51 protein-coding genes, 1 tRNA gene, 1 other RNA gene and 1 riboswitch (1 of these 54 running past the window's edge) are annotated in these 57,671 nt (G+C 35.3%); of the genes, 31 read left to right on the top strand and 22 right to left on the bottom strand.

Annotated features, from left to right (window positions below):
- The 3 genes from asmA to mltA form a co-directional block, all read right to left on the bottom strand.
- Window positions 1–1,365: the 5' portion of an outer membrane assembly protein AsmA gene (gene asmA, locus ACYIAL_RS03130; protein ID WP_483750955.1), read on the bottom strand. The gene continues 519 nt to the left of window position 1, outside the view; only the first 1,365 of its 1,884 coding nucleotides appear in the window; the start codon lies at window positions 1,363–1,365; its stop codon lies beyond the left edge, outside the window.
- Between the two features lie 32 nt (window positions 1,366–1,397).
- Entirely contained in the window at window positions 1,398–1,979 is a 582-nt protein-coding gene (gene dcd, locus ACYIAL_RS03125) for a dCTP deaminase (RefSeq protein WP_160430106.1), read from the bottom strand.
- 70 nt (window positions 1,980–2,049) lie between these two features.
- A complete protein-coding gene (gene mltA, locus ACYIAL_RS03120) occupies window positions 2,050–3,141 on the bottom strand; it encodes a murein transglycosylase A (RefSeq protein WP_483750954.1) in 1,092 nt (363 codons plus the stop codon).
- A gap of 199 nt (window positions 3,142–3,340) precedes the next feature.
- On the opposite strand from mltA, the gene cycA reads away from it, so the two are divergent.
- Entirely contained in the window at window positions 3,341–4,714 is a 1,374-nt protein-coding gene (gene cycA, locus ACYIAL_RS03115) for a D-serine/D-alanine/glycine transporter (protein WP_483750953.1), read from the top strand.
- 46 nt (window positions 4,715–4,760) lie between these two features.
- On the opposite strand, the gene ACYIAL_RS03110 is transcribed toward cycA, so the two are convergent.
- The gene (locus ACYIAL_RS03110) at window positions 4,761–5,786 is read right to left on the bottom strand and encodes a TerC/Alx family metal homeostasis membrane protein (RefSeq protein WP_483750952.1); all 1,026 of its coding nucleotides are present in this window, start codon (window positions 5,784–5,786) and stop codon (window positions 4,761–4,763) included.
- Between the two features lie 181 nt (window positions 5,787–5,967).
- Here ACYIAL_RS03110 and dacB point away from each other — a divergent pair, with 181 nt between their 5' ends.
- A complete protein-coding gene (gene dacB, locus ACYIAL_RS03105) occupies window positions 5,968–7,404 on the top strand; it encodes a serine-type D-Ala-D-Ala carboxypeptidase (RefSeq protein WP_483750951.1) in 1,437 nt (478 codons plus the stop codon).
- A gap of 72 nt (window positions 7,405–7,476) precedes the next feature.
- Here the strand turns inward: dacB and ACYIAL_RS03100 are convergent, their stop codons facing one another.
- Together ACYIAL_RS03100 and ACYIAL_RS03095 are read right to left on the bottom strand one after the other, a co-directional pair.
- The gene (locus ACYIAL_RS03100; protein WP_483750950.1) at window positions 7,477–9,312 is read right to left on the bottom strand and encodes an ABC transporter ATP-binding protein; all 1,836 of its coding nucleotides are present in this window, start codon (window positions 9,310–9,312) and stop codon (window positions 7,477–7,479) included.
- 253 nt (window positions 9,313–9,565) lie between these two features.
- Complete coding sequence (locus tag ACYIAL_RS03095; protein ID WP_065637332.1) at window positions 9,566–10,255, bottom strand: LexA family transcriptional regulator; 690 nt, start codon at window positions 10,253–10,255, stop codon at window positions 9,566–9,568.
- A 627-nt stretch (window positions 10,256–10,882) separates the two neighbouring features.
- Between ACYIAL_RS03095 and ACYIAL_RS03090 the strand changes: the two genes are divergently transcribed.
- Both ACYIAL_RS03090 and ACYIAL_RS03085 read left to right on the top strand, forming a co-directional pair.
- Window positions 10,883–11,059 carry a Sec-independent protein translocase subunit TatA gene (locus ACYIAL_RS03090; RefSeq protein ID WP_065637331.1) on the top strand — a complete coding sequence of 59 codons (177 nt, stop codon included), beginning with the start codon at window positions 10,883–10,885 and terminating at the stop codon, window positions 11,057–11,059.
- 14 nt (window positions 11,060–11,073) lie between these two features.
- Window positions 11,074–12,258, top strand: a complete 1,185-nt coding sequence (locus ACYIAL_RS03085; RefSeq protein WP_483750949.1) for an FAD-dependent monooxygenase — start codon at window positions 11,074–11,076, stop codon at window positions 12,256–12,258.
- Window positions 12,259–12,301: 43 nt separating this feature from the next.
- Here ACYIAL_RS03085 and ACYIAL_RS03080 read toward each other — a convergent pair whose 3' ends face one another.
- From ACYIAL_RS03080 to pheA, 3 genes are all read right to left on the bottom strand, one after another.
- On the bottom strand, window positions 12,302–13,483 hold the full coding sequence (locus tag ACYIAL_RS03080; protein WP_483750948.1) for an MFS transporter: 1,182 nt from the start codon (window positions 13,481–13,483) through the stop codon (window positions 12,302–12,304).
- Between the two features lie 68 nt (window positions 13,484–13,551).
- Window positions 13,552–14,595 carry an A/G-specific adenine glycosylase gene (mutY, locus tag ACYIAL_RS03075; RefSeq protein WP_483750947.1) on the bottom strand — a complete coding sequence of 348 codons (1,044 nt, stop codon included), beginning with the start codon at window positions 14,593–14,595 and terminating at the stop codon, window positions 13,552–13,554.
- A 5-nt stretch (window positions 14,596–14,600) separates the two neighbouring features.
- Entirely contained in the window at window positions 14,601–15,752 is a 1,152-nt protein-coding gene (gene pheA / locus ACYIAL_RS03070; protein ID WP_483750997.1) for a bifunctional chorismate mutase/prephenate dehydratase, read from the bottom strand.
- A 445-nt stretch (window positions 15,753–16,197) separates the two neighbouring features.
- Between pheA and ACYIAL_RS03065 the strand changes: the two genes are divergently transcribed.
- Window positions 16,198–17,814: a hypothetical protein gene (locus ACYIAL_RS03065; protein WP_483750946.1), complete on the top strand. Its 1,617-nt coding sequence runs from the start codon at window positions 16,198–16,200 to the stop codon at window positions 17,812–17,814.
- A 101-nt stretch (window positions 17,815–17,915) separates the two neighbouring features.
- Here the strand turns inward: ACYIAL_RS03065 and raiA are convergent, their stop codons facing one another.
- On the bottom strand, window positions 17,916–18,245 hold the full coding sequence (gene raiA / locus ACYIAL_RS03060; RefSeq protein ID WP_160430117.1) for a ribosome-associated translation inhibitor RaiA: 330 nt from the start codon (window positions 18,243–18,245) through the stop codon (window positions 17,916–17,918).
- A gap of 235 nt (window positions 18,246–18,480) precedes the next feature.
- Between raiA and trmJ the strand changes: the two genes are divergently transcribed.
- Entirely contained in the window at window positions 18,481–19,242 is a 762-nt protein-coding gene (trmJ, locus tag ACYIAL_RS03055) for a tRNA (cytosine(32)/uridine(32)-2'-O)-methyltransferase TrmJ (protein ID WP_483750945.1), read from the top strand.
- Window positions 19,243–19,342: 100 nt separating this feature from the next.
- On the opposite strand, the gene cysS is transcribed toward trmJ, so the two are convergent.
- From cysS to mog, 6 genes are all read right to left on the bottom strand, one after another.
- Window positions 19,343–20,734: a cysteine--tRNA ligase gene (cysS, locus tag ACYIAL_RS03050; protein WP_483750944.1), complete on the bottom strand. Its 1,392-nt coding sequence runs from the start codon at window positions 20,732–20,734 to the stop codon at window positions 19,343–19,345.
- A 219-nt stretch (window positions 20,735–20,953) separates the two neighbouring features.
- The gene (locus tag ACYIAL_RS03045; RefSeq protein ID WP_174797331.1) at window positions 20,954–21,193 is read right to left on the bottom strand and encodes a GlsB/YeaQ/YmgE family stress response membrane protein; all 240 of its coding nucleotides are present in this window, start codon (window positions 21,191–21,193) and stop codon (window positions 20,954–20,956) included.
- Window positions 21,194–21,911: 718 nt separating this feature from the next.
- The gene (locus tag ACYIAL_RS03040; RefSeq protein WP_065637322.1) at window positions 21,912–22,157 is read right to left on the bottom strand and encodes a GlsB/YeaQ/YmgE family stress response membrane protein; all 246 of its coding nucleotides are present in this window, start codon (window positions 22,155–22,157) and stop codon (window positions 21,912–21,914) included.
- A 346-nt stretch (window positions 22,158–22,503) separates the two neighbouring features.
- Window positions 22,504–23,868 (bottom strand): lysine-sensitive aspartokinase 3, encoded by a 1,365-nt coding sequence (gene lysC / locus ACYIAL_RS03035; protein WP_174797330.1) that lies wholly within the window; start codon window positions 23,866–23,868, stop codon window positions 22,504–22,506.
- 74 nt (window positions 23,869–23,942) lie between these two features.
- Window positions 23,943–24,116, bottom strand: a riboswitch (Lysine riboswitch).
- Window positions 24,117–24,223: 107 nt separating this feature from the next.
- Window positions 24,224–24,682: a transcriptional regulator ArgR gene (gene argR / locus ACYIAL_RS03030; RefSeq protein ID WP_065637320.1), complete on the bottom strand. Its 459-nt coding sequence runs from the start codon at window positions 24,680–24,682 to the stop codon at window positions 24,224–24,226.
- Window positions 24,683–24,847: 165 nt separating this feature from the next.
- On the bottom strand, window positions 24,848–25,426 hold the full coding sequence (gene mog / locus ACYIAL_RS03025) for a molybdopterin adenylyltransferase (protein WP_483750943.1): 579 nt from the start codon (window positions 25,424–25,426) through the stop codon (window positions 24,848–24,850).
- Between the two features lie 222 nt (window positions 25,427–25,648).
- On the opposite strand from mog, the gene ACYIAL_RS03020 reads away from it, so the two are divergent.
- Entirely contained in the window at window positions 25,649–26,587 is a 939-nt protein-coding gene (locus tag ACYIAL_RS03020) for an ABC transporter ATP-binding protein (protein ID WP_483750942.1), read from the top strand.
- On the top strand, window positions 26,587–27,369 hold the full coding sequence (locus tag ACYIAL_RS03015; protein WP_483750941.1) for an ABC transporter permease: 783 nt from the start codon (window positions 26,587–26,589) through the stop codon (window positions 27,367–27,369). The genes ACYIAL_RS03020 and ACYIAL_RS03015 overlap by 1 nt, the downstream gene beginning before the upstream one ends.
- A gap of 36 nt (window positions 27,370–27,405) precedes the next feature.
- Here ACYIAL_RS03015 and ACYIAL_RS03010 read toward each other — a convergent pair whose 3' ends face one another.
- The 3 genes from ACYIAL_RS03010 to accB all read right to left on the bottom strand — a co-directional run bounded on the left by ACYIAL_RS03010 (window position 27,406) and on the right by accB (window position 29,954).
- Window positions 27,406–28,044, bottom strand: coding sequence for a bifunctional 4-hydroxy-2-oxoglutarate aldolase/2-dehydro-3-deoxy-phosphogluconate aldolase (locus tag ACYIAL_RS03010; protein ID WP_174797326.1), 639 nt, complete (start codon window positions 28,042–28,044; stop codon window positions 27,406–27,408).
- Between the two features lie 68 nt (window positions 28,045–28,112).
- Window positions 28,113–29,459, bottom strand: a complete 1,347-nt coding sequence (gene accC, locus ACYIAL_RS03005) for an acetyl-CoA carboxylase biotin carboxylase subunit (protein WP_483750940.1) — start codon at window positions 29,457–29,459, stop codon at window positions 28,113–28,115.
- Between the two features lie 39 nt (window positions 29,460–29,498).
- Window positions 29,499–29,954, bottom strand: coding sequence for an acetyl-CoA carboxylase biotin carboxyl carrier protein (accB, locus tag ACYIAL_RS03000; RefSeq protein WP_483750939.1), 456 nt, complete (start codon window positions 29,952–29,954; stop codon window positions 29,499–29,501).
- 371 nt (window positions 29,955–30,325) lie between these two features.
- Here accB and ACYIAL_RS02995 point away from each other — a divergent pair, with 371 nt between their 5' ends.
- From ACYIAL_RS02995 to ACYIAL_RS02970, 6 genes are all read left to right on the top strand, one after another.
- A complete protein-coding gene (locus tag ACYIAL_RS02995) occupies window positions 30,326–31,372 on the top strand; it encodes a rod shape-determining protein (RefSeq protein ID WP_174797324.1) in 1,047 nt (348 codons plus the stop codon).
- A gap of 147 nt (window positions 31,373–31,519) precedes the next feature.
- Window positions 31,520–32,362 carry a rod shape-determining protein MreC gene (mreC, locus tag ACYIAL_RS02990; RefSeq protein ID WP_483750938.1) on the top strand — a complete coding sequence of 281 codons (843 nt, stop codon included), beginning with the start codon at window positions 31,520–31,522 and terminating at the stop codon, window positions 32,360–32,362.
- The gene (gene mreD, locus ACYIAL_RS02985; protein WP_483750937.1) at window positions 32,349–32,834 is read left to right on the top strand and encodes a rod shape-determining protein MreD; all 486 of its coding nucleotides are present in this window, start codon (window positions 32,349–32,351) and stop codon (window positions 32,832–32,834) included. The genes mreC and mreD overlap by 14 nt, the downstream gene beginning before the upstream one ends.
- 11 nt (window positions 32,835–32,845) lie before the next feature.
- Window positions 32,846–34,321, top strand: a complete 1,476-nt coding sequence (gene rng, locus ACYIAL_RS02980; protein ID WP_174797321.1) for a ribonuclease G — start codon at window positions 32,846–32,848, stop codon at window positions 34,319–34,321.
- A 139-nt stretch (window positions 34,322–34,460) separates the two neighbouring features.
- Window positions 34,461–35,918, top strand: a complete 1,458-nt coding sequence (gene tldD / locus ACYIAL_RS02975) for a metalloprotease TldD (RefSeq protein ID WP_483750936.1) — start codon at window positions 34,461–34,463, stop codon at window positions 35,916–35,918.
- Window positions 35,919–35,948: 30 nt separating this feature from the next.
- Window positions 35,949–36,644, top strand: a complete 696-nt coding sequence (locus tag ACYIAL_RS02970; RefSeq protein WP_160430133.1) for a DedA family protein — start codon at window positions 35,949–35,951, stop codon at window positions 36,642–36,644.
- Window position 36,645: 1 nt separating this feature from the next.
- Here the strand turns inward: ACYIAL_RS02970 and rnpB are convergent.
- From rnpB to ACYIAL_RS02955, 3 genes are all read right to left on the bottom strand, one after another.
- An RNA gene (gene rnpB / locus ACYIAL_RS02965) (RNase P RNA component class A) lies at window positions 36,646–37,035 on the bottom strand.
- Between the two features lie 166 nt (window positions 37,036–37,201).
- Window positions 37,202–37,564, bottom strand: a complete 363-nt coding sequence (bamE, locus tag ACYIAL_RS02960; protein ID WP_160430134.1) for an outer membrane protein assembly factor BamE domain-containing protein — start codon at window positions 37,562–37,564, stop codon at window positions 37,202–37,204.
- Between the two features lie 237 nt (window positions 37,565–37,801).
- Window positions 37,802–38,065, bottom strand: a complete 264-nt coding sequence (locus ACYIAL_RS02955; protein ID WP_174797317.1) for a helix-turn-helix domain-containing protein — start codon at window positions 38,063–38,065, stop codon at window positions 37,802–37,804.
- A gap of 179 nt (window positions 38,066–38,244) precedes the next feature.
- Between ACYIAL_RS02955 and ACYIAL_RS02950 the strand changes: the two genes are divergently transcribed.
- The 17 genes from ACYIAL_RS02950 to ACYIAL_RS02870 all read left to right on the top strand — a co-directional run.
- Window positions 38,245–38,601, top strand: coding sequence for a DNA-binding protein (locus tag ACYIAL_RS02950; protein ID WP_483746836.1), 357 nt, complete (start codon window positions 38,245–38,247; stop codon window positions 38,599–38,601).
- Window positions 38,602–38,665: 64 nt separating this feature from the next.
- Entirely contained in the window at window positions 38,666–39,214 is a 549-nt protein-coding gene (gene proQ, locus ACYIAL_RS02945) for an RNA chaperone ProQ (RefSeq protein WP_174797315.1), read from the top strand.
- 9 nt (window positions 39,215–39,223) lie between these two features.
- Window positions 39,224–41,305, top strand: coding sequence for a carboxy terminal-processing peptidase (gene prc, locus ACYIAL_RS02940; protein ID WP_483750935.1), 2,082 nt, complete (start codon window positions 39,224–39,226; stop codon window positions 41,303–41,305).
- Window positions 41,306–41,332: 27 nt separating this feature from the next.
- A complete protein-coding gene (cydH, locus tag ACYIAL_RS02935) occupies window positions 41,333–41,422 on the top strand; it encodes a cytochrome bd-I oxidase subunit CydH (protein WP_174797313.1) in 90 nt (29 codons plus the stop codon).
- Window positions 41,423–41,493: 71 nt separating this feature from the next.
- Window positions 41,494–41,581, top strand: a tRNA-Ser gene (locus tag ACYIAL_RS02930).
- Window positions 41,582–41,729: 148 nt separating this feature from the next.
- On the top strand, window positions 41,730–42,623 hold the full coding sequence (gene prmB / locus ACYIAL_RS02925; RefSeq protein WP_483750934.1) for a 50S ribosomal protein L3 N(5)-glutamine methyltransferase: 894 nt from the start codon (window positions 41,730–41,732) through the stop codon (window positions 42,621–42,623).
- A gap of 30 nt (window positions 42,624–42,653) precedes the next feature.
- Window positions 42,654–43,727, top strand: a complete 1,074-nt coding sequence (aroC, locus tag ACYIAL_RS02920) for a chorismate synthase (protein WP_483750933.1) — start codon at window positions 42,654–42,656, stop codon at window positions 43,725–43,727.
- Window positions 43,724–44,476, top strand: a complete 753-nt coding sequence (locus ACYIAL_RS02915) for a TSUP family transporter (RefSeq protein WP_174797310.1) — start codon at window positions 43,724–43,726, stop codon at window positions 44,474–44,476. The genes aroC and ACYIAL_RS02915 overlap by 4 nt, the downstream gene beginning before the upstream one ends.
- Before the next feature lie 196 nt (window positions 44,477–44,672).
- Entirely contained in the window at window positions 44,673–45,596 is a 924-nt protein-coding gene (locus tag ACYIAL_RS02910; protein WP_483746832.1) for a LysR family transcriptional regulator, read from the top strand.
- A 148-nt stretch (window positions 45,597–45,744) separates the two neighbouring features.
- Complete coding sequence (gene rpsO, locus ACYIAL_RS02905; protein WP_065567223.1) at window positions 45,745–46,014, top strand: 30S ribosomal protein S15; 270 nt, start codon at window positions 45,745–45,747, stop codon at window positions 46,012–46,014.
- A gap of 308 nt (window positions 46,015–46,322) precedes the next feature.
- Entirely contained in the window at window positions 46,323–48,437 is a 2,115-nt protein-coding gene (pnp, locus tag ACYIAL_RS02900) for a polyribonucleotide nucleotidyltransferase (RefSeq protein WP_483750932.1), read from the top strand.
- A 30-nt stretch (window positions 48,438–48,467) separates the two neighbouring features.
- A complete protein-coding gene (gene nlpI, locus ACYIAL_RS02895) occupies window positions 48,468–49,322 on the top strand; it encodes a lipoprotein NlpI (protein ID WP_483750931.1) in 855 nt (284 codons plus the stop codon).
- Window positions 49,323–49,679: 357 nt separating this feature from the next.
- Window positions 49,680–51,446 (top strand): DEAD/DEAH family ATP-dependent RNA helicase, encoded by a 1,767-nt coding sequence (locus ACYIAL_RS02890; RefSeq protein WP_483750930.1) that lies wholly within the window; start codon window positions 49,680–49,682, stop codon window positions 51,444–51,446.
- Between the two features lie 769 nt (window positions 51,447–52,215).
- Complete coding sequence (locus ACYIAL_RS02885) at window positions 52,216–52,512, top strand: YfcZ/YiiS family protein (protein WP_085247387.1); 297 nt, start codon at window positions 52,216–52,218, stop codon at window positions 52,510–52,512.
- A 10-nt stretch (window positions 52,513–52,522) separates the two neighbouring features.
- Entirely contained in the window at window positions 52,523–52,981 is a 459-nt protein-coding gene (gene sixA, locus ACYIAL_RS02880) for a phosphohistidine phosphatase SixA (RefSeq protein WP_483750929.1), read from the top strand.
- A complete protein-coding gene (gene recB / locus ACYIAL_RS02875) occupies window positions 52,960–56,436 on the top strand; it encodes an exodeoxyribonuclease V subunit beta (protein WP_483750928.1) in 3,477 nt (1,158 codons plus the stop codon). The genes sixA and recB overlap by 22 nt, the downstream gene beginning before the upstream one ends.
- 973 nt (window positions 56,437–57,409) lie before the next feature.
- Window positions 57,410–57,671: hypothetical protein (locus ACYIAL_RS02870; RefSeq protein ID WP_483750927.1), on the top strand; the 262-nt coding region annotated here is incomplete at its 3' end.

The following is a 57,671-nucleotide window of genomic DNA, read 5'->3' as shown; positions in this document are numbered from 1 at the left end:
AATAATTGCCACATCACCCTGTAAGCTAGCTAATAATTTAGTGCCTGATACGCTGTTACTTTCTAAATCCCCAGTAGCGTTAAATAAGCCTTCTAGATCATGAGCTGTATCTATTTGGTTAAAAAATGAATTTAAATCAACATCAGTTATCTTGGTATTAAGTTTGACTAGTGTATTTTTTTGTTTGCCATTTGCAATACCTGTTGCAACTATATGACCCTTAGCAAAATCTAAACTGATGTTTTTAAATATTGCAATACCGTCATTATTAGTCATATCAATGTCAATATTGTTTAATGTTATTTTGTTGGCATTGATTTGTTTAATATTTAACTTAGCTTTAGCATTAAAAGTATTTAGAAAGCTTAATTCATTAGTGGTTTTTGTGATATTTGATACCACAGGCGAGGTTTGTTGGTTAGTTGTCTTTTTATTCGATTTTTCATCTATTTTCAAAAATGAGGAGAGATCGATTTTATCTGAATTTAATTGCAAATCTATGTACGGTTTATTTGCTAAATCTGCATTGATAGTACCAGTAAAATAATTGTCATTAATTGAAAAAGATAAATTTTGGCTTTTCAGCAAATTAGGTGTCTGCTGATAGTTAAATACGCCATTTATGTTACCTTTTAGTTCTTTGGTTGAATTAGCGACGCCTTTATAAGTGAAATCAAATTGTTTTAAGTTGATTGTTGCTTGTTCAGGGAATTGATTTAAATCGACATAAGCATGGGCGATGTATGATGCATTTTGTTGATTTTTATCAATATTACCGTTTAGATCGATTGAGATATTTTTATCTTTATTTTGTTCTACTATTAGATTAATATTTCTGAAATTAATGAGATCATTTTTATGTTGCAGCACCACAGTACTATCAGCAACTTCAAATTTATTTAAGCTAAATTTCCAATTAGATGAATTTTTTTGATCTTTTGAATTAGATGCCTCATGAGTATTAGCGTTAATAGATGGTCGGTTAGTATCATTTTTTGCAATATTGCCTTTACTTTCATCGGTAATGTTGATGATTGCTGATTTGATAAATACATTTTTAACTGATAATTTTTTTGAGAAAAGAGGTAGTAATTCAACATCTAGTCTCATATTATCTGCTGTTAAAATCGGTTTTTGAGCACCATTATCATATAGTTTTACTGAATCGGTTAGAATACTCACTTGTGGCCATATATGCCAGCGCAAATTGCCATCAATAGATAACTCATAACTTGTTTTATCTTTCACTGTATCAGAGATAAACCCACGAAAGTTGTTAGGATCAACAAAAACAATAAGCGAAAAAATACTAATTGTGATAAGTAGAATTAAGGCAAATAGAATAACCAATATTTTTTTGATCATATTAATGTTCCTTTATTATAGTTATAAACTGCTTAGTCTTTATCAATACGACTGGCGACAGCGCCATGTTGGTCTTTATATTTTGCATCTTGTCTTCTATTATATGGTCTTGCAGCAGATCCAGTAAGTGTTTCAAAACTGAGCGCTCCGATTGTCATTCCTGGTCTAAGCGCTAATGGGATTTTTCCTGAATTATAAAATTCTAAAACAATTTGTCCTTGCCAACCGGGATCGATGCGATGAGCTGTAACGTGAACCATAAGTCCTAGTCTGGCAAGCGATGAACGTCCATCTAACCAGCCAACCAAATTGTCAGGAATGGTGACTGATTCTAATGTTACCGCTAATGCTAATTCTCCAGGGTGTAGGTAAAAGGCATCACCCTCAGGTAATACAATTTCTTCACTCATCACTCGTTCTAACACTGCTGATACTTCTTCTTTAGGCCCACTTAAATCTATATAAGGTGTGGTATGTTCTCGAAAAGTTCGAAATTGGTTGCCTAATCTAACATCAACTGTCGCACCATTAATACTGCTTGTAGCAGGTTGCGGTGTTATTTTTAATTTACCGTTTTGCAAATACGCTTCGATATCTCTGTCGCATAATCTCATGAGCTATCCTCAATTCAGCTTGTATTGCTTTATTCTAACAGGTTCTTTTAATGGCGTCGATGTTAGTCGTTTAAGGCTTTAGCACCCATGCACGTCCATAGTGGTTATAGTATCCTGCTAATTCGCCTGGTTTATCACCAATGCCCAGATAAAGGTCAAAATGCTGGCCTTTTATCGCACCACCTACATCAAGAGCCACCATTAAACGATTTTCCCGTCTGCCACGATATGTGCCATCGTTATCAAGAAGAGGAACATCAACTAATACTACAGAACCAATAGGTATTAGTGAAGTATCAGATGCGATAGATGCATTGGCAACTAAAGGTACTGCCGCAGCTCCTTTTACTTCAGCGTTATATTGTGGTTCGAAAAACACAAATGAGTGGTTTTGAATTAACAAGTCTTTAAGTTTTGTTTCACTGTTATTGTTAGCCCAATTTTTGATAGCTTGTATCGACATTTTTTCTTTTTCTATTTCACCTTGTTCTACCAATAATCTTCCAATACTTGAATAGCCATGACCATTTTTACCACCATAGCTGAAGAAGACTAAAGGTGAATTATCTTCAAAATCAGCATAAGCACTACCTTGTACTTCCATAATAAAGTTATCTATCAAAGAATTGCTGTAGGCTATTTCAAGATTTTTATTGGCAAGTGCACCATTATAAATTTGTTCACGATTGGGTAATTGCTCTTCACTATCAGTGGGCATTTTGTAGATAGGATATTTAAATTCTATGGTAGGTTGGTTTCTTACTTTGATTATTGGGGTGTAATAACCTGTCAAATGTACATTTCCATACCCATCTTGTCCAGACATTTCATAGCTATTAAGTCCAACTTTATTAAACTCATCAGTTCCTAAAGAACGATTAATCCAAGCATCGATGGCTTTATAGATATGTTCATTTTTACGATACAAAGATGGTGATGATGATTTAATTTTGGCAATTTGGATAAGGTAGTCTGAAATATTTACAGGAGTACCTAACTTAGGGTAGTTTATGTTAAGTGGTAAAAAAAGGTTTCCATCTTGATATTGTTGACCTTGTTTGATTGGTTTATTTGAGACGCTTTGGCTACTAGTAGTTAGAAGGAATAAAATAAACAAAGTACATAAAAAATAAAAACGATAATAGTGTTCTTTTTCTTTCATCTTGGTAGATTATTATAATAAGTTAAGTAATATAGCTATTTATGCTACACAATTCTATTATAAGAAACTACCAATAATTATGAACTAACCATAAAAATTTTTCATAAAGATTCAGCTTGCGATTTAACGTTGGAGACTTTATAGTCCTATAATGAAAGAAATATTAGAACATTTTGAAAACTAAAAGGTAATAAAAGCGATGAGCATTACATCCTCAAAGCATGATCTAAAGCGAAACCTTTCTAACCGTCATATTCAATTAATTGCAATTAGTGGTGCAATTGGTACTGGCTTATTTATGGGCTCAGGGAAGACAATTAGCCTTGCTGGACCTTCTATTATTTTTGTGTATATGATTATTGGTTTTATCCTTTTTTTTGTTATGCGCGCAATGGGGGAAATTCTTCTTTCTAATTTGAAGTACAAGTCTTTTAGTGATTTTGCCAACGACCTTTTAGGCCCTTGGGCGGGTTTTTTTACTGGTTGGACTTATTGGTTTTGCTGGGTGGTTACAGGAATTGCGGATGTTATTGCAATTGCTGGATATGCGCAGCATTGGTTTCCTGAACTGCAATCTTGGATACCAATGTTATTGACGGTTGTCTTACTATTAACTTTAAATTTATTAACTGTAAAAATGTTTGGCGAGACAGAGTTTTGGTTTTCAATGATTAAGATTGTTGCAATTTTAGCTCTGATTGGTATTGGACTAATGCTTATTGTAACGGCTTTCCATTCCGAACAAACTGATACCACAGCTACATTTTCAAATCTATGGCAATACGGTGGTTTATTCCCTCATGGTACTATGGGTTTTTTTGCTGGCTTTCAAATTGCTATTTTTGCTTTTGTGGGAATTGAATTAGTTGGCACAACCGCTGCAGAAACAGTCGATCCGAACAAAAATTTACCTCGTGCTATTAACTCTGTGCCAGCACGTATTATCTTTTTCTATGTTTTTGCTTTAATCATTATTATGAGTGTCACACCTTGGACGTTAATTTCCCCAAATAAAAGTCCATTTGTTGAGTTATTTACTTTAATTGGTCTGCCTGCGGCTGCAAGTATTATTAATTTTGTAGTACTAACATCAGCTGCATCTTCTGCTAATAGTGGTATTTACTCAACAAGCAGAATGCTATTTGGACTTGCTAAAAAACAAGATGCGCCAGAGCCTTTTGGCAAATTATCAAGTCGTTCAGTGCCAGCGAATGGTTTAGTATTTTCGTGTGCTTGTTTATTTGGTGGTGTGGTTTTGATTTACTTAGTGCCTAATGTCATGGAAGCCTTTACTATAGTAACCACAGTTTCGGCTATTTTATTTATGTTTATTTGGTCGATGATTCTTATTTCTTATCTTGCTTATCGTCGTAAAAAAGTAAGCTTACATGAACAATCTCAATTTAAAATGCCCGGTGGGATTTTGATGTGCGGTGTCTGTTTAGCGTTTTTTGCTTTCGTGATTGTGTTACTTACTTTTGAGGCTGATACCCGCCAAGCGTTAGTAGCAACCCCTATTTGGTTTGTTATTTTAGGTGTGAGCTATTTTATTCGCTCTTTAAAACGCCAATGAATCTAAACTCAAAATGGCAGGAAATCCTGCCATATCATTATTGCATTTATTGAGCTTTACTTTTTTCTGGCCAGATAATACTGGCAATAATACCCAAAGCAAGTATGCCTAAAACGATATAAAGACTTGTAGTTGGATCGATATCAATACCATATCCCAATAAATGATTGCTTGCATTTAAAGCTAATTTTCCGGCAATAAAAAAGAGTAAGCAGATAACCGCCTTACCAAGATGAACTAAGTACTGTTTCATGGCTTGTAAAATAAAGTACATCGTTCTAAGACCTAAAATAGCAAAGATCATGGCACTATAGACGATTAGTGGTTCTTGGCTGACAGCAATTACCGCAGGAACAGAATCAAAGGCAAACATAACGTCACTGAGTTCAATTACAATAATACATAAAAATAGCGGTGTAGCATAAAACTTGCTTTTAGGTATTTTATCAACTAAATTTTTGTTTTCAGATTTAGTAAGTTCTGTATCAAGTTGTTTTTGAGATAATAAAAAGTGGTGGCCGACAATTTTGGGATAAGATGGAAAAATACGTTTGGCAATGCGAAATGCAAAGTGATTTGAGTAATCTTTGATATCTTGGTCTTTATCTTTATTTTTCAACATCATAATTCCTGTGCAAGCAACTAAGATTGAAAATACAAATTCCATCCAAGGACCCAAATATAACAAACCTGTACCAATTACGACAAATATGGCGCGAAATATAATAGCACCAATAACTCCCCAATAAAGTAAGCGATGACGATAATTATTGGGTACCGCAAACCACGAAAAAATAGCCATAATCACAAACAAATTATCGACCGATAATGCTTTTTCAAGGACATAACCTGTAATAAATAAGCTGGCTATAGTACTGCCATGATGAAGGTACAAATAGAGTGCAAACCCTAGGGCAACTATTATCCAAAATAGTGACCAAATAATGGCATTGCTTAAACTAATTGGTTTATCGTTATGGTGAGCATATAAATCAATAATAATTGCGGCTAGGGCTAGTCCAATAAATACCAATATAGTTTCTATTGGAAAGCCTAATGAGTCTTGAATCATAATTATATTACCTAGTATTAAATGCTATATGGAGTGAGTTTTGTTTCTTATTATGTTGAATCATTAAATAGATCATAATTATAAAAGTGATTGAGTATATATTGCTAGCTAAATCAAAAAAAGTTATATTTGCAGGTCTTGTTTAACTGTTTTAATTTAATCACTTTCTGAGCCAACATTCATGATAAAATTTAGGGTAATTATTTTCTTTCTTCTTCCTCTTTTTTCAGGGTTATTACATGCACAATCAGTGGAACCTTACGTATCTTCTTTACCTAAAGGAAGTGATTTATCCGTTTTGATTCAGTCTGTAGGAAGTAATCCTAAGACATTAGCAAAATATAAAAGTGATCAGTTTAAACAACCTGCCAGCACTCAGAAAGTAATAACCGCTTTGGCTGCTGAGCTCGAATTAGGGCGTGATTTCAGGTTTATAACGCGCATGCAAACTAGTGGCACGGTTAGTAATAGACAGTTAAATGGTGATCTGATTATTCAGTTTAGTGGCGATCCTACTTTTACTCGCGCGCAATTAAAAAATATGATTGCGGAGCTACGTCAAAAAGGTATTGAAAAAATTGTAGGAAATGTGATTCTCGATACTTCAATATTTACAAGTCATGACAAAGCTCAGGGATGGTCATGGAATAATCTAACAGCGTGTTACAATGCTCCACCATCAGCAGTGATTATTGATGATAATTGTTTCTATGCAACAGTGACCCCAGGTAAAGTAGGCGCGAAGGCCTCTATTTCTAAGTCATCAAATATTCCTGTTGTCGTGACAGGTGATGTGAAAACGATCGCAAAAAACAGTAAAGATCTCAATGATAAGTATTGTGAATTAGATGTTACCTATTCAGGTAAAAATCGTTATTATCTATCAGGATGCATTGCCTCAAGTTCGGATAAAACGCCGTTAAAATTTGCGGTAATTGATGGTGTTGAATATTTTTCTACTATCTTTAAAAATGAACTTAAGCAACAACAAATCACTTATACCGGATCACTCTTTGAACGCAATCAGAGAACTAGTGAACAGTTGTCTTTGCTAGCTTCTAATCAATCAGCACCTCTTTCTGATCTGTTAACCGTGATGCTTAAAAAATCGAACAATTTATATGCAGATGCTATTTTTAGAACGTTAGGTGCTCATTATTATCATGTTCAAGGTACGTGGCGTAATGGTGGTGATGCTGTTAAGCAAATTTTACGCAAAAAAGCAGGTATTAATCTTGAGAACCTAGTTATTGCTGATGGTTCTGGATTATCTCGATTAAACTTGGTGAGTGCTGACAAATTAATGGAAATTTTGCAATACATTGCTGCCCATAATACGCAATTAAGGATTATTGAAATGTTACCAATTGCTGGGGTTGATGGTACGTTACAAAATCGTAAGAGTTTTAATCAAGCGCCTTTTAAAGAGACAATACGAGCCAAAACTGGTTATATTCAAGGATGCTATAATTTAGCTGGATTTATCCAAAAGTCTGATGGCAGATATGTGGCTTTTGTGCAGTTAATATCGGGTTACCACGCCGATAGACAAAATGAGCCAAAAAATAGTGCAATTATGCGATTTGAATCAGAATTTTATAAAAATTTTATTAATTAATAAGTTAGTAATAAGGACACATAAGTTTTATCGAAAATGAGTATGTGTCCTAAAACTTATTTACTAATAAAATTAAATATTAGCCGCTAAAAATCCACCGCTTTGATGTTTCCATAGCTGGGCGTACAGTCCGTTTTTCATCAGTAATTCTTGGTGAGTTCCTTGCTCGATGATTTTACCTTGATCTATAACGACTAATCTATCCATTGCTGCAATGGTTGATAACCGGTGAGCAATGGCAATAACGGTTTTACCTTCCATTAAAGTGTATAGGCTTTCTTGAATGGCTTGTTCAATTTCAGAATCCAGCGCACTTGTTGCTTCATCTAATAATAAAATAGGGGCATTTTTAAGAATGACGCGAGCAATTGCAATACGCTGTCTTTGCCCACCAGATAATTTTATGCCTCGCTCACCAACAAATGCGTCATACCCAGTTCTACCTTTTGCATCAATTAGCGTTTGAATAAAGGTATCAGCATGTGCTTTTTGGGCAGCTTCAATCATTTGTTCTTCAGTTGCGTGATTATTACCATAGAGCAAGTTTTCTCGTACTGTTCGATGCAATAAAGAAGTATCTTGTGTCACCATGCCAATTTGTGCTCGCAGGCTTTCTTGACTCACAGCGGTAATATCTTGATCATCAATAACAATCTTGCCACTTTGTAAATCGTAAAAGCGAAGCAATAAATTAATAAGTGTTGATTTACCTGCCCCTGAACGACCAACTAATCCTATTTTTTCACCAGATTTAATTGTTAAATCTAAATTTTCAATGACTGAATGACTCTGTTTTTTGTCATAGGAAAAATAAATGTGTTTAAATTCGATTTTTCCTTGAGTAACATTAAGTGATGTTGCATTGGGGTGATCAACAACCGTTTTAGTTGCTGAAAAAGTATTAATACCGTCTTTAACAACCCCAATATTTTCAAATAGGGCAGCTATTTCCCACATGATCCAATGCGAAAAACCATTTAAACGAAGTGCAACGGCTGTTGTTGTTGCAATTGCACCAACGCCAATTAATTGATCGGTCCATAACCACAGTGCAACGCCTGTGGTACTTAGTACTAACGAAATAGACAATAAGTGATTAACAATTTCAAAACTACTGACTAGACGCATCTGTTTATTAACAGTCACTAAAAACTCATCCATTGATTCTTTAGCATATTTTGCCTCATTGCCTGCATGAGAAAATAGTTTTACTGTCATAATGTTAGTATAGGCATCGGTTACTCGTCCTGTCATTGTAGAACGAGCATCAGCCTGCATACTAGCCACCTTACTTAATCGGGGAATAAAATAATACATAGCAATGCCATAAGTCAGACACCAACACATAAATGGCATTAATAACCAAATATCTAATTGGCCGATGATTGTTGCCATAGTAATAAACGAAATTAGGACATAGATAAAAATATCCGCCACTAAAAAGCAAGTATCACGAACTGCTAGTGCAGTTTGCATGACTTTTGCTGATATTCTTCCGGCAAATTCATCTTGAAAAAAGCGCATACTTTGATTAAGTACTAGTCGATGTAGATTCCAGCGCATTCGCATTGGAAAATTCCCTGCTAGGCACTGATGTTTAATAATCGTTTGTAGTCCAATGATAATGGTACTTGCGAAGATGATTAAGGCTAATAAGACTAATGTTGTTTTTTCTTGTTGCCAAAATTGGCTAGGTTCAACAACTGCAAGCCAATCAATGACTTTACCAAGGGCTGCGTATAAAAAGGCTTCAAAAGCTCCACCTAATGCACTAAAAATAATTAATAATAGTAGAAATAAACGAGTTCCTTTAGTTGATTGCCATATGAAACTAAAAAAGTTTTTAGCCATAGGCTCTGGTTCATCTGTCGGATAAGATGACACCAATTTTTCGAAGAATTGATACATATTTAGACCTAATTAATAATAAGGTTTTCTTTGATTATATTGTCAATGATATAGAAAAATGGGGTGAGTGCAAATAGCTATAAATTGTTTTTACACTCAAATTTTATATGAAATTTAAATAAGTATTACTTAGCTATGCACTTGTTATTTATAAATTTATCAATATCAAAGAAGTTAGTGAGGAAATAAACTGTTTTATATTTCCTCGTTTTTTGATTATATCTTGAAAGTTAATATATAGCGATTAGTTGTTTTAAAAAATGTCTTTAATAATAAGCACCACTCGCCCAACAATATGGTATTTATGAAAATCTATCTTGGAAACTTCAATAGTTGGATGTTGGCTATTATTACAAATTAATAACCACCCATCGAGTGTTAAACGTACTTTTCTTAAAAAGGTAATATCTTCATATTCAATTAGGTATATTGCACCATCAACAATATCAGTTATTTCAGTGTTTAAAATTAGCCCGTTATTGTTTTCTATTTCTGGTGACATTAAATCGCCTTTTGCCCAGTATATAATTAATTTTTTAGCATCTAAACCGCGATGCTTAGCCCAACCCTCAATAATAGGATAGTTCATTAATGGTGGTGTTTCTCTAACAAAACGTTCCTTTTGCGCTTCTTCTTTGGTTGGTAATTGTTTTTTATAAACAGGGATTCGATAAATATTTTCGTTGTAAACATCTTCTTCATTTTTAGAATCTACAAATTCTAACCTATGCCCAGTGGCCAGCCAATTAAAAGAAACATTACATTTTTCAGCAATGACTTCTAAACGGGTAAGCGATGGGTACGTTTTACCAGATAGGTAATCTCTAATTACTGTTTCTGACATATCGCATTTTTTCGCGAATGCAGAAACAGATAAACCTTGCATTGAGCTGTGTAATCTATCTTTGAAAGTTTTAACATTATTATTTTTAATTGAATTCATCTTTGATCCATTATTTCTCGCATAAATTCATTAATTATAGTGCATTTTTTTGTGATTTTGTATATGAAAATAGTAAATAAAATCAATTCAATGGTTTTTATTCTATGTTAATTGTGCTTTTTTAATTTTATATATTCGATTTTATGTTGTTTTTCGTTTTTTAATATAAGAGTTATCGTGTTGTTAAAAAAAACGATTGTTTTTTGTTTTTTCTGCTCGAATTCTTGTATTTTTCTGTGAAATTTACTTATTTTAATGTTTTGTAAATGTTTTTTTTATTAAATTTGATGTTTATCAGGTGAATTTTAGTGGTTAAATTTTAGTTATACTCATGTTTTTATTGGATTTGCTTATTTTTTGTGAAATTGTTAAATAAGCTAGAAAACAAATAAAAACGTTGACTAAAGCGAAAAAAAATGGATAATAAGCAGGGTAAGGATTTTTCATTGTTTTCTTTCCTTATATTCCTTATATTTCATGTTGGCCTGTATAATTTTATACAGGTCTTTTTTTATTCTTTAACTATTCATGAAATCACGTCATAAAAAGAGTATAATGAGCACTTTATAAAATCTATTTTAAAGCCCACCCTAAATAGAGCGTTATATTTATTGAGAGGATTTGATTATGTCTTTTAGCATTCCACACCTTTTAGTGTTTTTGGCCGTAGTTATTTTATTATTTGGCACTAAAAAATTACGTAATTTAGGTTCGGATCTGGGTTCAGCATTAAAAGGCTTTAAAAAGGCGATGAATGATGACGAAGTTGAATCGAAAAATGATGATAAGTTAGATAATAAATAGTTGTACTTATAGGTATGAATACTCATTTTGATGTAGCAATTGTTGGTGGTGGGTTAGTTGGTTTAGCAACGGCGTGCGCACTTAGTCAATATGCTCTAAACATTGCAATTATAGATACTAAAATTCATCAGCATGTATCCTTGTCATATGAAGATGTTGGTATTAGAGCTTCAGCTATTAATGGCGCAAGTCAACGGTATTTTTCGCAAATCGGTATATGGGATGATTTGTGCGCAAGTCAACGTGTACAAGAGTTTAGCGAAATAGGTGTATGGGAAAAATATGGTCAAGCTCATTTGTCTGCTCATGCCAAAGATTATGATTATCCTAACCTTGGATATATAATCGAAAATAATGTCATTTCTCATTATCTTTACCAATATGCTTTAAATTGCTCCAATATCAATATTTTTAGTTGTGAAGCCATTGATTGTACATTTAATGATGACTTTGCCTTTTTGACGCTTGCTGATAAAACTGTTTTACAATCTAAATTAATGGTAGGTGCAGATGGTGCTCATTCTTGGGTGCGTAGATGCGAAAATATTTCTGTTTTTGAACGCGATTATATTCATCATGCTGTTATTACAACTGTTGAAACTGAGTATCCACATCAATCTTGTGCTAGACAAGTATTTTATCCCAATGGGATTATCGCTTTTCTTCCTCTTTGGGATGAATATAAAAGTTGCTTAGTTTGGTCGACTAAACCTGATAATGCAGCAATTTTGACTTCGCTTTGTGAATCTGAATTTTCAAATCAATTATCAGCGTTAACAGGCGATAAAGTAGGCAAATGCAAATTAATTAACCCGCGCATGGTATTTCCATTAAAAGCGCGTTTTGCAAAACAATTTGTTAAACATCGCCTAGTACTTATTGGTGATGCTGCGCACACGATTCATCCTTTAGCAGGACAAGGTGTCAATTTAGGGTTTCAAGACTCCGCTTTATTAGTTTCGACCATTAAACAATTAATTGATACACAAAAAGATATTGGACTTGTAAATAATTTGAAGTCATTTGAGTTTAACCGTCGTAAAGATACGTTAGTTATGTTAACAGCCATGCGAACTATTCAAGATATGTTTAGTGGTGATAATGTGCTGAAAAAGACATTAAGAACCATTGGTATGAATGCTATTAATCATAGCTCATTATTAAAAAAACAATTGATCAAATATGCTATGCATATTTGATCTAGGTTGACATTTTATTACTGTGATTTTTGTCAAAAAGTTTCTAATAGGAATGCGTTTTAGTATAAAAAAGCCAGCAAATGATACCTAATATTGCCAAAGACGTGCTTGCAATGATTATCGCTATCCATCCGTAATGACTAAATAAATAGGTCGAACCCACAGATCCTAGCATTCCGCCAATAAAATAACATACCATATAACCCGTATTCATTCGGCTGCGTGCTTCGGGCCTAATTTGATAAATGGCATTCATACTTGAGACGTGGGTAACTTGTACGGCAAAATCTAATAAAATCACGCCAATAATTAAGGCATAAATTGAATATTGGGCTAACGAGAGTGGCAACCAAGATAACAGTAATAAGCATAACCCAATAGTGGTTGCAATAAAACCTTTGCCTTTGTCTGACAATTTTCCTACTATTGGTGATCCCATTGCCCCAGCCACACCAGCAAGTCCAAATAAGCCAATAATAAAATCAGAATAGTGGTATGGTGCATTAGTTAACAAAAAGGCAAGCGGTGTCCATAATAGTGAAAATAGTGCAAATGATATAATGGCTAATAGTGAACGAATTCTAAGCGTTGGTTCTTGTTTATATAATAAAGCAATCGACCATAACAGCTTAAAATAATTAATGTTAATATCACTACGGTAACTAGGTAGAGAAATCCAGAGTAATAGCGTCACAATGGTCATCATACCTGTTGCAATCCAATACACGTCATGCCAATCAGCAATTGTTGAAATGATGCCAGCAAAGGTTCTACCTAATAAAATACCTAGTAGCATACCGCTCATTAACATGCCCACAATTTTACCACGATGCTCTGGTTTTGATAGCGTAGCGGCAAAAGGAATTAAAACTTGAGCCACCGTTGAAAATAGCCCTGTCATAGCTGTGCCTATTATAAGCATGCCTATATTTTGAGATAATGCGCTTACCATAAGTCCACAAGTGGATAATATCATTAAAATAATAATCAGCCTTTTACGCTCCAATTTATCGCCAAGTGGTGCGATAAAAAGTAAGCCAACAGCATAACTAAATTGCGCAGCCATAATGATTGATCCTGCATTTTCTACTTTTATATGCAGATCATGTGTAATCGAATGTAATAGCGGCTGCGCATAATAATTGCTGGCAATAGTAATACCGATAGCAAATGCCATTAAAAAGACTAAGTAGCTAGATAAACTTTGATGTGGTTTGCTTTGCATAACAGAATATCGTTAAAAATAATCGGTGATTATATACGAAAAATAACCTAGATACTGATAAAGAAGCGTTAGTAAGTCATTTGTTTTAATAAGTTATAAATAGGCGTTGCTAGTCCTATTTTGGCATTGTCAGCTTTAAGGTTATACCAATAGCCACAAGATTCATCCCAACATTTTTTATATTTAGTGATAACACAATGGATAGGAATAATATCTAAGTGAAAATGGCTAAATGTGTGGCGAAAGGCAATGAGTTGCTTTGGTTTTGTTGTTTCAATTCCGTATTTTTTTAACCAGTCAGTTAACGCTTGTTTACTTGAAAACTGAGGTAAACAATATAGGCCTCCCCAAATGCCAGACGCAGGTCTTTTTTCGAGCCAAATAGTTTGGTTATATTCAAGCATTAAAAAATAAGCTATTTTTTCAGGAATAGTATTTTTAGGTTTTTTGGTTGGGTATTGTTGCCAATTTTCAGTTTTATAGGCAAGACAATGATTATGTAAAGGACATAAAGTGCATTTAGGTTTAGAGCGAGTACAAACCGTTGCTCCAATATCCATCATGGCTTGATTAAATTTTGCAACATCATTTTTTGGTGTAACTTGCTCACTCAATTGCCAGAGATTATTTTCAACAGTTTTAATACCAGGCCAGCCTTCAACTGCAAAATATCGGGTTAAAACACGTTTTACATTGCCATCTAAAATGGGATAATGCTGATTTTGTGAAAGTGATAAAATTGCCCCAGCAGTTGAACGCCCTATGCCGGGTAGTGCAATGACATCGTCAAATTGTGTTGGGAATTCACCATTAAACTTTTCAGCAATCATTTGGGCTGCTTTATGTAAGTTACGTGCCCTTGCATAATAGCCAAGACCTGTCCAAAGATGCAATACATCATCTATTGAAGCTTTTGCTAGGTCAGTTACCTTGGGGAACCGTTCAATAAAACGGTTAAAGTAAGGGATAACAGTTGCAACTTGAGTTTGTTGCAACATGACTTCTGATAACCAAACATGATAAGGGCTTTTTTCGATTTGCCAAGGTAGCGATTTTCTACCGTACTGTTCATACCAGTTAAGTACCGCTTGTGAAAAATGTTGCATTGCCATAGTCATTACATTACCGGAACAATTGAATCACTTGGATAGCATCCGAGCAACTTAGTATATAGCGTCATTGATGCTAGTTCTTTGAGTGCTGTTTGCATTTCATAAGAATGGATGTTGCCTTGCAAATCAATATAAAACATTTCTTCCCATGGTGTACCATGAATTGGACGCGACTCAAGTTTAGTCATGACAATATTATGATTACGTAATACTAATAGGGCATCAACTAAAGCACCTGCTTGTTGACCAGTCTTCATTAAAATTGTGGTTTTAGCTGGAATTTGATCCGAAACCTCAATCGGCTGGCGTGCCAACACAATAAAACGCGTAATGTTTTCTTTTTGATTAGCAAAGTTATGTTCAAGGACTTGCAGTCCATATAATTCACCGCCATCTTTATTACCCATTGCTGCAACATTAGGTTGATTTAATTTAACAACAGTTTCCATTGCTGATGAGGTACTGTCGCAATATACAATCTTCCAATGAGGGTAGTTTTCTAGGAAGTTACTGCATTGCTGGAATGGTTGTGGATGACTATAAATAGTATTAATTTGCTCAAGTTGTGAATTTGGTATAGCGAGAACGCAATGATCGATAGGTAAAGAAAGCTCACCAATAATGTGCAAATTGGTTTTTTGCAATAAATCATAAACCTCATTAATCGAGCCTGAGCTAGAATTTTCTATTGGTAAAATGCCATAATCTACCGCACCATTTTCGACTTGTTCAAAAATATCTTTAAAGGTTGAACAGCCTAATTCAATCATTTCATCTAAGTGAGCGCTAGCATAGCGGCGAGCAGCTGAATGTGAATAAGATCCTTTGGGACCTAAAAAGGCAACTTTGGCAGTGGCACTAGTGCCGTGATTAAGCTTTTCTTGTAATATTTTTTGTTGTAATAGTACTGAATCTTCGATAATTAATTGATATAAGCGTTTAATAAATACATCATCAAGATGATAGTTTTTGCCTTGATTGATTAAGGATCTTATCAGTGAACGCTCACGCTCCATATCGCGCACCGGAATGTTCGCATCAATTTTAGTATGAATTACTTGTGTTGAGAGTTTGCGTCGTTCAGCAATAAGTTCTAACAACGTTTTATCTAGCTCATTAATCTTATCTCGTAAAGGTAATAAAGGGTTTGCTGTCATTTTCATTAGATATTTAAAAAAAGATAGTTTGTATTATAACAAGCAAAAAAATAAAGACACCATCAAAGTCTATTTTTATGATAGAATAAAGATATACCTACTGTGGACTCGATATAACAAAAGTTTTTATTTTCTGTTTATTATCATGATATAAAAGTGTCTAAATTACCAAGATTTTTAGGTCATTATAATATATTCAAAAAATCTATCTCAAGTCTTTGGTATAAACGTGTAGCGTTTGTACAATATATTTACAAATCTTAACAAAAATCTAGTTTTTTACTTTCAAACAATTGTTTTTTATTTATAATGCAAGTTCTATATGCTAATTTGCACAGTTCTTATTATTTGCATGGAAAAATAGATAAAAAAGGCACCTATAGAATTTTATTCTAGAAAATTGAAAATAAGTTAAGAATTATCAAAAGGAATAGGTAATTATAAAATGAAGGAATCAAACACATTTCTTGATCACCCACAAAAATTAATTTCAAAAAATGCTTCTCTTTTTACATGGTTAGCTTCTTATTTTAATTATCGCTCCTATGTAGTAACTAAGTTAGTTGAATGTACTTTGTCATTGTCAAAATGTTGCAATTTACGTTTAATTCTATTGATTGTTATTTATCCTATGTTATTCGTTAATAATGCGAATGCATTATCGGCAGCGACAGCAAATGTGGTAAATGGAAGCGCTCCGTACTTAAGCTTGGATGGTGGGGAAACTAAAATAAATAGTGCTGAAGGACTATTAGGAATAACGTTACCTAATGGGCATTATATTCCACCTGGGGTAAATAGTGCGCTTTATCCTAATGCGACGATAGATACGTCAAGCGCAAGCAATCCTATTGAGTTACCAAGTACCACAACGTTTGCTGATATACAAACAATGGTGCCAGTGGCAAGTTATCCTAGCATTGAGTTAAATAAATTGGTTAATTCACCGTATAATTACGGGAAAGATGACGATGGTGATGTTGAAATAAGTGCAACGGGGAGCTTGATGATCCAATGGCAAGACAAAAAAGGTCAAGACATTACAACACAAGTCAAAAATCACCAAAAAGCAACATTAAGCGCGTGTAGCGCACCTTATAAACTGACACTAACGGCAACAAACGTTAGTATATCAACGAAGTATGGTCAGCCAAAGAGCAATACCTTTATAGGTGATCGTTATACCTATCATATTGTTGTTCCTAATATGGATAAGCCATGTCCTTCCGTTGCTTTTGCTCAGCCCAATTTATTGTTTTCTGCTGGAGATGAATCGCCAGATTTATGGAATGGTCAAAAAGGGTTTAAAGTCGCCGATGTGAGTGACACAACAAAGAACTTCCCGACTACGGGAGCAAACAAATTGTATTTCTTTTTACTCTTAAAAAATATAACCCCAGAACAAGTTATAGCTGCAAATGGTACAAAGGTGAGTGCAACAAATGGTATGGGTGTGACATTATCATTAAGCAAGAGTACAACAGGTTGGCGAGACACACCTTTAGGTGAAGCAGCATTAAAGATAGAACTAAATGGACCGGATATAAGCTCAAATAATAAGGCATTTACCCCTTCATTATTTAATATTTATGCAGATAGTACCCATTTAGAATTGTTATACAGTTTCAAAATAGAGCGTTGGTATATAATTCCGATTCAACGAAGTCGCACTTATGACGATATTCAAAAATTTTGTCGTAATTTAGGTAATGGCTATCGAGTTCCTGATGCGAATGATTTAACTAATGCAAATGGGGATGGTTGGACAGGAGGTATACCGGGCAGAAATGTTAACAGTTACCAAAGGCGTTTAAGTTATCGTGATAGTAATCGCTGGGTTGGCGGGATACTTAATGAGTGGGGCTATATTACTGATACCCCTAACAACGCTTTCTTGAATCATGGATATTGGGTTACCCAGTCGAATAACATCTGCCTATCTGGTTCTGAAATACTATTTGCTAACTCAATGTTTGGTAACGTTAATTGCTCGGCATATACCACTAGAGTAATCGAAAAAGACCAATATGATAAAGTCGGCGATGTCTGTGTGAGCCCATAATACTATATTTTCTAAATTGAGAATGAGTATTGTTATCGTTTTATCCGAACATACTTATATTTAATATCACGGTTATTGTGATTTACTGTATAAAAGGGGAATTATTCCCCTTCTGGTATGGCTTCTTTTATGCTATTAAATGCCCGACGAGCTTCGCCTTTATGTTGCAGTTTATTGAGTTGTTTTTCTAGTTTATCAATAAGATCATTAATTGCGGCATACATATCAATATGTTTAGCAGACGCAACTAATGGCGTTCCTTTAGTAGCAATTGTTGCATCAACAATAAATCCATCTGGTTCTTTGGATAAAATAAAATGAGGATTGATTAGCTGTGCTCTCCATTTATCTAACTTCGAAAACTTATCTTCTAGGTAGCTACGAATTGCAGGGGTAATATCCATTTGTTTACTGGTAATACTTAAAGCCATAGTTGACCTCCGTTTTTTATCAATAAATCTAACATTTTTAAATGTTGTTATTACTACATTGGCAAATTATTTTATTCTCGTCAATAAGATATTTATTATTGATCACATTTTTGTGAATTTAATTTAAAAATAGATTCTATTAATTAGCTATTGCATAACAGTGGGGCTGAAACTGATTTTACTATATACTGTGTCAATAAGTATTTAGTTTATTATGCGTTATAAGATATTTTCAATGAATGAGGATAATGTGAGTTATTTAGATAATGTAAAGATTGTTTTGGTTGAAACATCTCATACAGGTAATATGGGCTCTGCTGCAAGAGCAATGAAAACCATGGGATTAACGAATCTTTGTTTAGTTAATCCAGTCATCAAGCCCGATTCTCAATCGATTTCGTTAGCGGCAGGTGCGAGTGATATTATTAAAAACGCGCAAATTTTTTCGTCACTTGAACAAGCGATTGCCGACTGTACTTTAGTGATTGGCACTAGCGCCCGCTCTCGTAGTTTGCAATGGCCACACTTAACCCCAAAAACATGTGGTGATAAGATTATTCAAGAAGCAACTAATGCCAGCGCTCAGGTTGCTTTGGTCTTTGGTCGCGAGCGAGTCGGTTTAACCAATGGAGAATTGCAAAAGTGCCATTATCATGTTGGCATTCCTGCTAATCCTGATTATAGTTCTTTAAACCTTGCCATGTCGGTGCAAGTTTTGTGTTATGAAATTCGTATGTCAATGTTAAATCTTGAAAATAACATATTAGAGCAAACAAATGCGAATCTGTCCGAAACTGAATTTCCTATTGATGCCGATATAGAGCGTTTTTACCAGCATTTAGAACAAACTTTATTACACACAGGCTTTATTAATGCCAACCATCCGGGGCAAATTATGGGACGTTTGCGACGATTGTTTACTCGCGCACGCATTGAACAACAGGAACTGAATATTTTGCGTGGTATTTTAACTTCGATTGATAAAACGTTACGATGATCACAAATAGAAACACCCACAGAATTGTGGGTGTTATTTTTAATTGACACTGTTTAGTGCGTTATTTTATTTATTCATCAAAATTTCGATTTTGAGAATATTAACTTTTTTTGCGCCATGTTGTTCCATTCGCGCCATCTTCAAGCACAATATTCATTGCATTTAATTTGTCGCGAGCTTCGTCGGCTTGTGCCCAATTTTTACTTACTCTGGCTTCGTTGCGTTGTTTTATTAATGCCTCAACTAATGCAACATCAACATCATCTTGCTGATCACCTTGTAAAAATTTAATGGGATCTTGCTCTAATAATCCAAGTACAGCGGATAAATAACGTAATTCAGCAGCTAATTCATTAGCAAGTGACATATTATTATCAGCTTTGGCTTTATTAATTTCACGAGCTAAATCAAAAAGAGTTGAATAAGCTTCTGGCGTATTAAAGTCATCATCCATTGCATCACAAAATTGACGATAATAATTGCTATCAGGCGTCATGTGTGGATGAGTTGGATCAGTGCCTCGTAGGGCTGTATAGAGTCTCTCTAGTGCTATTCTCGCTTGCTTTAAATTTTCTTCGCTATAATTGAGTTGGCTACGATAATGACCTGATAGTAAAAAGTAACGCACTGTTTCGGCATCATAATGTTTTAGTACATCGCGAATTGTGAAAAAATTATTAAGTGATTTTGACATTTTTTCTTGGTCTATCATAACCATGCCTGAATGCATCCAATAATTGACATATTGACCATCATGCGCACAGGTTGATTGGGCAATTTCATTTTCATGATGTGGAAACATTAAATCAGAACCACCACCATGAATATCGAAGTGATTACCTAACTGATAACTATTCATCGCCGAACATTCAATGTGCCAACCTGGGCGACCTTTACCCCATGGCGAATCCCAACTTGGTTCATTCGGTTTTGACATTTTCCATAACACAAAATCCATTGGATTACGTTTAACATCAACTACATCAACACGCGCACCGGCTTGTAGCTGTTCTAAATTTTGTCGCGATAAAATACCATAATTTGGATCACTGTCTACTGAAAACATCACATCGCCATTATCGGCAATATAGGCATGATTTTTGACAATTAATTCTTCAACTAATTGGATAATTTGTGGCATGTGATGAGTAGCACGTGGTTCTATATCCGGGCGTTTTATATTAAGTGCATCAAAATCTGCATACATTTCTTGAAGCATTCGATCAGTAAGTTGATCACAACTTTCGCCATTTTCGAGTGCACGCTTGATGATTTTGTCATCAACATCAGTAATATTACGCACATAAGTTAAATCATAACCTAAAAAACGTAAATAACGTGTGACAACATCAAATGCAACAAAAGTACGCCCGTGACCAATATGGCAAAGATCGTAAATGGTTACTCCACAAACATAAAGCCCAACTTTATTAGGGGTAATAGGTTGAAATGTTTCTTTCTCGCGGGTTAATGTATTGAATATTTTTAACATTATTATCTACAGGTTAAAATTAATGGATTTTGTTAAATAATATAACAAAAATCTGGATATGGCGAAATTACTTATTCTAAACTTTGTAAAGAAATAGTGTGAATATGCATAAACCAAAATAATAGCTTTTGGTTTATCGTTTTGGTATGTGCCTTAATAAATGAGGATAAAGAAGATATATCTGAAAGTAAAAATATAAGCTTAAAACGCATTATTGTTTTAAATTCGATAGAAATAAATGAGCATAATCGCCCCAAGTACTGAAATTAACAAACTAGGAAAGTTAAAACCTGTTATACTACCCCAGCCAAATAAGGAGCTAATACACTCGCCCATTAAGGCTCCTGTCAAGCCTAATAAAGTCGTTTTAATTATACCAATACGTCCTAGTGGCATAAAAAACTTGGCAATAAAGCCAGCAACTAATCCTAGAGCAATTATCAAACTTATAATTTTCATAATAAATTCCTTTGGTTATTGAAATTATAATTAGTTTACTAAATTAAAAAATCTAATAGATGCTGGTGTTCAATATAATGGATTTAATTAAAAATAATATATTGTAAGTCGCTCAGTTTTTTTACACTTTATGTGTGGAATAATTCTTTAATAACGCATAAGGCGTTTTTCCCAAAATTGCTTTATTTAGTGAATAAATCTTTTCTACCTTTTGCATCGCCAACTATTTTCTGATTATGCCATATCTTCATTAAAATGCATATCGTGTTTTTATCTTTCCTATTTGTTAGAGGGCAGGCGGAGTTTGTGAATTTTTGATTGATACGATAGTTATCTCATGTTTTAAACGATAGGTACTGCAGATTCTCAATTAATCACGAAACGGTATAGAATCCTGAATATTTTTTACAAAAATATAACCTAAGAAGTGAACCACTGGGGAAATACCTCATAGTGAGTACAAAACTGATATAGAAAATTACGCTGCCTGTTTTAGTGTTTTATATTCAATAGGTATTATGTTATTTAATGCCTCACCAGGTCTTTTCGTATTAGTTTCGTTTTTGTAAGTATTTATTACAGTCGTTGCTCAAGTTAGGGGGGAAACAACGCAAGTAAGGCAATCACTACAAATGGAGATAAGGATGATATATCTAGAAATATTAAGCATGAAGTGTATTTAAATTGGCGGGAAACCCGCCAATTTAACAGGAACAAATTATTTTTTTATGTGACGATAGATATAAATGAGTATAATCGAACCAAGTACTGAAATTAACAAACTAGGGAAGTTAAATCCAGTCACACTACCCCAACCAAAGAAGGTGCTAATATAGCCGCCTACTAAGGCACCTGCAATGCCTAATAAAATAGTTTTAAATACTCCTACACTTCCTAGTGGCATAAAAAACTTGGCAATCCAGCCGGCAATTAATCCTAGAATTATCCAACTTATAATACCCATGATAATTTCCTCTTGTGATTGAAATTAACTTTAGTTTACTTAAATTAATTAAAAAATCTAACAGAAGATAATGTTCAATGAAATAGTTTTAATCGATTAATTAAGAGTCATAAATAATATGCAAAATATATTAATAACTAATACTACTAAAGAAAATAGGGATTTAATTTAAAAACTCACTATACCAATAAAATATTGTGAATGCATAAATCATTTTACATTTTATAATTATGGATAATAAAAGTTAATAATGTTTTGCCCTGTTTTCGTTCTCTTAACATATATTAAAAAAGATAAGCTGATAATTAGCGCTAAGTATAAGGGAGATTAAATCTCCCTTATAACATTATTGTTCAAAAATTGTGTTATGTAGAATTTTAATAATGGATTCTGCGTCATTGCTTTTTGCTAATAGGCAAAGATTGTGAGTACTTGCCCCATAACAGCAAAGTCTAATAATAAAATCATCTAATACACCAAACACCTCTTTTGCTATACCTTGTGTTGATGTTAGGTTATTGCCAATAATAGCAATTAGTGCTAAGTCTTCTTCAACTGTGACATGACACATTGTTGACAGTTCATCAAATAATGCTTTTGTTAATAAACTGTTGCCGTTAGTGTTAGTGCCTGTAGTATCAATAGTTAATGCGATACTGACTTCAGAGGTTGTGACTAAATCAACCGAAATATTATGTTTGGCTAATATCGTAAACACATTAGCTAAAAAACCTTGTGCATGCAGCATATTTAAACTAGTAAGTGTTAATAATGTTTGCTTGCGACGCAGGGCTAACGCTCTAAATACGGGTAATTTAGATGTAATGCTATTAGTGTTGTAAACAATGGTTCCTCCTTCTTGAGGCGCTTTACTTGAACCAACAAAAACCGGGATATTACTACGCACAGCTGGGACTAGTGTTGCTGGGTGTAGTACCTTCGCGCCAAACGTTGCCATTTCGGTTGCTTCAGCAAAAGATATCTCATCAATGCGTTTAGCCGCAGGTGTAATGCGCGGATCGTTAGTATAAATCCCTGCAACATCAGTCCAAATGTCAATTTGAGTGGCATTCAATGCTTCACCTAATAACGCTGCGGTATAATCGCTTCCTCCACGGCCTAAGGTGGTCGTTTTACCAGAACTTTCACTACCGATAAATCCTTGTGTTACAATGACGCTACGATCGTTTAGTGATTTTAAATGTGCACAGCAAAGCTGTTTAATATCTTCAATTTTAGGTGTGGCTTTACCAAATTTATCATCGGTGCGCATAACTTTACGGACGTCAAACCATATGGCATTTTTTTGTTTTTCTTTCAATATTTCAACAAACAGTTTTGAAGACATAATTTCACCGTGACTAACTAGCTCATCAGTTAATGCTGGTGATGTAGCTAAACTTGCGGCTTCAGACAAAGAGGCTATATTAGCAATGATTTTGTCAATTTCAGTTCGTAGTTCGGGATTTTCAGGTAATTGTTCTAAGATGTTGTATTGGATTGATTGGATTTTGGCAATATGTTGAGTTCGAACATCGGCATCACGTCCTTCTGCTAATGCGACTAGTAAATTTGTTACGCCAGCAGATGCCGATAGTACCACAACTTTTACGTTAGGATTAGCTATTACAATATTGGCACTATTTACCATTGAAGGATAATCGGCAACACTAGTACCACCAAATTTAGCAATTACAAATGATGTTTCCATAAATTCCTCATATTAAAAATTTTTATTTTTAACAGAGTTAGAGCGGGTGTGTCCTATTTACAATTAAAAAATACAGACCATGAAGCGCTCCACCTGTTAAGGTGACAACCCAAGGGATTCAGCCCTTGCAGTCGATTTGATCGCTTCTGGATTGGCAATCAAACCTCGGCATTACATCCCCTCGATCATTTATTCGTGGTTCCAGTCCCTAAAATGATTTACCTGAGTAATGCGCCTCTTCGTTTTTGCAACTTCAGTTACGAAATCAGCGTTATATAGGATTAACGATTTTGTTAATTGTGTCAATAGTTTAAATGTTAAAATTATTTGCTAGCAATAGGGGAAATGGAAAAACCTATAACTCACGTTCAAACAATTCAATAATGGTTTGATATAATTTTTTTACTGTATATTCTTTAGTAGGTGTACTAAATATAGTGTCATCGCCCGCAATTGAACCTAAAATGCCTTCTGATTTACCAATTGAGTCAAGTAATCGAGCAATGAGTTGAGCGGCACCAGGGCTGGTTCTTATCACCACCATTGAACTATTGAAATCAATATCAATCACTAAATTTTTTAATGGACTACTCGTTGTAGGCACACTTATTTCTGCAGGTAAACAATAGACCATTTCGGATTTTGCATTGCGGGTTCTCACTGCACCAAATTTGGTTAGCATACGCGAAACTTTGGATTGATTGATGTTATCAAAACCTTGTTCTTGTAGCGCTTGTACGATTTCTACTTGTGAACTAAACTTCTCTTGACGAAGTATCTCTTTAAATGTTTTAGTGAGATCGGCTTGTTTCATAATGTTCCTTGGTTTTTAATTTGTTACTGATAGTGTGCCAATATATGCAGTCATAATACTTATAATAAAATTTGCTTGCTATTCAAATTAAAATAACGCCAGCAATTTTAGATAGCATGAATAATAATTTCGTTATAGATAATTATGAGTTAAATTGGCATAAAATTAAAGAGTTGGTTTTATTGCATCTTTAGGGCGAAAAGACTTTATAACTTGTTCATGGGTTTCAATGTAAGGTCCTTCTAATAGTTGTATACAATAGGGGATGCTAGCAAAAATGCCACTAACAATGACATTGCCTTGGTTATCTTTAACTCCCTCAAGGGTTTCTTTTATTGATTTTGGTCTGCCTGGTAGGTTTATGATCAAACATTTTTTGCGAATAACACCAACTTGTCTTGATAAAATTGCGGTTGGTACAAAATGTAAGCTGATTTGACGCATTTGCTCTCCATATCCCGGCATCACCCGATCAGAGATGGCGAGTGTCGCATCAGGTGTTACGTCTCTAATTGCAGGACCAGTGCCTCCGGTGGTTAAAATTAAATGGCAATGTAGATTATCAACAAGCTCACATAATGTTTGTTCAATGATAGCTTGCTCATCGGGAATAATACGATTTTCGGTTACAAAAGGCGTTTTCAATGCGGTTTGTAACCATGAAACTAATGATGGAATGCCTTCATCTTGGTAAACGCCACTTGAAGCTCTATCTGATACTGAAACTAACCCAATTTTAAACATGCTATTTATTCCTTCAACGATAAAGGCACACAGCTTGAAAATTAAAACTACACTGTTTGTGCCCAACCAATAATAATATGCGCTATGATCTTACAATGATAATTTATTCGCATTGATATAAATAAAATTAAAAAGACCTTTACATTGATTGATTTTATTGTCAATTGATTTAACATGATATCATATTATTCAAATAGCAATTGATTCACTTAGGATATATTTATGCCATCAATTCCTGCACTTGAGCTAATATCACTCAAAAAAATTTATAAAGATGGTATAGAAGCATTAAAAGGTATCGATTTAACTGTACAAGCTGGCGATTTTTATGCCTTATTGGGGCCTAATGGTGCTGGGAAGTCAACAACCATAGGCATTATTAGCTCATTAGTCACCAAAACAGCGGGACAAGTTAAAATTTTTGGTTATGATTTAGATAAAGATGTTGTCAATGCTAAAAGACAATTAGGGCTTGTGCCACAAGAATTTAATTTTAATCAATTTGAAGAAGTACTACAAATAGTTACTAATCAAGGTGGTTATTATGGATTGCCCAGAAAGCTTGCATTAGAGCGTGCTGAAAAGTATTTGCGAATTTTAGATTTATGGGACAAACGCCACAGTCGAGCTAGCATGTTATCCGGTGGCATGAAAAGGCGATTAATGATAGCCAGAGCGCTTGTGCATGAGCCTAAATTATTAATCCTTGATGAACCAACCGCAGGTGTTGATATTGAATTACGCCGTTCTATGTGGGATTTTTTACGTGAAATCAATCGGCAAGGTATCACAATTATTTTAACCACCCATTATTTAGAAGAAGCCGAAATGCTATGTCGAAATATTGGTATCATTCAGCATGGTCAATTGATAGCTAACTCATCCATGCGTGATCTATTGGCGAAAAGCCAATCTGAAACAATTGTTATTGATTATGTCCCTACATCTGAGCCAATTAAATTACAAGGCTACAGTTATTCTGATGTGGAGCTCGGCATGTTAGAAGTGCAAGTAGATAAGCAACATGGATTAAACCAATTATTTGAACAATTAAATCAACAAAATATTAAAGTGATCAGCGTACGAAATAAAGCAAATCGGTTAGAAGAGTTATTTGTTGATCTATTGCACAATGATACCAAGCAAAAAGGTGATATTTGATGAATAATTTATATTGGATTGCCTTAAAAAGCATTTGGCGTAAAGAAGTGACACGATTTTTAAGGATCTGGGTTCAAACGCTAATTCCGCCCGTTATTACCATGTCTCTTTATTTTATTATCTTTGGTAATTTAATTGGCTCTCGTGTTGGTGAGATGGGGGGATTTAGCTATATGGCATTTATTGTGCCGGGATTAATTATGATGTCAGTTATTACCAATTCTTATACCAATGTTTGTTCATCCTTTTTTAGCGCTAAATTTCAACGTAACATTGAAGAGTTATTGGTCGCACCTGTACCAACGCATATTCTTATTTTGGGGTATGTTGGTGGTGGCGTGATGCGTGGTATTTTAACTGGTATTTTAGTGACGATCGTATCACTATTTTTTGTTCGTTATGAAGTGCATTCTTGGTTATTTGTTGTTTGTACATTACTATTGACCTCAATTCTGTTTTCATTAGCTGGTTTATTAAATGCGGTATTTGCCAAGACATTTGATGATATAAGCATTATTCCAACATTTGTATTAACACCATTAACTTATCTTGGAAGTGTTTTCTATTCCATTGCTATGTTACCAGACTTTTGGCAGTGGATTTCAAAAATTAATCCAATCGTTTATATGATTAACGGTTTTCGTTATGGATTTTTGGGCGTGACAGACGTGTCGTTATGGATAACGTTTTCAATGCTGATTTTGTTTGTTACCGTACTGTATGTAATTGCATGGCGACTTATTGAAAGTGGGCGAGGGTTAAGAAGCATCGACAACGAATAGTTAACCGCCGATATTATATCGGCGGAATAATAGCAGTTATTGTGCACCAGCAACGGCTTGTTTTGCCATTTCCGTAATTTTAGCAAAATCCCCTTTTGCAATTGCATCGGTTGGAATAAACCAAGTGCCACCGACACAAAGTACATTATCAAGCGCAAGGTAATCGCGATAGTTTTTCGGGTTTACTCCCCCCGTAGGACAGAACTTCATATATCCACAAGGGCCAGCAAAAGCTTTTAATGCTGCAACGCCACCATTGATTTCAGCTGGGAAGAATTTTAGTGCCGTTAGACCATATTCTTGTGCTGTTAATAGTTCAGAAATAGTTGCAATACCAGGAATAACAGGGATAGGACCTTCAACCGCAGCTTTTAAAATAGCGTCAGTAATACCAGGAGTAATGACAAATTCAACGCCAGCTTCGGTGACTTGTTTTAGTTGTTCAACAGTTGTCACTGTTCCTGCACCAACCACAGCTTCAGGAACTTCTTTGATGATTTTCTTTATTGCGTCAATTGCGCAAGCTGTTCGTAACGTCACTTCCAGTACTTTTACTCCACCAGCAATGAGCGCTTTGGCTAGCGGTACCGCATCTTCAATACGTTCAATCACAATAACCGGAACAACAGGTCCCATGGTTAAAATTTCTTCAGCGCTTTTTTTCCAATTTTTCATTTATATCTACCCATACCTTATTGATACTTAAATATAGCAATAATCCCTAATAGATAGGGATTATTTTGTTACTCATAAATGCCTAATTTCTTTTCTAAATAATGAATATTGGTACCACCTTTTTGGAAGCCTTCATCATTCATGATTTCAATATGAAGATCAATATTGGTTTTGATGCCATCAATCACTAGCTCTGCTAAGGCATTTTTCATCCGCGCAATGGCAACTTCGCGTGTTTCTCCATAAGCAATTAATTTACCAATCATTGAGTCATAGTAAGGCGGGACAGTATAACCAGCATAGATATGTGATTCCCAACGAATACCAAAGCCACCTGGCGCATGAAAACGGGTAATTTTTCCTGGTGATGGCATAAAGGTTTTGGGATCTTCAGCGTTAATTCGGCATTCAATCGCGTGACCTTTAATGGCAATATCACTTTGTTTAATTGACAGTGGCTTGCCAGCTGCGATCAAAATTTGCTCTCTTATTAAATCAACACCAGTTACCATTTCAGTAACCGGATGCTCTACTTGAATACGGGTATTCATTTCAATGAAATAAAACTCGCCATTTTCAAATAAGAATTCGAAAGTACCTGCACCACGATAGCCGATCTCAATACATGCATTAACGCAACGCTCACCAATGAATTTACGCATTTTAGGTGTGATGCCAAGTGCAGGTGCTTCTTCTACCACTTTTTGATGACGTCTTTGCATTGAGCAATCTCGTTCACCTAAATAAACAGCATGACCTTGACCATCAGAAAGTACTTGAATTTCGATATGACGTGGGTTCTCAAGGAATTTTTCCATGTAAACCATATCATTATTGAAAGCTGTTTTGGCTTCCAATTTGGTCATTTTGATGGATTGTTCAAGATCCTTTTCTTCCCGAACAATACGCATACCGCGACCACCACCGCCACCAGAAGCTTTAATAATCACAGGATAGCCAATTTGTTTAGCGATTTGTTTATTGGCTTCAATATCACTACCTAGTGGTCCATCTGAACCCGGCACACAAGGCACACCGGCTTTTTTCATGGCATGAATCGCCGATACTTTATCGCCCATTAAACGGATGGTATCGGGTTTTGGACCAACAAAAATAAAGCCTGAACGCTCAACTTGCTCTGCAAAGTCTGCATTTTCAGATAAGAATCCATATCCTGGGTGAATAGCAGCAGCACCGGTTACTTCAGCAGCTGAAATTAGTGCTGGCACATTAAGGTAACTTTTTACGGAAGCTGCTGAGCCAATACAGACGGTTTCATCTGCTAGTAATACATGTTTTAAATCTTTATCTGCCGTAGAATGAACTGCAACAGTTTTAATTCCAAGTTCTTTACATGCTCGTAATATACGTAGAGCTATTTCTCCACGATTCGCAATAAGAATTTTATCAAGCATATTCAATCTCTTAATCGTATAGTCATTAATAAATTCAGATTATTCAATAATGAATAGTGGCTGATCAAATTCAACTGGTTGACCATTTTCAACCAAGATGGCTTTTATTGTACCAGCTTTTTCTGACTCGATTTGGTTCATCATTTTCATCGCTTCAACGATGCAAAGTACATCGCCAACATTTACTGTTTGACCAACTTCAACAAAAGCTTTTGATTCTGGACTTGGTGTACGATAAAAAGTTCCAACCATTGGGGATTTGATTGTTGTGCCATCAGTTACAATAGTCTCTGTTACAACTTCAGTTTGAGCTGTTGGAGCTACAACGACAGGAGCGGGTTGAGGAATTTGAATATTTTGTACTGGCGCCGAATAGTTTGTAGTAGGAGCAGAACGACTAATTCGAACTGATTCCTCACCTTCAGAAATTTCAAGTTCAGAAATACCTGACTCTTCAACTAATTCAATTAATTTTTTAATTTTGCGTATATCCATGAATTACACCGTGTTTATTTGATATAAGTAACAATGATTTTAATGCATCCTTATTAATGGCTAACAGTGTTGTTTTCGCCGATAATAAGGTTGTAACTCAACATTAACGCGGAAGAATACACTGTAAAACTGAATTTGTCATTATATATCTCCTTTACAAACACTTGTTATACTATTTTCTAGGTATTATTTTATAATTGCGATACAATAATGAAAGTGAGTTACTATTGGGTTTGGCTATGGTTTGGAAAGGTCAAATAATATCTTATTTAGCTTGGATAAAGCTGAAAATATATATTTTTGATTCCATGGTTTGTTTTTAAATACTAAAATATACTTAAACAAGATTTATTCTAGGAAGAGTTTTTATTATGTTCAAAAAAGTTCGCGGCTTGTTTTCAAATGATTTATCGATCGATTTAGGTACAGCAAACACACTTATTTATGTAAAAGGACAAGGTATTGTATTAAACGAACCTTCGGTTGTAGCGATCCGCCAAGATCATCGCACTGGCACACCCAAAAGTGTTGCTGCTGTTGGGCAAGCTGCGAAACTGATGTTAGGGCGAACGCCTGGTAATATTGCTGCTATTAGACCAATGAAAGATGGCGTTATTGCCGACTTTTCTGTCACTGAAAAAATGTTACAGTATTTTATTCGCCAAGTTCATAGCCATAGTTTTTTAAGACCAAGCCCCCGTGTTCTTGTTTGTGTACCTGTTGGCGCTACACAAGTTGAGCGTCGTGCTATTCGTGAGTCAGCATTAGGCGCAGGTGCGCGCGAAGTATATTTAATTGAAGAACCAATGGCAGCGGCTATTGGTGCTGATTTACCAGTATCTGCACCGACAGGTTCAATGGTCGTTGATATTGGTGGTGGTACTACAGAGGTTGCTGTTATTTCATTAAATGGTGTTGTTTATTCTGCATCTGCACGTATTGGTGGTGACCGCTTTGATGAAGCGATTATTAACTATGTTCGTCGTAATTATGGTGCCTTAATTGGTGAAGCAACAGCCGAAAAAATCAAACATTTTATTGGTAGTGCTTATCCTGGTGATGAAGTGCTTGAAATAGAAGTCCGTGGACGTAACCTTGCTGAAGGTGTTCCGCGTAGCTTTACTTTAAACTCTAACGAAATTTTAGAAGCCCTGCAAGAACCATTAAGTGGAATTGTTAGTGCGGTCAAAGTTGCATTAGAACAGTGTCCTCCTGAACTTGCTTCTGATATTTCAGAACATGGTATGGTTTTAACTGGCGGTGGTGCTTTATTACGTAATATTGATAAATTATTATCAGCTGAAACCGGTATTCATGTTGTCGTGGCTGAAGATCCATTAACATGTGTTGCAAGAGGTGGTGGCAAAGCACTAGATATGGTAGACATGCATGGTGGCGATCTATTTAGTGAAGAGTAATTGCTGCCTTATTGTTAAGTAAATTAGTTTCATATTGATGAAACAATTAGTCAGTAAACATCTCATATTTTCTTCCGCCGACTTTGTCGGCGGAGTCATATCTTGAAATAATTAGATCTTGAGCATAAAACAGGTAAGTACTGGACAATGAAATTACTTTTTTCTAAACGTTCACCTCTCAGTGTGCAATTATTTACTTCTCTAGCGTTAGCCTTGGCTCTAATTGTATTAGATGTCAATTATCGCCCATTTAAAGAAGTTCGTTATTATCTCGATACCATTATTTCGCCTCTTTATCATGTTTCGAATGCGCCAAGATCTTCGTTTGATTCGCTTTACGAGATGTCAAAAACGCGAGAAAGCCTAATAAATGAAAACGCAAAATTGCATGCAGAGTTATTGCAACAAAAAAACGATCTATTATTACTTGAGCACTTAAAACATGAAAATAGTAGACTTCGTGAATTACTTGGTTCCCCATTAAGGCATGATGAGCATAAAATGGCTGCGCAAGTATTGCTAGCAGATACTGATCCGTATGTTTATCAATTTGTTGTCAATAAAGGCAAACAAGATGGCGTTTATGTTGGGCAACCTGTTGTCGATGAGAAAGGAATAGTCGGACAAATTTATGAAACCGCGCAATCAACAAGTCGCGCAATTTTAGTGTGTGATTATCAACATGCCATTCCAGTACAAGTATTGAGAAATGATATTGGTATGGTTGCTGTAGGTAATGGGTGTAGTAATGATTTAACGTTAGAATTTTTGCCTAATAATGTTGATATAAAAGTCGGTGATGTTTTAGTTACCTCAGGACTTGATGGTCGTTTCCCTGAGGGATATCCAGTAGCCATAGTCAGTTCAGTAAAACTTGATATTACCGATTCAACCCCTATTATTTCAGCTACACCAACCGCTGATTTGAAACGGCTGCGTTATTTATTGTTATTGTGGGGAAATCAAGGAGTAAAACATGAGGGGTCGTAATCGAATATTAATTATTTGGATAACGCTATTCATTGGCTTATGTTTACAAATTATTCCATGGTCGCCATTATATAATATGTTTAAACCCGATTTGCTGATCCTCATTTTTGCTTATTGGCTGATTGCTCTTCCTCATCGGGTTGGGATTGGCACCGCTTTTGTATTTGGCGCTATGATGGATCTGTGTACTGGTTCGATTTTGGGGATCCATGCTTTTATTTATTCATTTATTGCTTATTTAATTATTTTTAAATTCCAAGTAATACGCAATTTAGCGTTATGGCAACAATCGTTTATCATCTTTGGTGTTTCGGTATGTTACAATTTACTGGTATTTTTATTCCAAGTTAGTATTTATCATACAATAACAATATCACCATTAATTTTACTATCAAGCTGTATTGATGGCTTATTATGGATTGTCATTTATCTATTATTGCGGCTAATAAGGCGAAGCTTTGCTATCAATTAAAAGGAAATCTTATGTCTGTTGAACTATTAATGAATGTGACGCCATCTGAAACACGAGTTGCCTATATAGAAGATGGTGTATTGCAAGAAATCCATGTTGATCGCGAATCTAGGCGTGGTATTGTTGGAAATATCTATAAAGGTAAAGTGATTCGTATTTTGCCAGGTATGCAAGCTGCCTTTGTAGACATTGGGCTTGAGAAAGCGGCTTTTTTACATGCATCAGATATTATGCCTCATACTGAGTGTGTATCTGATTCTGAACAAGAACAATTTCAAGTAAAAGATATCTCTGAACTTGTTCGTCAAGGACAGGACTTAATGGTGCAAGTGGTTAAAGATCCACTAGGAACCAAAGGCGCTAGACTGACAACCGATATTACTTTGCCGTCGCGTTATTTAGTATTAATGCCTGGACCAAATTCTGCACATGTGGCAACGTCGCAACGCATAGAAAGTGAACAAGAACGGGAAAGGTTAAAAAATATTGTTCAGCAATATGTGACATGCGAAGGTGGCTTTATTGTTAGAACGGCAGCCGAGGGTGCGAGCGCGCATGAGTTAGAGCAAGATGCCAATTTTTTAAAACGACTTTGGACTAAAATTCAACAGCGTATGGCTCGTCCAGTAAGTAAAAATCTAGTTTATGGTGAATTGGCATTATCACAGCGTGTATTACGTGATTTTGTTGGTGATCCGATTGAACGAATTTTGGTCGACTCGAAGTTAACGTATGATTTACTGATTGAGTTTACGCAAGAATTTATGCCCGAAGTGACCAGTAAATTATCACATTATCGTGGTAATATACCGATATTCGATCTTTATGATACAGAAAACGAGATACAAAGAGCATTAGATCGTAAAGTTAAATTGAAATCAGGCGGATATTTAATTATTGATCAAACCGAAGCCATGACAACAATTGATATTAATACCGGTGCATTTGTTGGTCATCGAAATTTAGAAGAAACGATTTTTAATACTAATATTGAAGCAACCATTGCTATTGCACGCCAGTTACGATTACGTAATTTAGGTGGTATTATTATTATCGACTTTATTGACATGCAAGAGGAGCTGCATCGAGAGCGGGTGTTACAATCGTTGCAAGATTCTTTATCTAAAGATAGAGCCAGAACGACTGTTAATTTATTTTCGACTTTAGGTTTGGTCGAAATGACTCGCAAACGAACACGCGAAAGTATCGGGCATATTTTGTGTCAGGAATGTCCAGCATGTAAAGGCCGTGGTATGGTCAAATCGGTAGAAACAGTTTGCAACGAAATTTTACGTGAAATAGTTCGTATTTATAAAGCGCATCACTCTGAATACTTTTTAGTTTATGCCTCAGCCGCTGTGGCTAATGCTTTAACTCATGATGAGTCTCATGCTTTAGCCGAAGTTGAGGTATTTGTAGGCAAACGTGTTGAAGTAAAAGTTGAACCACTTTATATTCAAGAACAATACGACGTGGTGTTAATGTAATAAGCACTATTTTGTAAAAAAGTTTCAGGAAACTATGCGTTTGAGTATAAAAATGATGAAAGCTAAACAATCATTATGTTCGAGTTTTTTAATCGAACATCAAAAAAGCTAGCATCCACAATTAAAATTTAAGGAATTTATGATACTAACTCAAGTGAGTGAACGATTGCTCAATTCAAACAATCTAAGCCAACAAGATCTTCTGCATTTGCTTGATATGCTAAGTTCAAGGCGAATTGATTTTGGTGATTTATATTTCTTATCTGGTTATTATGAAAGTTGGTTACTTGAAGACGGTATTATAAAAAATGCCTCGTTTCATCGTGATCAAGGCGTTGGTGTTAGGGCTGTTGTGGGTGAAAAAACGGGCTTTGCCTATACTGATCAGCTTTCATTGGCACGTTTAGAACAAAGTGTATTAGCTGCAAATTCTATCACTAAACTACAAACCCCTATCGCTGTCACGCCATTTAAATCTACTCAAGCAGTATCAATCTATCCATCAATAAATCCGATCAATTCGTTTTTTCAAGAGCAGAAAATAGCGTTGTTGCAGCAAGTTGATAAGTTAGCGCGCTCAATTGATCCAAGCGTTATTGAAGTATCAGCTAGCTTAACGGGTAGTTACGAAGACATTTTAATTGCAGCAACGGATGGTACACTATGTGCCGATATTCGTCCTTTGGTTCGTTTGTCAGTTTCAGTTTTGGTTGAAAAAGAGGGTAAACGCGAGCGTGGCAGTAGTGGCGGAGGAGGACGATTTGGGTATGAATATTTCTTAACGATTAATCCTAAAACATCAGAAAGTTATGCGGATAGTTACACGCGAGAGGCTGTACGCCAAGCACTCGTTTCCCTTTCAGCTAAAGCGGCACCCGCTGGCTCAATGCCAGTTGTTTTAGGTGCAGGTTGGCCAGGTGTTTTGTTACATGAAGCTGTAGGCCATGGTTTAGAAGGCGATTTTAACCGTAAAAATAGCTCAGTATTTTCTGGAAAAATGGGTGAAAAAGTCACCTCAGAAGTTTGTACTATTGTCGATGATGGTACGATCGAAAATCGGCGTGGTTCAATTTCAATTGATGATGAGGGAACACCAAGTCAAAAAACAGTCCTTATTGAAAATGGTATCCTAAAAGGATATCTATTTGATAAACTCAACGCAAAATTGATGAATACACATTCAACGGGCAATGGGCGTCGTGAAGGGTATGCTTGCTTACCTATGCCAAGAATGACAAACACCTATATGTTGGCGGGTAGTTCTTCTTTTGACGATATCATTAGCAGTGTTGATTACGGGCTTTATGCACCGAATTTTTCTGGTGGGCAAGTTGATATCACTTCCGGTAAGTTTGTTTTTTCAGCCTCAGAAGCTTATTTGATTGAAAAAGGCAAAATAACAACGCCAGTAAAAGGCGCAACGCTAATTGGTTCAGGTATTGAAACTATGCAACAAGTATCAATGGTGGGTAACGACCTTGAACTTGATTCAGGTGTAGGTATTTGTGGTAAAGCAGGTCAAAGTGTGCCTGTTGGGGTTGGGCAACCCACTTTGAAAGTGAATAATTTAACCGTTGGTGGTACCATTAACCACTAATAAAAATACATCAATGGGATTTTAGAATAGATGGAAACAATAATGACACTTTATCATGCGTTTGTTAATTTGGATATTGCAACGCTTTCAAATCCTAATGTGCTATGGGCACTATATGGTATGTTGTTTGTTATTATCCTTTTAGAAAATGGCGTCTTACCCGCAGCTTTTTTGCCTGGAGACAGCCTATTATTCTTAACAGGTGTGTTAATTAGTCAAAATGTATTTCATTTTGGTCTAATTAATCTTATTTTAATTGCTGGCGCAGCTTTAGGAACTTGGTTAGGTTATGCACAAGGTTTGTGGCTTGGCAATACTAAGCTTGTACAAGGTTGGATGGCGCATATACCTGAAAAATATCATCATAAATCTGAAGTATTATTCCATAAGTATGGATTACAGGCGCTATTTATTGGACGATTTATTGCTTTTGTACGTACATTATTACCAATGATGGCAGGATTATCAGGATTACATAGTCGAAAATTCCATATCTATAATTTGATCAGTGCAACACTATGGATTTTCTTGATTGTGACCTTAGGTTATTTATTTGGATTATCGCCAATTTTCAAAGAGTACGAAAAGCAAATTATGTCTTTGTTAATGTTAATACCTGTTTTTTTATTGGTATTAGGATTGCTATTTTCAGTTTTTCTTGCGGTCAAACGTTCGATAAGTAATAAAAAACAATCTAAAGCTACATCAAATCACAATAAAAAATAGAAAGTGAAATTAACCGATAAGCCGGGTTCTGTCGTGGACAATCATTCCTCTAGGCTAATGCTCACGCATTAGCTCAAGCAGTCTACCCGGATTCAACGCGGGCCGCGCCAATGAATCCCTATTTGACCTTGCTCCGAGTGGAGTTTACCGTGCCACAACTGTTACCAGTTGCGCGGTGTGCTCTTACCACACCCTTTCACCCTTACCTGATCTTATAAAATAAGCCATCGGCGGTTTACTTTCTGTTGCACTAGTCGTGAATTTTCGCTCTCGCAAAAAAACCCCAGGCGTTACCTGGCACTCTGCCCTATGGAGCCCGGACTTTCCTCCCCTCTGTTTGTCTCCTTTAATAAAAGGACCGCAACAAAGCAGCGATTGTCTGGTTAATTTCTTTGATGAGTATAACCTAATGCACGATTTTGTCTAGAATTTGTATATCCTGTAGAGAATAGTTGAATGAAGTTTAAACATTTTTTAAGGTAAGAATGTTCAATAAAGACGAGACATTAAGCGATGAGCACACCTTGACGATGTGCTATAACACTGGATAATTTGAATTACCACTTTTTCTGTTTTTGGTGTTCGTCATAATTAAACCAAGTTACCACACCTTTAGAGATAATAATATCGAGTTTTCCTTCAACAATATCGTATTGAGTTTCACCAATTAACATATGGCTGGTTGAACTCTTTTTCGTGTACTGATAAGTCCATTGTGTTTCATTTGAATTAAGTTCCTCTTGGCTTGTTGGTTTGCCAAATAGACTAATGATTTGGTCTTCAGTCGTTGAACCTTCGACTATATTTTTTACTTTTTCTTTAGTTAACGGAGTTCCTTGTTCTACAAAATTCTTTTGTGAACAGCTTGATAATATTACAATTGAAAATAATGCGATAAGGTATTTTGTTACATTTTTCATTATATTGTTGCCTGAGATGATAATACTTTTATTAATAATCGCTAATAATAGCACATGTTTGGCAACGTTCAAGATGAAGAAATATTTATATTTATGGGAAAAATTAACTGATATTCAATTATAGTAAAATTGTTATTAAGCTAGAAACATGGAAACAACGATTTTTGTTTCTATATGTTTCCATATTTTCTATTTTTTTGTTTAAATTCATTTCTTGCCTACAGCTTATTGTAAAATTTATTCTTTGCTCTTTCGTATTACACGCTTTATTGGTTGTTTTGTTTTCGAATCGATATAACGGCTAGGCCATATTTTATGGGGTTCTAAATTTAATGCTTTGGCAATAATGATCTCTCCTTTCGTCCATGGTCTAACTAATGCATTTCTGAGTGTTGATGAGCTTAAACCTGATTGACGCGATAGCTTTGCAAGGGTTGTATCCTTCTTTTTTAGGGCGGCGATAATGTCTGCTGGATGCCAATCTTTAGACTTTTTTTTCATTTTTTATTTCCTCTTAGTTTATAACCTTGTATATCTATGTTATGCTCCAAAGTTACTAAAACGAGTAAGTTTGCAATTGAACTTGAATTATTAATAATTATGCGTTTCTTATTCATTGTATCAAAGTTTCTTTAATTTCTATAACTTTTTCTTAAATGTGTTAAAATGGGATAGTAAAAATGAAAGAGTGGTTTTCATCAAAAGAGCTATCAAGTATTGCAGGGATGCCGTCAACGATACAAGGTGTTAATCGTAAAGCCAGAGCTGAAAATTGGACTGCTCGAAAAAGAGCGGGTGTTCGAGGTAAAGCTTTGGAATATCATATTGGTAGCTTACCACTTAATGTTAAAAAAGCATTATATAGTGAAGAAGAAAGTGCTAACTATATCATTTCGCCGATCGAACCTTTACAACTTTGGATAACTGCATTTGAACAGTTATCCGCTGATGAACAATCTATTGTCTCCTCATGGTTGATGCGAAACGGTATTAAAGATTTTATTACTTTTATTAATAAACAGAAAAAAGATGATTAGTGTTATTGTATAAGCTGCGATATACTTTAACGTCCGTAAAATTTAGTTGCTATGGAATATAATAATGGAAAGTCAGTTTCAATTAACAAATAGTAAAGAGATTATTGCTTATTTAGCTCAACAATTCCCGAATTGTTTTACCCTTGAAGGTGAAGCAAAACCATTAAAAATTGGTATTTTTCAAGATATCCTGTCTCGTCTGGATAACAGTGACGTAATTAGTAAAACTAAACTTCGTGCTGCATTGCGCGCATACACCATGAGTTGGCGCTACTTGTATAGTATAAAAGAAGGGGCTAACCGTGTTGACTTAGATGGCAACCCTCATGAAGTCATTAACCAAGAACAGATGGATCATGCTCAACAACAATTAAAAGAGAGCAAAGAAAAGGCTAAAGCGCGCTTTAAAGAACGCGCAAAAGAAAAACGTAAAACGACACGTGCACCTTTTAAAAAATCTAAAACTCCAAAAATTGGTGATTTTGTTAAAGTTATTGTAGGCAATAAACCTATAAAAGTACAAATTATTAATATTGAGAAAGAGCAAATTAAAGTAAAGGTTGGTGTAGGTATGGAGTTAACGGTTAAACCTGAACACATTATCAATAAGTAGAGAATTTGAATGAATAAATTACTGAAAGGTATTATTGCACTTAGTCTTGTTTTCGGAATTGTTAGCCAAAACGTTCAGGCAAAACCACAAGCTAAAGAACAAATCCCCGTTTTGAAGCAAGATGAGATTCATCAGGTTGTCGCTAAACGTGTAACCAATTTTTTTACACAATCACATTACCGCAATTTTGCCTTAGATGGCGTTTTTTCTGCTCAGATTTTTGATCGCTATTTCAAACTATTAGATGGGAATAAATCTATATTTATTCAAGGTGATGTTGATAAATTCCGAAACAGACAAGAGTTTTTAGGTCAGGAATTAATTGATGGTGATCTAAAAACGGCTTATGACATCTATAATCTTTTTTTACTAAAGCGCTATAACCGTTATCAATATGCTCTTGAAGTTTTACGGCGTCCTATGGATTTTTCTGCCAATGATGAAGTTGATTTCAATCGTGAAGAAATTGCATGGCCGACTTCTGAAGCTGAACTCAATACCTATTGGGACAAACGCGTTAAATATGACGAGCTCAGTTTATCCTTATCAGGGAAAAATGAAAAACAGATCCGAGAAATATTAACTAAACGTTACAAACGTGTTTTGAAAACGATAATGCAATCAAATAATGAAGATGCTTTCCAAGTGTTTATGAATGCATTTGCAAGAGAGATCGATCCCCATACTAGTTACTTAGCGCCACGTAAAAAACGCGATTTTGACTCTGAAATGAGTTTATCATTCGAAGGCATTGGTGCAACATTAAGTCAGCAAGACGACTATACCGTGATTATGTCTTTTGTCACAGGAGGGCCCGCTGAAAAAAGTAAGCTACTTAGTGTCGGGGATAAGATTATTGGCGTAGGTCAAAGCAATTCAGCCGTTGAAGATGTTATTGGTTGGCGTTTAGATGATATTGTCGATAAAATTCGTGGACCAAAAGGGACTGTAGTTAAGTTAGAAATTTTACCAGCAGGTAACAATAGTAAGGCCAAAGTCATCGAGCTTACTCGTGATAAAATTCATTTTGAAGATCGTGAAGCGAAATTGAAGATCATTGATAATCAGCGCGGTAAAGTAGGGGTTATTGAAATACCGAGTTTCTACATGGGATTAACCGAAAAAGTAGAATCTCTTTTATCGAAAGCAAATAAAGAAAATTTACAAGGTTTGGTTATTGATTTACGTGATAATGGTGGTGGTTCATTAGTGGAAGTTATCACTTTAACTGGTTTGTTTATTGATAGCGGGCCTGTTGTTCAAGTTCGAGATAATTTGCAAAAAGTCATTACTTATGATGATAAAAATAAAGGTATCGAATATACTGGTCCACTTGTTGTGATGATTAATCGCTATAGTGCATCAGCATCAGAAATATTTTCTGCCGCTATGCAGGATTATGGACGTGCATTAATTGTTGGTGAAACGACTTATGGTAAAGGAACTGTACAAACATCACGTAACATTTCTTATCCAGTTGATGCAAGGTTACATCCAAATTGGCCTGAACTGGGCGGTGCTCAATACACTATACAGAAGTTTTACCGTATTAATGGCGGTAGTACACAATTGAAAGGTGTTGAGCCAGATATTGAAATGAATAGAGTGAAATATGTTGATGAGACAGGTGAACGGTTCTTAGACAATGCGTTACCTTGGGATAAAATACCATCAGCTAATTATTTGACTCTTGCCAATATTAAGCCGTTGTTACCTGATTTAGAAGCGAAACATTTGACTAGGATTTCAAAAAATCCTGAATTTATCTATATTGATGAAGATATTAAGCGGTTTAATGATAAAAAAGATCGTCAATATATTGTTTCGCTTAATAAGAAAAAACGAGAAGCAGAACAAAAAACTAATGATGATCGTGATTTAACAAGAATGAATGAACGTCTAAAGAAAGCTGGTTTACCATCAATTACTAAATTAGATGATTTACCTAAGGATTATAAACAACCCGATGCTTACTTAGATGAATCAATCGAGATACTTCTTGATTTTGCGGCTAAATATCCAAAAATTGAAAGTAATGGTTCTATTAACAACATTATTTCGTTTGATTTGCCAATCGAAAAGACTAATTAATAATAAAAAATAATTGGAGATAATAAAATGTGTTCAGATATAAAATATGCTTTGATCACAACAGTTGGTATACTCGCTGTTTTAGCCACATTTGGTATTATTGTTTGTATGAATTAAAAAAGCTTGATTAATTATCTTGTGATCATTATAGTATGCAGCCTGCTTGAAAAAGCAGGTTCTAATAATTAGGTGAGGTGTCCGAGTGGTTGAAGGAGCACGCCTGGAAAGTGTGTATACGGCAACGTATCAAGGGTTCGAATCCCTTCCTCACCGCCATAAATAGTTAGTCATTAAAGGGTGGAACATTAGGTTCAACATTGTTGTTAGAAGCATACTGTCAAGATTACTCTAGCAAAACCCCATTGCAGGCAGTCGCCTAGAATGACAAATAACGCCTTCCTCTCCTAAAGCATTTGGAGTCATTATGGAAAACTTACGCACAGTTCAGGACTTTATACGCTGGACAGCATCGCAACTTAATCTATCAGATGTCTTTTTAGGACATGGTACGGATAATCCTATTGATGAATCTAAACAACTCATTTTAGCAACATTAGGGCTATCGTTGTTTATTCCTACAGAATTTTATTCTGCAAATCTGACTAATGATGAAAAAAATCAACTTTTTGATGTTATTCAAAAACGAATTAAAGATCGTGTGCCAACCCCTTATTTAACTAATCAAGCTTGGTTTTGTGGCCATTCTTTTTACGTTGATGAGCGCGTATTAATTCCTCGTTCTCCTATTGGTGAACTCATCAATAACCATTTTGAACAGCTAATATTTGCTGAGCCTAAAAATATTTTAGATTTGTGCACAGGCAGTGGTTGTATTGGTATTGCTTGTGCTTATGAGTTTGCTGATGCTCAAGTTGATATCACCGATATTTCATTAGAAGCATTAGATATTGCACAAACAAATATTGAAATGCACGAAATGGATTTTCGAGTTACCCCTATTTTGTCAGATCTATTTAATGATGTGCCTGTAAAACAATATGATCTCATTGTCACAAATCCACCTTATGTTGATAGTGAAGATATGAGTGATTTGCCAGATGAGTTTTTATATGAACCTAAATTAGCATTAGAGGCGGGTTTTGATGGTTTAGATTTGGTAAAAACAATTTTACGAGATGCGATAGATTATTTAGCACCTGCGGGCATATTAGTCTGTGAAGTTGGCAATAGCTGGATTAGCCTAAAGCAACAATATCCAGATGTCCCATTTAATTGGATTGAATTTAAGCATGGTGGTCTGGGCGTGTTTGCGATCACTCGTGAAGAGTTGATTCAATATCATTACTGTTTTAAATAAGCTACCTTTAATAATTGGAATAAATTTATTATGGCTGGAAACTCAATCGGAAAATTATTCAAAGTATCCACATTTGGTGAATCACACGGCGTAGCATTAGGGTGTATTGTCGATGGCGTTCCACCAGGACTTGCATTAACTGAATCAGATATGCAACATGACCTTGACCGTCGTAGGCCAGGATCTTCTCGTTATACTACTCAACGCCGAGAAGCCGATCGAGTCAAAATCTTATCAGGTGTATTTGAGGGTGTGACAACAGGTACAAGTATTGGATTACTTATTGAAAACACCGATCAACGTTCTCAAGATTATAGCAAAATTAAAGATATCTTTAGACCAAGCCATGCAGATTATACTTATCAAAATAAATATGGCATACGCGATTATCGTGGTGGCGGTCGTTCTTCTGCTCGTGAAACTGCCATGCGTGTTGCCGCTGGCGCGATTGCAAAAAAATATCTGCAAGAAAAGCTTGGTATAACCATTCGTGGTTATTTGGCTCAGATGGGCGATGTAAAATGTGAATTAAAAGATTGGCAACAAGTTGAACAAAATCCATTTTTTTGCGCTGACGAAAGCCAATTAGAGGCACTTGATCAGTTGCTCAGAACACTGAAAAAAGAGGGTGACTCAATTGGTGCTAAAGTCTGTATTGTTGCCGAAAACGTTCCTGTAGGACTTGGCGAACCCGTATTTGACAAATTAGATGCTGAACTTGCACATGCGTTAATGAGTATTAATGCAGTGAAAGGCGTTGAAATTGGTGATGGTTATGCGGTTGTTAATAAACGAGGCAGTGAAAATCGAGATGAAATAACTAAGCAAGGTTTTTTATCTAACCATGCTGGCGGTATTTTAGGGGGTATTAGCTCAGGACAAACGATATTAGCTAGTATCGCCTTAAAGCCAACACCAAGCATTGAAATTGCAGGGCAATCAATTAATATCCATGGCGAAACTGTTGAAGTATCGACCCATGGTCGACATGATCCATGTGTAGGAATACGAGCCGTTCCCATCGCTGAAGCGATGGTTGCTATAGTGCTAATGGATCATTATCTTCGCTATCGAGCTCAATGTAATGATGTCAATTCGCTATGAGTTGTGAAATACTTATCTTACTGTTTATTATTGCTATTTTAGCTGGTTTTATTGATTCAATTGCAGGTGGTGGTGGTTTATTAACTGTGCCTGCTTTACTTGCTGTTGGACTGCCGCCAGCTAGTGCCTTGGCGACTAATAAATTACAAAGCTGTGGTGGTTCATTTTCTGCTAGTTTATATTTTATTCGTCAGCGAATGGTCGACTTAAAGCAGCAAAAGTGTTCAATCATGTTTGCTTTTGTTGGATCGGCAGTTGGAACATTGTCGGTTATGCATGTCCAAGCTGATTTTTTAAAGCTATTACTGCCTATTTTAACCATTGGCGTGGGACTTTATTTCTTGCTTTCTCCAACCATTGGTGAAAACGATCGTAAAAGTCGCTTTTCACTTATCCAATTTGCACTAATACCTGCTTTGGCAATTGGTTTTTATGATGGATTTTTTGGGCCAGGCGCGGGTTCATTTTATGCGTTAGCCTATATTACACTGGCTGGCTTTAATTTAACTAAAGCAACAGCGCATACCAAAGTATTAAACTTCACTTCAAATTTAGCCGGTTTACTGTTTTTTATTGTTGGTGGCGAAGTGATATGGTCAATTGGACTTATCATGTTAGTTGGTCAATTTATAGGTGCAAGACTTGGTGCTAAGATGGTCATTGCTAAAGGTCGCAAATTAATCAGACCAATGCTAATTACTGTTTCAACGCTTATGAGTATAAAATTAATTTACGAAAACTTCTTTTAATTGCTCACCATTTTAATCATTAATATTTATTTTTCATCACTATTTTACAATAGCACAACAAAATCGTTGTTAAAAACTTTCAGGAAAGTATGTGTTTGAGTATAAAAACGATAACAATTATTTACTTCACTTAAATATGATTTAGTATATATTTGTGTTAAGCAAGATAGTTTGTGTTAAGACATTAACTGATATTATGAAACTTCAACAACTACGTTATATTTTAGAAATTGCACGTTCAGGCTCAATTAATGAGGCAGCTAAAAATTTGTACATTACACAACCCAGCTTATCAACGGCTGTAAAAGATTTAGAAGCTGAATTTGGTATTGAGATTTTTGTACGTACCTCCAAAGGCGTTTCACTTTCGACCGATGGTGTTGAGTTTTTAGGTTATGCTAAACAAGTTTTAGATCAGGCTGAGTTATTGGAACAACACTATTCAAAAAAAGCACCGTCTAAGCAGCTATGTAGTATATCTACCCAACATTATGCTTTTGCGGTCAATGCTTTTGTTAATTTAATAAAAAAAAATCATACGGATGAATACGAGTTTACACTCAGAGAAACAAGAACATATGATATTATCACCGACGTCGCCAATTTACGCAGCGAAGTTGGCATCTTATATTTGACTGATTTTAACCAAAAGGTAATTTTGCGACTACTAAAAGAACATCGATTGACCTTTAATCCACTTTTTGAAGCGCATCCTCATGTATTTATTAGTACTCATCATCCATTAGCGGGAATGAAGTCATTAACATTAGATGATTTAGAGGATTATCCTTATCTCTCTTTCGAGCAGGGGGAGTATAATTCGTTTTATTTTTCAGAAGAGATTTTAAGTACGGTTTACCATAAAAAAAGTATTCATGTGAGTGATAGGGCAACTTTGTTTAATCTATTGCATGGACTTAATGGTTATACCATTAGTACAGGGGTGTTAAGTACGGATTTAAATGGTTCTGATATTTTATCAATACCTTTAGATGTAGATGAAAAAATCCTAATTGGTTGGATCACATCACAAAAAGCTCAATTGAGTCTATCAGCCCAAAATTATATTGAGGCATTAAAAAAACTTATTCAAGAAGAATATGGTTTTCAACTTAAGTAAATCCTGTGGTTAACTAAGTAAATCAAATTGCTATTTTAACAAATTTCAGTATAATTACGCAGTTCATATATTCCTATATGAATATTGAGGAATGTCTGAATTAGAGATCGGTCATTCTATATTTTATATTTATTTAAAGAGGTTTATTATGTCTCTAACTGTAGAAGCTAAAGCGAAAATCGTTGCTGAATATGGTCGTGGTACTAACGATACAGGTTCAACTGAAGTTCAAGTTGCTCTTTTAACTGCACGTATTAATGATTTACAAGGTCATTTTTCTGAGCACAAAAAAGATCACCATAGCCGTCGCGGTCTATTACGTATGGTGTCTAGCCGTCGTAAATTATTAGATTATTTACGTCGTAAAGATATTGAACGTTATAGCCAATTAATTAAAAAGCTAGGTTTACGTCGCTAATTCATCATCTACTTGAAAAGAGGCTTAGGCCTCTTTTTCGTTGTGAAAAATTGACACTCTGATATAATACAGAGCTCGAAAAAATTAATATTTTATGTAAGTCAACAAAGTAAAGATTGTATCTCATGTTTCGCGCGACTAATGAGAGCTCTATAATTTATAGATTTGTCATTAGTCGTGACAGTGAAATAATCTTTTTGTTGAATTTACCCCCACATTGTTGAAGAGAGTATCAATAAGTGCAGCATAATGCTGCTTCCTGTCGAAATATCAAACTTCAACATAATAAATAACAAGAGGACATTATTTTGTTTAATCCGACTCATCAAAAATTCCAATATGGTCGTCATACTGTTACTTTAGAAACAGGTATTATGGCTCGTCAAGCAACTGCTGCGGTTATGGTTAATATGGATGATACCGCCGTATTTGTTACCGTTGTTGCCAATAAAAAAGTGAAAGAAGGTCAAGACTTCTTCCCGCTAACAGTTAATTACCAAGAACGTACCTATGCAGCAGGGCGTATTCCCGGTGGTTTTTTTAAACGAGAAGGTCGTCCAAGTGAAGGCGAAACCTTAATTGCACGTTTGATTGACCGTCCACTTCGCCCATTATTCCCTGAAGGATTTGTTAATGAAATCCAAATTATTGCAACTGTTGTTTCAGTAAATCCTGATGTGAGCCCAGACTTAGTTGCTATGATTGGCGCTTCTGCTGCGCTTTGCTTATCAGGTGTGCCATTCCATGGCCCTATCGGTGCTGCGCGTGTAGGCTTTATTAATGATGAATTTGTCTTAAATCCATCTGTAAAAGAACTGGCTACAAGTCGTTTAGATTTAGTGGTTGCTGGAACTAAAAGTGCAGTATTAATGGTTGAATCTGAAGCTGATTTACTTACTGAAGATCAAATGTTAGCAGCGGTGGTATTTGGTCATGAACAACAACAAGTTGTTATTGATAATATTAATGAATTTGCAAAAAAAGCCAATTGCGAAAAATGGGATTGGGTTGCACCAGCTAAAAACGAAGTGCTATATAATGCCATTGTTGAACTCGCTAAAGAACGTTTAGGTGAAGCTTATCGTATAATCGAAAAACAAGCGCGTTATGCTCAAATCGATTTAATCAAAGAAGAAGTATTAGCCGCACTAAAAGAACAAAATGAAGAAATTGATGAAAACGAAGTGCTTAATATTATCGTCGATTTAGAAAGCCAAATTGTTCGTAAACGTGTTATTGCGGGTGAACCTCGTATTGATGGTCGCGAAAAAGATATGATTCGTGCACTTGATATCCGTACGGGTGTTTTACCAAGAACACATGGTAGTGCACTGTTTACACGTGGCGAAACCCAAGCATTAGTCACGGCAACATTAGGTACAGAACGTGATGCACAAATCATTGATGAACTAACGGGTGAATATACTGAACGTTTTTTACTTCATTACAATTTTCCTCCATATTCTGTTGGCGAAACAGGTATGGTTGGATCTCCAAAACGTCGTGAAATCGGCCATGGTCGCTTAGCTAAACGTGGCGTTGCGGCAGTAATGCCAAGTCGTGAAGAATTTCCATATACTGTCCGAGTGGTATCAGAAATTACCGAATCAAATGGTTCATCTTCAATGGCTTCTGTTTGTGGTGCTTCACTTGCGCTTATGGATGCTGGCGTGCCAATTAAATCATCTGTTGCTGGTATTGCGATGGGCCTAGTCAAAGAAGGCGATCAATTTGTGGTATTGTCAGATATTCTTGGTGATGAAGATCATCTTGGTGATATGGACTTTAAAGTAGCAGGTACGCGTGAAGGCGTTAGTGCATTACAAATGGATATCAAAATTGAAGGTATCACTAAAGAAATTATGCAAGTGGCGCTTAATCAAGCAAAAGGTGCACGTTTACACATTTTAGGTGTAATGGAGCAAGCAATTAATAAACCTCGCCAAGAAATTTCGGAATTTGCACCGCGTATTTATACGATGAATGTTAATCCTGATAAAATCCGCGATATTATCGGTAAAGGTGGGGCAACTATTCGCGCTTTAACTGAAGAAACAGGGACTACTATTGAAATTACTGACGATGGTACAGTCAAGATTGCAGCTTCAGATGGCAATAAAGCGAAGGATGCCATGGCACGCATTACTAATTTAGTTGCTGATGTCGAAATTGGTAAAATTTATACAGGAAAAGTTACTAGAATCGTTGATTTTGGTGCTTTCGTATCTGTTATTGGTGGGAAAGAAGGACTTGTCCATGTTTCTCAAATTGCTGATCATCGAGTCGAAAAAGTGGCTGATTATTTAAAATTAGGTCAAGAAGTGAATGTGAAAGTACTCGAAATTGATCGCCAAGGTAGAATCCGTTTAAGCATGAAAGATGCTGTTGAGTCGGCAGTAGACGTTGCTCCGACAGCAGAATAAAACTGTGATTCACTTCACTAGGGGGTAAAAGTGAAATTATTCAGCCTGAGGACTGTATACTGCTTTTTGCTAGCTGTTATTCTTTTGTCGGGTTGTTCTCACTCTCAGCCTTTGCTGGCTGTTCCTGAGCAGGTTTCATATGATGACGAATTAAAAATTGCTCAGATCAGCCAACAGTTATCACGAAAAGATCTTGATACTGTAACGCGAATGCAACTTATCTTTGAGCGTGGTATTGTTTACGATTCATTAGGTTTTAAAGCCTTTGCACAAAGCGATTTTTCGTATTTGTTAAATTTTAATCCAGAAATCCCTGATGTTTATAATTTTTTAGGGACTTATGCGCTCAGAGAAGGTAATTTTGATGAAGCTTTAACATCGTTTAATACAACGTTAGAGCTTGATCCTACTTATGCTTATGCTTACTTAAATCGTGCAATTGCGTTATATCGTACAGGGCATTATCAAGCTGCTGAGCGCGATGCATTGCAGTTTTATCAATATGATGTGAATGAACCTATCAGGATTTTATGGCTTTATCTGATTGAGAAGGAGATCAACAATAGAGCTGCCCAAAATGAGCTACAAAAACGTTATGATCTGATTAATGATAAAACGATTTATAGTGGCAATATTATTGCATTTTATTTAGACAAAATAAGTGAGTCTAAATTAATGCAGAACCTTCAACAAGGTGCTGAAAATAATCGGCAGTTAGCCGAGCGCCTTTGTGAAGTCTATTTTTACTTAGGTAAGTATTATCAAAGTAAAGGTGACAACGAGCGTGCCAAAATGTTATTTAAATATGCTTTAGCCAATAATATTTATAACTATGTTGAACATCAACAGGCACTCTATGAAATGAAGTTACTTGAAGAAAAGTAACAAGGGTCATGCCAGTTTTAAAAGTGAAAATATTGTTATAGCGTAGTTCTGATTTGCCAAATAATATATTCTCAACATTTGTCATGCAGATAACTTTATCTTAGATTATATAAGCATTAATTAGCTTTAAATTTAAGTTGTTTCTATATCGAATAGTTGTTGAGTCAATATCGGCAGTTAGTTATTGGGGTGAGTTGTAAATTTTCAATTTAGTGAGCTGGCATAAATTTATATCTGCTTTCTTTATTTGGTTTAGCAAAAATAAGAGAAATCTTAATTGATATTAGTTAATCATTATCAATTTTTTGCTGACTAATTAAGCAAGCTTATATATTCAAAGTTTATAAGCGAGTTTACATGACAAAAGATGTTTCTTTTATTGACCTTGGTTTATCCGAGGATATCCTTAATGCATTAAATGATCTTGGTTTTAGCAAACCATCACCTATTCAATCTGAATGTATACCTCTATTATTAGAAGGTAACGATGTATTGGGAATGGCGCAAACTGGTAGTGGTAAAACTGCCGCATTTTCAATCCCTTTTTTAATGAATATTGATGCAAACTTAAAAGCACCACAACTTTTAGTTCTAGCTCCAACACGCGAGCTAGCTATGCAAGTTGCAGATGCTTGTTCTGAATATTCAAAATACATGAAAGGCGTAAAAGTACTAGCTTTATATGGCGGGCAGCGTTATGACGTGCAATTACGTGCGTTAAAACAAGGGCCACAAATAGTGGTTGGTACACCAGGGCGTTTGCTTGATCACTTAAATCGTAAAACATTAGATCTTTCTAATTTGAAAGGTTTAGTGCTTGATGAAGCTGACGAAATGTTAAGAATGGGCTTTATTGATGATGTTGAAAGCATCATGGCAACCATTCCCGAAAATCATCAAACAGCATTATTTTCAGCAACGATGCCCGCGCCAATTCGTCGTATTACTAAACGATTTATGCATAATCCTAAAGAAGTTCAAATTAAAGGTACTAAACAAACAGCGCCTGATATTGACCAAAGTTATTGGCTTGTTCGAGGTATGCGTAAAAATGAAGCGATTGTTCGCTTTTTAGAAGCTGAAGATTTTGACGCAGCGATTATTTTTGTTCGAACAAAATCGGCTACTTTAGATGTGGCAGAAGTGCTTGAAAAACATGGTTATAGTTGTGCCGCTTTAAATGGCGATATGACACAACAATTGCGTGAACAAACATTAGATCGTTTACGTAATGGGCGATTAGATATTTTAATTGCAACTGATGTTGCAGCTCGTGGTTTGGATGTAGAGCGTATTAGTTTGGTTATCAATTATGATATTACCTTAGATTCTGAATCTTATGTGCATCGTATCGGACGAACAGGTCGAGCAGGTCGAGCAGGTCGCGCTATTTTATTTGTTGATAGCCGTGAACGTCGCTTGCTTAAAAATATCGAACAAACGATCAAAAAACCGATTCCTGAAGTTGGCTTACCATCTAAAGAGCTACTCGAAAAACGTCGTTTAGCTAAATTTACGGAGCAAGTCCAAAAACAGTTAGAGAGTAGTGATTTAGATCAATACCAAAATTTATTAGCGCAAATACAAGCCGAAAGTGGTGCTGATCTTGAAACAATTGCAACTGCATTGCTCAAATTAGCACAAGGTGAACGTCCATTGATTCTTCCACCTGATCCGGTATTTAAGCCATCACGCGATAGTCGTGATCGAGATAATCGTGGTGGTGAGCGACGTCTACGAGGAGATAACCGCGAAGCACCAAAGCGTCGTGAACGCCGAGATGTGGGTGACATGGATATGTACCGTATCGAACTAGGTAAAGAAAACGGTGTTGAAGTGCGTCATATTGTTGGAGCAATTGCTAATGAAGCCGATATTAGTAGCCGTTATATTGGTAATATCAAGCTTTATGATACTTATTCAACCGTTGAGTTACCAAAAGGCATGCCGAAAGACATATTAAAACACTTTGAAAAGGTAAGAGTGCTTAATCAACCAATGAAGATGAGCCTAGTTAATGGCACAATGTCTGAACCTAAGCGAGGTCGTAAAGGTAATAAATCAGATACATCTGATAAAGGATTTGCTAAAAAACGAGGTCGTCCTTCCGCTCCTAAATTTTAATGATATGACCTCTGCCGTCTGGCAGAGGTTTGTTCATTAGTAGTTTGTTGTTATATCCTGCTAACATTTATTCAGAAAACTAATTATATGGCTGGTAGGAATACTTCAGGTTGTTTACACTTCATGATGAAAATAATCATCTAAAAAGCTCATAAAACGTTTTACCTGCAATCGCTTAAAATTTTAGTTTTCTATCTTTTGAATGACTCATTATTTGCGGATTATGGCACATCGCCATTAAAGTACGTTTTAACCAATGAACGCTGGCAAAGTCTCAATTTATCCCGAAACGGTATAGAATCCTGAATATTTTTTACAAAAAATATAACCTAAAAGGTGAATAGTTGGGTAAATATCCGATAGTGAGCACACAACTCATCTAGAAAATGATGCTATCTGTTCTTGTGTTTTATATTCAATAGCATTCATGTTATTGAATGTTTAATGAGATCTTTCAGTGCGATAAATAGTTGGACGCTGGGCCATAAATATAAAGTAGTTAGCCAAATCAGAGACGTGATTTTTTATAGTATAAACACCGTATCGCTTGTTTGGGGAGACGGCGTTATACAGTCGATTTTCAAATTACGGTAAACAACGCGAATAATTCCGATATATGACTTAAAAACTCAATCAAAATTTGTTAAAGCGGTTAGTTATCGAGTTATTATAAATAACAAAACTAAAACAAAACAGAGTTAGCACTTTGCCCTAAGTGATGATAGAGAGTATACTATTAGCAATATTAATGGCTAAACAGAGGTGTAGCATGACAGATTCTTTAAACAAATGTAAAGCAAACGAAACAGCAGCATGCTGTTGTGTGGATGTTGGTACAATCATTGACAACGAAGATTGTAGCGCTGAATATGAGCGCGTTTTTGCGACAGAATCTGAAGCTCAACAAAAGTTGGCATCATTAACACAAGCAGCCAAAGATGTTGAAACCGAGCCTTGCAAAATTGAAAGTAATATTGAAAAAATTAATGATGGCTTTAAATTATCAGTAAAATTCACTTTTTGCTGTGGTGCAGAATCCATGATTTTTCAATTAAAATTACGTTAATTAAATATTGATGAAAGTTTGTATTATGAGACATGGTGAAGCAGGATTTTCTGCTTCATCAGATTCAAGTCGAACATTAACAGATTATGGTATTATTCAGTCAAATCAAGCTGGAATATGGCTTAAACAGCAAAATTATCAATTTGATTTTGGTTTAGTGAGTCCTTATCTCCGAGCACAACAAACATTGACTGAATTATCATCGCATGTTCGTGTTGAAAAAGTTGAAACTAATCAATTTTTAGTGCCCGGTGGTAGCCCATCTCATATTGTTGACGTATTAACATTATTGTTAGCTGATGGAGTTGATAATGTGATTGTGGTGTCGCATTTGCCATTGGTGGGATATTTAGTTAATGAACTGTGCCCGCAAGTTTCTCCGCCTATGTTTCCTACTGCTGCCATTGCTTGTATTAATTTATTGCCAGACTCTGCAGGAAAGCTTGAATGGTTTCATCAAGTGGAGTAAAAAAACTCAATCTTTTTGATTTACCTTTAACTGGTCGAACCTTAATTGAAGCATCGGCTGGAACAGGTAAAACTTATTCGCTTGCCTTTATTTACTTAAGATTGTTGCTTGGTATCGGTCAAAATAGTTATCCAAGACCTTTAGAAGTTAACGAAATTCTGGTTGTTACTTTTACTAAAGCAGCAACTCAAGAACTACGTTCCCGAATAAGAAAAAATATTCAAGAATTGCGAATTGGACTGCTACAAGGGCAGCATCAAGATCCGATTTATCAACAACTGATTGAGTTAATTGATGATCACAAATTAGCAATACAACGGCTAACAGATGCTCAACAATCAATGGATGATGCGGCAATTTATACTATTCATAGTTTTTGTCAGCGTATCTTAACTAGCCATGCGTTTGAGTCTGGTGTTTTATTTGAACAAAAGCTAATTTCTGATGAATCTCAACTCAAATTAAGGGTAACACAAGAGTTTTGGCGTCACTACTTTACGCCACTTGATAAACAGCTTGCTTATTTAGTACTTGCAACATGGCAAGATCCAACCACTTTATTAAAAGATATCAATCCTTATTTAAGTTTGGAACTTAACAATACTAACAAGGTAAATCCAGATATTGGTAAAACAATTAAGGCATTTTACCAACAAAATTTTGAAAGAATTGAAAGCGTCAAACAGTCTTGGTTAGCCTTGTCTGATGAATTAGTCAATATCATTACGCAATCAGGTGTTAGCAAACAATCTTATAGTAGCCGACATTTACCCAATTGGGTAATTAAAGTATCAGCATGGGCTAATAGCGCAACTCACACGTTTGAATTACCAGATGAACTTAAAAAATTTAAGCAATCGGTATTAATCGAAAAGACAAAAGAAGGAAAGAGCGCACCTTGTCATTTTGTCTTTGAACAAATTGATGATCTATATTCACAACCGCTTGACTTACGTAGCCAAATCTTAATGGATATTGTCAGTGTGATTCAACAAGGGCTCTATAGCGAAAAAAGCAAAAATGGCGAAATGAGCTTTGATGATCTTATAGGGCAACTTAATCGCGCATTACAAGCCAAAACAGGTGAAAGATTAGCGCAAAGTATTGCGTCAAAATACTGCGTTGCTTTGATTGATGAATTCCAAGATACCGATCCCACGCAGTATCAAATTTTTAACCGTATTTATGATAACCAACGGCTAGATCGAGGTTTACTATTTATTGGCGACCCAAAGCAAGCGATTTACAGCTTTCGAGGGGCTGATATATTCACTTATTTAAAGGCTAAACAATCGACTGGAGAAAATTATTTTACCATGGATGTCAACCATCGTTCATCAGCTTCGATGGTTAAAGCAGTGAATCAATTGTTTGCTAATTGCAATAATCCATTTATATTTGAAGATATTCCGTTTTTACCCATGGATGCGGCAAAAAGGAATCAACAAAAGTCTTTGCTAGTGAATAACCAAGAAGTTGCCGCACTCACAGCTTATTTACTGCCTGATGGCATTGCAACCAATACAGATTATCAAGAACATATAGCAAGTTGTTGTGCTAATCAAATTGTGTCTTTATTGTCTAATTCTTCAATATTAATTGATAATGAAGAAAAACAACGTCCTGTAACTACAGCTGATATTGCGATCTTAGTGCGCACAGGGCGTGAAGCCGAAATTATTCAACAAAAATTGTCCAATTACGGTGTTAAAAGCGTCTATTTATCAAATAATAGTAGTGTTTTTTCTTCAATTGAGGCCAATGATGTATTGAGTTTATTGCAAGCCGTCTTAATGCCTGAAAACGAAACAACATTAAGGCTAGCATTAATGACATCATTATTAGGGCAAAGCATGACTGAACTTGAACAAATCACTGACGATCAAGACAGATGGGAAAGTTTAGTTGAAGAATTCAAACAATACCAAGCAATTTGGCAATATTATGGTGTATTAGTGATGTTACGCCGAATGATGAAAAAACGTCATTTAGCTGAAAACATATTAGCTCGCCAAGATGGTGAACGAACGTTAACCAATTTAATGCATTTAAGTGAATTACTCCAAGAAGCATCAAATGAATTAGATAGTCCGCATGCGTTAATTCGTTGGTTGACAAAACAAATAGTTAGCCCCGACCCTAATTTAGAAAATCACCAGCAACGCCTTGAAAGTGACGAAAACCTTGTCAAAATAATTACTATTCATAAATCCAAGGGGCTAGAATTCCCAATTGTGTGGTTGCCATTTATTTCGATGTGTCGTGCGTCGGACAGTCAATTTTATCATGATAAAGACAATGACTATCAGCTAACTTATGCATGGTTACTGACTGATGAAATCAAGCAACAGATAGAAAACGAACGTCTTGCCGAAGATTTACGATTATTGTATGTAGCCATGACCCGTTCGGTTTATCATTGTAGTATTGGGCTTGCCTCGTTGAAGAAAAACCAATCAGCGATTAATCATTTATTAAAAAGTGAATTACGATCAATTGCAAGTATAGCTAATCTGGTTGATGTACAACTACCAATTGATAGCCAGCAGTATATTCCCCAAATTTTGCCAAGCCAATCCTTATCGGCCAATGCGTTTTCACGTAATCTCTCGAGTGATTGGCGGGTCACAAGCTATACTGAATTACAAAAACATAATCATGCCATATTGGCTTACAATCCCGATATTATTAATGATTGGGATGAGCTCCAACTTGAATCTGCTAGTGCTCCGTCAACCGATATACAATATGATATCCACCACTTTCCGAAAGGGGCATATGTGGGTACATTAATGCACAGCATTATGGAAGATATCACACCAGATAACCTTGATGAATTATGTAATCAAATGGTAAAAAAACTCAATTTAGAGCCAGCATGGGGTGGTGTAGTAACGAATTGGATGCAACAAGTATTGACTACACAACTGCATGCTCCAAATTTAATATTATCGCAAGTGTTAATGGGGCAACATATTAACGAATTACAATTTTATCTTCCTATACGAAAAACCGTAACTAGCCAGCAATTAGATAATCTTTGCAAACAATATGATCGTTTATCAAGATTATGCCCTAAATTAGATTTTGATTCGGTAAAAGGCATGCTAAAGGGATTTATTGATTTAGTGTTTAAATTTGAAGGGAAATATTATGTGGTTGATTATAAATCAAATTGGTTAGGTGAATGCGTTGATTCTTATAATCAAGAAGCACTAGAAAAAGTGATGTGTGAACATCGCTACGACCTACAATACCAACTTTACTGTTTAGCCTTGCATCGCTTTTTAAAAGGTCGTTTAACCAATTACCAATATCAAACCCATTTTGGGGGTGTTTACTATCTCTTTTTGCGTGGTATGCCAGAGCATGGCATCTTTTACCATCTACCTGAGCAAGCGTTTATTGAAGAGCTTGATAAGCTATTTGAGGGGGAAGTGTTAAATGAGCTATAAGCCGTTAAAACTCTCAGTGTTGAAAATAGATTAAATAACTAAAAATAAGGCACAAATAATGAGTGCCTTATTTTTTATCTAATTAGTTGTTTTAATTAACATGAACGGCTTTCTAAATTACAAAAGCCTGAATTTTGTTAAAAATATTCAGGATTCTATACCGTTTCAGCGTGAAATTATTTTAAATTTAATGGGTTAATAAATTTTATTGATAAAGAATAAGGTTGCTTAAATTGCTTGTTCAACAAAGACGTTAAGCAGCTATCACATACTGATATAACTAACAGAACTAATTCATATTAACCAATATTTATTTAACCGTTTTTTAAAAAAGATTAAATTTCCCACTAAAATCATGTATAGCTTTTTAACTAAACTGTTTGTTATTTGCATTCAGTGATAAAAGGATAAGATATAAATAATATATAGGAAAACATTGAGTTATTTACATTTCATGATTATCGCGTTTCCGTTATTCTACCAATTAATCTTTAAATTTCTTACAGTTATAACATAGTTAGCAATAAATCAGGGTATTTCTTTATTAAAAAGGCGCAATTCTTGTTAAAAATATTCAGGATTCTATACCGTTTCAGCATGAAATTATTTTAAATTTAATGAGTTAATAAATTTTATTGAGAAAGAATAAAGTTGCTTACATTGCTTGTTCAATAAAGGTGTTTTTAAATGCAAGCATTTAATAAATTATTTTTGATAAAGAATAAGATTGCTTAAATTCCTTGTTCAACAAAGGCGTTAAACCGCTATCAGTTACCGTTTTAACTAACTAAAATTATTCATATTAAACAAAGATATTGATTAAAAAAGTTAAACTTTACGTTAAAATCGTTTATACTCTGTTTGCATTATCGCTTACATTGAAAATAGTCAACATAAAAACAATGATATCGCGATAAACCAATAGCATAATAAAAATAAACGGTATGAGTTTTAGAAATCATAGGGGGAAAACATGTCAAACGAACTTAATCGTCTTTTGGGTCAGCTTGGTGGCGGGTTTAGAGATTTAATGGCAGGCTTAGATGGCGTTAGTCATAATCGCTATACCTTAACGGTTGACGGGCTGGAAGCGCCGATGTCGGTTTTACATGTCGACGGTGATGAGTCGTTAAACCAGCCTTGGCGTTATGTTATCTCCTTTACTAGTACTGACAAAACCTTATCGCCTGATTCCTTTCTTAATCAAAAATCGACTTTCTCCTTTAATCCCGTTA

It is taken from the genome of Gilliamella sp. X-57, from assembly GCF_057063565.1.
The sequence above is the reverse complement of the archived record's forward strand: the minus strand, read 5'-3'. Positions and strand labels throughout refer to the sequence as shown.

Coding starts and splice junctions, on each gene's coding strand:
- ACYIAL_RS03010 (WP_174797326.1), bottom strand. CDS start 28,044: ATGAAAAATTGGAAAAAAAGCGCTGAAGAAATTTTAACCATGGGACCT.
- ACYIAL_RS03015 (WP_483750941.1), top strand. CDS start 26,587: ATGAATAATTTATATTGGATTGCCTTAAAAAGCATTTGGCGTAAAGAA.
- ACYIAL_RS02995 (WP_174797324.1), top strand. CDS start 30,326: ATGTTCAAAAAAGTTCGCGGCTTGTTTTCAAATGATTTATCGATCGAT.
- cycA (WP_483750953.1), top strand. CDS start 3,341: ATGAGCATTACATCCTCAAAGCATGATCTAAAGCGAAACCTTTCTAAC.
- proQ (WP_174797315.1), top strand. CDS start 38,666: ATGGAAAGTCAGTTTCAATTAACAAATAGTAAAGAGATTATTGCTTAT.
- lysC (WP_174797330.1), bottom strand. CDS start 23,868: ATGGAAACATCATTTGTAATTGCTAAATTTGGTGGTACTAGTGTTGCC.
- ACYIAL_RS03095 (WP_065637332.1), bottom strand. CDS start 10,255: ATGAATTCAATTAAAAATAATAATGTTAAAACTTTCAAAGATAGATTA.
- ACYIAL_RS03020 (WP_483750942.1), top strand. CDS start 25,649: ATGCCATCAATTCCTGCACTTGAGCTAATATCACTCAAAAAAATTTAT.
- ACYIAL_RS03040 (WP_065637322.1), bottom strand. CDS start 22,157: ATGGGTATTATAAGTTGGATAATTCTAGGATTAATTGCCGGCTGGATT.
- argR (WP_065637320.1), bottom strand. CDS start 24,682: ATGAAACAAGCCGATCTCACTAAAACATTTAAAGAGATACTTCGTCAA.
- mutY (WP_483750947.1), bottom strand. CDS start 14,595: ATGGCAATGCAACATTTTTCACAAGCGGTACTTAACTGGTATGAACAG.
- ACYIAL_RS03065 (WP_483750946.1), top strand. CDS start 16,198: ATGAAGGAATCAAACACATTTCTTGATCACCCACAAAAATTAATTTCA.
- ACYIAL_RS03045 (WP_174797331.1), bottom strand. CDS start 21,193: ATGAAAATTATAAGTTTGATAATTGCTCTAGGATTAGTTGCTGGCTTT.
- ACYIAL_RS02955 (WP_174797317.1), bottom strand. CDS start 38,065: ATGAAAAAAAAGTCTAAAGATTGGCATCCAGCAGACATTATCGCCGCC.
- ACYIAL_RS03100 (WP_483750950.1), bottom strand. CDS start 9,312: ATGTATCAATTCTTCGAAAAATTGGTGTCATCTTATCCGACAGATGAA.
- sixA (WP_483750929.1), top strand. CDS start 52,523: ATGAAAGTTTGTATTATGAGACATGGTGAAGCAGGATTTTCTGCTTCA.
- trmJ (WP_483750945.1), top strand. CDS start 18,481: ATGAATGAGGATAATGTGAGTTATTTAGATAATGTAAAGATTGTTTTG.
- cysS (WP_483750944.1), bottom strand. CDS start 20,734: ATGTTAAAAATATTCAATACATTAACCCGCGAGAAAGAAACATTTCAA.
- recB (WP_483750928.1), top strand. CDS start 52,960: ATGGTTTCATCAAGTGGAGTAAAAAAACTCAATCTTTTTGATTTACCT.
- ACYIAL_RS02910 (WP_483746832.1), top strand. CDS start 44,673: ATGAAACTTCAACAACTACGTTATATTTTAGAAATTGCACGTTCAGGC.
- ACYIAL_RS03080 (WP_483750948.1), bottom strand. CDS start 13,483: ATGCAAAGCAAACCACATCAAAGTTTATCTAGCTACTTAGTCTTTTTA.
- mreC (WP_483750938.1), top strand. CDS start 31,520: ATGAAATTACTTTTTTCTAAACGTTCACCTCTCAGTGTGCAATTATTT.
- aroC (WP_483750933.1), top strand. CDS start 42,654: ATGGCTGGAAACTCAATCGGAAAATTATTCAAAGTATCCACATTTGGT.
- ACYIAL_RS03085 (WP_483750949.1), top strand. CDS start 11,074: ATGAATACTCATTTTGATGTAGCAATTGTTGGTGGTGGGTTAGTTGGT.
- mltA (WP_483750954.1), bottom strand. CDS start 3,141: ATGAAAGAAAAAGAACACTATTATCGTTTTTATTTTTTATGTACTTTG.
- ACYIAL_RS02890 (WP_483750930.1), top strand. CDS start 49,680: ATGACAAAAGATGTTTCTTTTATTGACCTTGGTTTATCCGAGGATATC.
- prmB (WP_483750934.1), top strand. CDS start 41,730: ATGGAAAACTTACGCACAGTTCAGGACTTTATACGCTGGACAGCATCG.
- ACYIAL_RS03090 (WP_065637331.1), top strand. CDS start 10,883: ATGTCTTTTAGCATTCCACACCTTTTAGTGTTTTTGGCCGTAGTTATT.
- pheA (WP_483750997.1), bottom strand. CDS start 15,752: ATGACAGCAAACCCTTTATTACCTTTACGAGATAAGATTAATGAGCTA.
- tldD (WP_483750936.1), top strand. CDS start 34,461: ATGATACTAACTCAAGTGAGTGAACGATTGCTCAATTCAAACAATCTA.
- ACYIAL_RS02970 (WP_160430133.1), top strand. CDS start 35,949: ATGGAAACAATAATGACACTTTATCATGCGTTTGTTAATTTGGATATT.
- rng (WP_174797321.1), top strand. CDS start 32,846: ATGTCTGTTGAACTATTAATGAATGTGACGCCATCTGAAACACGAGTT.
- ACYIAL_RS02915 (WP_174797310.1), top strand. CDS start 43,724: ATGAGTTGTGAAATACTTATCTTACTGTTTATTATTGCTATTTTAGCT.
- rpsO (WP_065567223.1), top strand. CDS start 45,745: ATGTCTCTAACTGTAGAAGCTAAAGCGAAAATCGTTGCTGAATATGGT.
- cydH (WP_174797313.1), top strand. CDS start 41,333: ATGTGTTCAGATATAAAATATGCTTTGATCACAACAGTTGGTATACTC.
- raiA (WP_160430117.1), bottom strand. CDS start 18,245: ATGGCTTTAAGTATTACCAGTAAACAAATGGATATTACCCCTGCAATT.
- mreD (WP_483750937.1), top strand. CDS start 32,349: ATGAGGGGTCGTAATCGAATATTAATTATTTGGATAACGCTATTCATT.
- dacB (WP_483750951.1), top strand. CDS start 5,968: ATGATAAAATTTAGGGTAATTATTTTCTTTCTTCTTCCTCTTTTTTCA.
- ACYIAL_RS02950 (WP_483746836.1), top strand. CDS start 38,245: ATGAAAGAGTGGTTTTCATCAAAAGAGCTATCAAGTATTGCAGGGATG.
- accB (WP_483750939.1), bottom strand. CDS start 29,954: ATGGATATACGCAAAATTAAAAAATTAATTGAATTAGTTGAAGAGTCA.
- dcd (WP_160430106.1), bottom strand. CDS start 1,979: ATGAGATTATGCGACAGAGATATCGAAGCGTATTTGCAAAACGGTAAA.
- prc (WP_483750935.1), top strand. CDS start 39,224: ATGAATAAATTACTGAAAGGTATTATTGCACTTAGTCTTGTTTTCGGA.
- mog (WP_483750943.1), bottom strand. CDS start 25,426: ATGTTTAAAATTGGGTTAGTTTCAGTATCAGATAGAGCTTCAAGTGGC.
- ACYIAL_RS03110 (WP_483750952.1), bottom strand. CDS start 5,786: ATGATTCAAGACTCATTAGGCTTTCCAATAGAAACTATATTGGTATTT.
- bamE (WP_160430134.1), bottom strand. CDS start 37,564: ATGAAAAATGTAACAAAATACCTTATCGCATTATTTTCAATTGTAATA.
- ACYIAL_RS02885 (WP_085247387.1), top strand. CDS start 52,216: ATGACAGATTCTTTAAACAAATGTAAAGCAAACGAAACAGCAGCATGC.
- accC (WP_483750940.1), bottom strand. CDS start 29,459: ATGCTTGATAAAATTCTTATTGCGAATCGTGGAGAAATAGCTCTACGT.